Below are 54,128 nucleotides of genomic sequence, written 5' to 3' on the forward strand. Positions count from 1 at the left end.
CGCGACCCGTACTGCCGTGGCGTGGTGCTGCTGGGCCTCAACGCGTCGGCTGAATGCCTCGCCGATGGCTTCCAGCAAGCCAGCCAAAGCACCACGTGCCGTGGGTTTGCGGTGGGCCGCACGATCTTCCAGGAACCCAGCCGCGCGTGGATGGCGGGGGAAATTAACGATGAGACGCTGATTGAGCAGGTGCAGCAAACCTTCGAACAGCTCATCAACGCCTGGCGCAGTGCACGGGGCTAAACACAGCGCTTGAAGTGGCATGCAATCAACCACACCAAGCAAACCTCACCAGGCTTAAGTCAGATAAAAACAATAGGTGCAGCCATGCCCGCAATCCGAATTGGCATTAACCCGATCTCCTGGAGCAACGACGACCTCCCGGCCCTGGGCGGCGAAACGCCCCTGAGCACTGCGCTGAGCGAAGGCAAGGAAATCGGCTACGAAGGTTTTGAACTCAACGGCAAATTCCCCAAGGACGCCAAAGGGGTTGGCGATGTGTTGCGCCCCTATGACCTGGCGCTGGTCTCCGGCTGGTACTCCAGCCGCTTGGCGCGGCGTTCGGTCGCCGAGGAAATCGAGGCCATCGCCGGTCACGTCGAATTGCTGAAACAGAACGGCGCCACTGTGTTGGTCTACGGCGAAGTGGCTGACTCTATCCAGGGCTCGAAAGTGCGCCTGATCGAACGCCCGCGTTTGCACAGCGAACAGGCCTGGCAGGACTATGCCGACAAACTCACCGAATTGGCGCGCTTCACCCTGTCCCAGGGTGTGCGCCTGGCTTACCACCACCATATGGGCGCCTACGTCGAGTCGCCGGAGGACATTGACCAGTTGATGAGCCGAACCGGCCCGGAAGTCGGCCTGCTGTTCGACTCGGGTCACTGCTACATGGGCGGTGGCGAGCCGATCGAGGTGTTGCGCAAACACATCGATCGCGTCTGCCACGTGCATTTCAAGGACGTGCGCAAACCGGTGGTGCAACTGGCGCGCAATCAGATGTGGAGCTTTCCGGACTGCATCGTCAACGGCACCTTCACGGTGCCCGGCGATGGCGATATCGACTTTGCCGAGCTGCTCGATGTATTGCTGGCCGCGCAGTACCAGGGCTGGCTGGTGGTTGAGGCTGAGCAGGACCCGGCCGTGGCGCCCAGCTATATCTATGCGAAGAAGGGCTATGACACGTTGCGCGCGCTTCTCAACCAGAGGACTGAGTGATGAGCTTGTTGGTCAAAAGCAGCAAACGCGGGCAAACCATGGTCGCGTTGGAAGCGGGGCGCCTGGAGTACGTGGGCTTTGCCGCCTACCGCCTGAGCCTCGGTGAAACCTTGCCGGTCAGCGCCGGCGATAAAGAGGTGTGCCTGGTGCTGCTCAGCGGCCGGGTGAATATCGAAGGCGAGGGCTTCAACTGGCAGAGCCTCGGCGATCGTCAGTCGGTGTTTGAAGACAAGTCACCCTTCGCCGCCTACCTGCCACCGGGTACCGAGGCGCAGATTACCGCCTTGAGCGACGTGCAAATTGCGGTGTGCGCCGCGCCCGGTGCGCAGGGCTTTGAACCGCGCCTGATCCGTCCTGAACAGTGCAAGCGCAGCGTACGCGGCAAAGGCGCCAACACCCGTTATGTGTGCGACATCCTGCCCGACAGCGAACCCGCCCATTCGCTGCTGGTGGTGGAAGTGCGCACGCCCTCCGGGCACTCGTCGAGCTACCCGCCACACAAGCACGACACCGATGACCTGCCGCACCAGAGTTTTCTCGAAGAAACCTACTACCACCAGATCAACCCGCCGCAAGGCTTCGTGTTCCAGCGGGTGTACACCGACGACCGCAGTATCGACCAGGCCATGGCCGTGGAAAACAGCGACTTGGTGGTGGTGCCCAAGGGGTATCACCCGGTCAGCGTGCCGTATGGCTACGAGTCGTACTACCTGAACGTGATGGCGGGTCCCAAGCGCGCCTGGCATTTCCATAACGACCCACAGCACAGCTGGCTGCTGGACCTCTAATCGGTTAGGACGGAGAACAATAACAATGCAGTCGTCTCTACGTTTTGCCCTTAACCGTATGGTTGCGCCCGACCTTTCCCTGCCGGATTTCATCCAGTTGGCCGTGGCCCTCAAATGCGATGCCATCGAGATTCGCAACGACCTCAAGGGGCACGCAATCGAGTTCGGCACCCCGGCGAGCCGCGTGCGCGAATTGTGCGCAGAGCAGGGCATTACGGTGCTGTCGATCAACGCGCTGTACCCGTTCGATGTGTGGAACGATGAGCGTCGCGCCCAGGCGATCGCCCTCGCCACCTATGCCCGCGAATGCGGTGCGCAAGGCCTGGTGATGTGCCCGCTGAATGAGCGCGGCGATGCGCGCAGCGAAGCCCAGCGTGCCGCCGGTTTGCGCACGGCGTTGAGCGAGCTGGCGCCGATCCTGCGTGAATACGCGATTCAGGGGTTTATCGAGCCCCTGGGGTTCGAGGAATGTGCCCTGCGACGCAAGCGCGTGGCGGTGGAGGCGATCAAGGCGATGGGTGGGCTGGATGTGTTCCGCCTGGTGCACGACACCTTTCACCATCACTTGGCCCGCGAGCATGAGTTCTTCCCGGAACTGACCGGGCTGGTGCATATCTCCGGCGTCGAGGATGCAGACGCGCCCCTGAATTCGATTCGCGACGGCCACCGCGTGCTGGTCGGCGAGGGCGATATCCTCGGCAATGCCGCGCAGATCGACACCTTGCTCAGTACCGGGTACGGCGGCTATCTGTCGTTCGAGCCGTTTGCTGAAAGCGTGCATGGGCTGGCAGATATTCGGCAGGCGTTGGGCGCGAGCATCGCCCATCTGCAAAACGCCCGGCCCTGACGCTCCCCCCTGAGATCACTGTTGATCGACAGATTTGCATTCATACAAGGTGCGAACATGACCACAACACGATTGACCATGGCCCAGGCCCTGGTGAAGTTTCTGGATAACCAATACGTCGAAGTCGATGGCGTGCAGAGCAAGTTTGTCGCCGGTGTATTCACCATTTTCGGTCACGGCAACGTGCTCGGTCTGGGCCAGGCCCTGGAGCAGGACAGCGGCGACCTGGTGGTGCATCAGGGCCGCAACGAGCAGGGCATGGCCCACGCCGCCATCGGTTTTGCCAAGCAGCACCTGCGCCGCAAGATCTACGCGTGCACCGCATCGGTCGGCCCGGGTGCGGCCAATATGCTCACCGCTGCGGCGACCGCCACGGCCAACCGAATCCCGTTGCTGTTGCTGCCGGGCGATGTGTATGCCAGCCGTCAGCCTGACCCGGTGTTGCAGCAAATCGAGCAATTCCACGACCTGAGCATCAGCACCAACGATGCGTTCCGTTCGGTGAGCAAATACTGGGACCGCATCAACCGTCCCGAACAGTTGATGAGCGCCGCGATCCACGCCATGCGTGTGCTCACCGACCCCGCCGAAACCGGCGCGGTGACCTTGGCGCTGCCTCAGGATGTGCAGGCCGAGGCCTGGGACTACCCGGACTATTTCCTGCAAAAACGCGTGCACCGTATCGAGCGTCGCCCAGCCACCCACGCGATGATCGCTGACGCCCTGGCCGCCTTCCGCGGCAAGCGCAAGCCGCTGATCATCTGCGGCGGTGGGGTGAAGTACGCCGGGGCAAATGCTGCGTTGCAAGCCTTTGCCGAACGCTTTGCGATTCCTTTTGCTGAAACCCAGGCGGGCAAGAGTGCGGTGGTGTCCAGCCACCCGCTGAACGTCGGCGGCATCGGTGAGACCGGCTGCCTGGCGGCTAACCTGCTGGCGCCCGAGGCCGATCTGATTATCGGCATCGGCACGCGTTATACCGACTTCACGACCTCCTCCAAATCGCTGTTCAAGCACCCCGAGGTGACGTTTCTCAACCTCAATATCAGCCCCTGCGATGCCGTGAAGCTTGACGGCGTGCAAGTGCTGGCGGACGCGAAGGTGGGCCTTGAGGCACTGGCCGACGCCTTGGGCGACTACCGCGCCGGTTGGGGCGAGCAGGTCTGCGACGCCAAGGCGCAGCTGGAAGCGGAAGTGGACCGCGTGCATCACGTGGAATACAGCGGTGATGATTTTGTTCCGCAGGTTGATGACCACCTGGATCGCGCGGTGCTGCGCGAATTCATCGAACTGACCGGCTCGTGCCTGACCCAGAGCCGTGTACTGGGTGTGCTCAATGACACCCTGGCCGATGACGCCATCATCGTCGCCGCCGCCGGCAGCCTGCCTGGCGATTTGCAGCGCAGCTGGCGCAGTAAAGGCGTCAACACCTACCACGTCGAATATGGCTATTCATGCATGGGCTACGAGATCAACGCCGCCCTCGGCGTGAAGCTGGCTGAGCCGTCCAAAGAGGTGTACGCGCTGGTCGGCGATGGCTCTTACATGATGCTGCACTCGGAGCTGGCCACCTCGATCCAGGAGCGGCGCAAGATCAACGTGGTGTTGCTGGACAACATGGCGTTCGGCTGCATCAACAACCTGCAGATCGGCAACGGCATGGACAGTTTCGGCACTGAATTTCGCTTCCGCAACCCCGAGAGCGGCAAGCTCGACGGCGGCCTGGTGCCGGTGGATTTCGCCATGAGCGCGGCGGCGTATGGCTGCAAGACTTATAAGGTCAGCACCGTGGAACAGCTTGAGTCGGCGCTGGCCGATGCGCGCACACAAACGGTATCGACGTTGATTGATATCAAGGTACTGCCCAAGACCATGATCCACGGCTACCTGTCGTGGTGGCGGGTGGGTGTGGCCCAGGTGTCCACCAGCGAACGCACGAATGCGGCGGCGAAAAAACTCAATGAACAGCTGGCCAAGGCCCGGCAGTACTAATAACAAGAGGAGTTTGGTATGTCTTTGAAGCTAGGTGTAATCGGTACGGGCGCCATCGGCCGTGACCACATTCGTCGTTGCAGCCAGACCTTGCTTAACAGCCAGGTGGTTGCGGTGACCGACATCAACCTTGAGCAAGCTGCCAAGGTCGTGGCCGATTTGAAGCTGGACGCCGAGGTGTACGCCGACGGCCATGCGCTGATCAATTCGCCGCAAGTCGACGCCATTCTGGTCACCTCCTGGGGCCCGAGCCACGAGGCATTCGTGCTGGCCGCCATCGCCGCCGGCAAGCCGGTGTTCTGCGAAAAGCCCCTGGCCGTGACAGCCGAAGGCTGCCGCAAGATTGTTGATGCGGAAGTCGCCTACGGCAAGCGCCTGGTGCAAGTGGGCTTTATGCGCCCGTATGACGAAGGCTATCGCGCCCTCAAGGCTGTGATCGACAGCGGCCAGATCGGCGAGCCGTTGATGCTGCATTGCGCACACCGCAACCCGACGGTGGGCGAGAACTACAAGACCGACATGGCCATCACCGACACGTTGATCCACGAGCTGGATGTGTTGCGCTGGTTGCTCAACGACGACTACGTGTCGGTGCAGGTGGTGTTCCCGCGCAAGACCAGCAAGGCCCTGGCCCACCTGCGCGACCCGCAGATTGTTCTGCTGGAAACCGCCAAGGGCACGCGCATTGACGTGGAAGTGTTTGTGAACTGCCAGTACGGCTACGACATCCAGTGCGAAGTGGTGGGGGAGACCGGTATCGCCAAGCTGCCGGAACCGTCCCAGGTGCAGTTGCGCAGTGGCGCGAAGCTGTCGAATGCGATCCTGATGGATTGGAAAGACCGCTTTATCGGCGCCTACGACGTCGAGTTGCAGGCCTTCATCGACAGCGTGCGCGCCGGGCACGTCGGCGGGCCGTCGGCGTGGGATGGGTTTGCGGCGGCAGTGGCGGCGGACGCGTGTATCGAAGCGCAGAGCAGCGAGCAGATCATCAAGGTCAGCTTGCCACCGCGCCCACCTTTCTACGGCTGAGCCCCACTCCACTGAACGCACTCGGTCGGTGTGGGAGCTGGCTTGCCGGCGATGACGGCGGCACATTCAATATTGATGCCGCCTGATACACCGCTGTCGCAGGCAAGCCAGCTGCCACATTCAGATCGGGTTTCCACTTCATGAAGGAGCGCATATATGCGAATCGGACTTGTCGGCTACGGCCACGGCGGCCGGTATTTTCACGCACCGTTGATCGCAACCCTGCCCGGCGTAATCTTTGTGGGCGTAGTGACACGTTCCCCTGAGCGTCGCCTACAGTTGGCGAGCGACCATCCAGGCCTCAAGGCCTTCGACTCCATTGGCCAGATCGTTGAGGCCGGTGTCGATGCGCTGGTGATATCCACCACGCTGAAAGGTCGCCCGGCCCTGGTGCTGGAGGCCATCGAACACGGGGTTGCGGTGGTCAGCGACAAGCCCTTCGCCGCCAATGCCGAACAGGCTCAGGCCCTGATCACGGCCGCCGAACGCCAGGGCGTGTTGCTCAGCGTCTACCAGAACCGGCGGTGGGATTCGGATTTCCTGACCCTGCGCAAATTGATCGACGCCGGCGCCCTGGGCGCCGTTACGCGCTTTGAGTCGCGCGTCGAACGCTACAGCCCGGACGCGGTGGGCAATGCCAGCGGCGGCGGTTGGTTGCGCGACCTGGGCAGCCATCTGGTGGACCAGGCGCTGCAATTGTTCGGCCCGGTGGACCGGGTGTTCGCGCAACTGCAATTCAGCCCGCAACATCCGAGCCTCGATCACGGCTTTTTCGTTTCCCTGACGCACGCCAATGGGGTGATTTCTCACCTGTGGGGCAGTGCGCTGCAAAACAGCCAGGCCCCGCGGTTTCGCGTCAGTGGCACCTTGGGGTGTTACACCGTGGAGGGGCTGGACGGTCAGGAAGCCGCTCTGATGGCGGGCAAGTCGCCGAAAACCGAAGGCGAGCACTGGGGGGCTGAAGAGCATCGGCGTTGGGGCTGGTTTGAACAGGGTGAGGAGCGTGAACGGGTGCCGTCGGAGAAAGGCTGCTGGACGCAGTTCTATCGCCAGCTGCAAAGTGCTGTGCAAGGCCTGGGACCGCTGCCGGTCGATGCCAATGATGCATTGGAAACCACCCGTATATTGGACGCCGCGCGCCTTAGCAACGAGCGCCAGCAGGTGGTTTCAACAAAAATAGAATAAAATTCTAAAACAGGTTGATATGGAAATTATTTTCCAATAAAGTCTTTTCCAGGTTGCATAAAGTACGTCTCGGACTCGATTCGAGCGACTCTACAAAAACAAGATCAAAAACAACCAGGTACCGTCAGATGAAAATCTTCAACGCTGTACTGCGAGTTTTACGCCCTGCTCAAGCGCCCCGCGGTCTGCCCCGCGCGCGGCCATTTTATTTCTCCTTCCTTAATGTGCTGTGCGTCGAAAACAACGGCGCGCTGGTGTGCTGCATTCCGGGCGCACCGGTGGTTCAACTGCCGTCTTCGCCAGCCACGCGCTGATAAACGCAACGTCCACAAAACCAACAAGAAATTGGAGACAGACCGTTCATGAAGACCCCGATCCGATTCACCGCACTGGCCTTGTCCATGCTGCTTGCCAGCGGTTTTGCCGCGGCCGCCGATATCAAGGTGGGCGTGACCATGTCCGCTTTCGATGACACGTTCCTGACCTACCTGCGCGAAGACATGGACAAGCAAGCCAAGTCGTATCCCAAAGGTGACGGTGTACAGCTGCAGTTCGAAGACGCTCGGGCCGATGTGGTCAAGCAACTGAGCCAGGTCGAGAACTTTATCAGCCAGAAAGTCGACGCGATTATCGTCAACCCGGTCGATACCGCCTCGACCAAGAACATTATCAGTGCCGCCACCAAGGCGGGCATTCCGCTGGTCTTCGTCAACCGTCGCCCTGACCAAAAAGACTTGCCCAAGGATGTCGTTGCGGTGACGTCCGATGACGTCGAGGCCGGTCGCCTGCAAATGCAGTACATCGCCGAAAAGCTCGGCGGCAAGGGCAAGATCGTCATCCTGCTGGGTGACCTGGCGAACAACTCCACCACCAACCGTACCAAAGGCGTGAAGGAAGTCCTCGCCAAATACCCCGGCATTACCATCGAGCAAGAGCAGACCGGCATCTGGCTGCGGGACAAGGGCATGACCCTGGTCAACGACTGGCTGACCCAGGGTCGCGAATTCAATGCGGTTCTGGCCAACAACGACGAGATGGCCATTGGCGCGTCCATGGCCCTCAAGTCGGCGGGTACCAAGCCTGGCAGCGTGTTGATTGCCGGGGTGGATGGCACGCCGGACGGTTTGAACGCCATTACCAAGGGTGACATGGCCGCGTCGGCCTTCCAGGACGCCAAGGGCCAGGCGGTCGGTTCGGTGGAAGCGGCGCGCAAGATGGCCAAGAAGGAGCCGGTCGAGCAGAACGTAATCATCCCGTTCAAGCTGATCACGCCGGATAACGTCAAAGACTTCAAGTAGCCCTTCATAACAATTATAAGCAAGCAGGGCGGCCACGGTCGCTCTGCTGATGGAGTACCCGATATGCTTGCTCAAGCCACCGCCTCGCAGCCTCCCGGCATCCAGCCCGTGCTGCAGGAAGAACCCTACCTGCTGGAAATCGTCAACATCAGCAAAGGCTTTCCCGGTGTCGTGGCCCTGGCCGATGTGCAATTGCGGGTACGCCCCGGTTCCGTGCTGGCGCTGATGGGCGAGAACGGTGCGGGCAAATCGACGCTGATGAAAATCATCGCCGGTATCTACCAGCCCGACGCAGGGGAAATTCGTCTGCGTGGCAAGCCGATTGTGTTCGAAACGCCGCTGGCGGCGCAGAAGGCCGGGATCGCGATGATCCACCAGGAACTCAACCTGATGCCGCACATGAGCATCGCCGAAAATATCTGGATCGGTCGCGAGCAGCTCAACAGCCTGCACATGGTCAACCACCGTGAAATGCACCGTTGCACTGCCGAATTGCTGGCACGCTTGCGTATCAACCTGGACCCCGAAGAGCACGTCGGTAACCTCAGCATCGCCGAGCGGCAGATGGTCGAAATCGCCAAGGCGGTGTCCTACGACTCCGACATTCTGATCATGGATGAACCGACGTCAGCCATTACCGAGAAGGAAGTGGCCCACCTGTTTTCGATCATTGCCGACCTCAAGTCCCAAGGCAAAGGCATCGTCTATATCACGCATAAAATGAACGAAGTGTTCGCCATTGCCGATGAAGTCGCGGTGTTTCGCGACGGCCATTACATCGGCTTGCAGCGCGCCGACAGCATGAACAGCGACAGCCTGATCTCGATGATGGTCGGCCGTGAACTGAGCCAACTGTTCCCGGTGCGCGAGACGCCCATTGGCGAATTGCTGCTGTCGGTGCGCGACCTGCGCCTGGACGGTGTGTTCAAGGACGTGTCATTCGATCTGCATGCCGGTGAAATCCTCGGCATCGCCGGGTTGATGGGCTCGGGCCGCACCAATGTGGCGGAAACGATCTTCGGCATCACCCCAAGTTCTGGCGGGCAGATCACCCTCGATGGCAAGCCGGTGCGCATCAGCGACCCGCACATGGCCATCGAGAAGGGGTTTGCGTTGTTGACCGAAGACCGCAAGCTCAGCGGCCTGTTCCCGTGCCTGTCGGTCCTGGAAAACATGGAGATGGCCGTGTTGCCGCTTTACTCGGGCAACGGCTTTATCCAGCAGAAGGCGTTGCGCGCCTTGTGCGAAGACATGTGCAAGAAGCTGCGGGTGAAAACCCCATCCCTTGAGCAGTGCATTGACACGTTGTCCGGCGGCAACCAGCAAAAAGCCCTGCTGGCGCGTTGGCTGATGACCAACCCACGGTTGTTGATTCTCGATGAGCCGACCCGAGGCATCGATGTGGGCGCCAAGGCCGAGATCTATCGCTTGATTTCCTTCCTCGCCAGCGAAGGCATGGCGGTGATCATGATTTCCTCCGAGCTGCCGGAAGTGCTGGGCATGAGCGACCGGGTGATGGTGATGCACGAAGGCGAACTGATGGGCACCCTCGACCGCGCGGATGCAACCCAGGAAAAAGTCATGCAGTTGGCTTCCGGTATGACCGTAGTCCACTGACGAACAGCACAGAATAAGAAGGTGATTGGCTATGAACGCAATAACAGACAACAAGCCTGCCACGGCACCGGTCAAGCACCGTCGGCGTTTACCCACCGAGCTGAGCATCTTCCTGGTGCTGATCGGCATCGGCCTGGTGTTTGAACTGTTCGGCTGGATCGTGCGTGACCAGAGCTTCCTGATGAACTCCCAGCGCCTGGTGCTGATGATCCTGCAAGTGTCGATCATCGGGCTGCTGGCGATTGGTGTGACCCAAGTGATCATCACCACCGGTATCGACCTGTCCTCCGGCTCGGTGTTGGCGTTATCGGCGATGATCGCCGCCAGCTTGGCGCAAACCTCGGACTTTTCCCGCGCGGTGTTCCCCAGCCTGACCGACTTGCCGGTGTGGATTCCGGTGGCGATGGGCCTGGGGGTAGGGCTGCTGGCGGGGGCGATCAACGGCAGTATCATCGCCGTAACCGGGATCCCGCCGTTTATTGCCACCCTGGGCATGATGGTCTCGGCGCGGGGCCTGGCGCGTTACTACACCGAAGGCCAACCGGTGAGCATGCTTTCGGATTCCTACACGGCGATTGGTCATGGTGCGATGCCGGTGATCATCTTCCTGGTGGTGGCGGTGATCTTCCATATCGCCCTGCGCTACACCAAGTACGGCAAGTACACCTACGCCATCGGCGGCAACATGCAGGCGGCGCGCACCTCGGGGATCAACGTCAAGCGCCATCTGATCATCGTCTACAGCATTGCCGGGCTGTTGGCGGGCCTGGCCGGGGTTGTCGCGTCGGCGCGTGCCGCTACCGGCCAGGCCGGCATGGGCATGTCCTATGAACTGGACGCGATCGCCGCAGCGGTCATCGGCGGCACCAGCCTGGCAGGCGGGGTAGGGCGCATCACCGGCACCGTGATCGGCGCGTTGATCCTCGGGGTGATGGCCAGCGGGTTTACCTTTGTCGGGGTGGATGCGTACATCCAGGACATCATCAAGGGCCTGATCATCGTGGTGGCGGTGGTAATCGACCAGTATCGCAACAAGCGCAAGCTTAAGCGCTAACGCAGATTTACAACTGGCAAAGCAGCAACGTGTGGGAGCGGGCTTGCTCGCGAAAGCGCTGTATCAGTGCCCGATGCGCGGCCTGACACTCAGTATTCGCGAGCAGGCCCGCTCCCACAGTTGGATCTGCGCCGATGAGTTCTAACCGTTTGTCTTCTATATAGCTCCACAAGACTGAATTTCTTGCTATAAACGCACTCCGATGACCATTCGCCAAGCCCGTCCTGGTGCCTTTGGGGGTTAATTGGGAAAAAATGCCTGTCTTTTCAGTTGCTGAGCCCTCAAGTCGGCCTTAGACTGCCGCCCCTCGTAAATTGAGTGCCGGGTGGCGCTTGAAATGGATGGCGCCTTTCCGAGACCTGCACAGGCCTTCCGGGAAGCTCCCTTATTCGCCTTAATGCACGTATTTTTTATAGAGAAATCAATGACAAAGGAAAAGTTGCTGGCCATGCCGGCGGATGACTACATGAATGCCGAACAGCACGCTTTTTTCGAGCAGTTGCTGCAAGACATGAAGGTGGAACACCACGAGCGCATTGAGCAGAACCGCATCGCCATCGAAAGCCTGGACACCCCGGCTGACCCGGCTGACGCTGCTTCCGTGGAAGAAGAGCGCACCTGGCTGGTGAATGCCATCGACCGCGACCAGCGTATGCTGCCGCAGCTTGAGCGCGCGCTGGAACGCATCAAGGAAGACTCTTTTGGCTGGTGCGACGACAGCGGCGAGCCTATCGGCCTCAAGCGCCTGCTGATCAGCCCGACCACTAAATACTGCATCGAAGCGCAAGAGCGCCACGAGCAGATCGACAAGCACCAGCGTCAAGCCTGATACGCTGAAGGCTGCTGTGCTGAACGTGGACACCGTGCATGCGGTGTCCAGAAATACCGTCGACACCCCTGTCTATTGATCTACTGCAGGAACTCCACTAAAGGCCCATGGATAATGGCCCAATACTGGCGTCTAATGCGTGAACAATAATGACAAGCAGCGGGGTAACGACGATGGCTGGAGACGGATCTCTGATAGGCGCAGCAGTGCCACCGCACACGGTGGCGCGCGTGCTGCCCGGTTGGCCGACGCAGCTTGTGCAGAGCGCCGCCCTGGTCCTGGTATTGCTGGGCCTGGCATTTGCCGGTTTGCCGCTGTACCTCTGCGTGCCACTGGCCTTGTTGGTCATCTGGCTGCCTGCGCTTAAACCCCGTGCGCCCCGCGTGGAGCCATCCCAGGCCGCCGACACGGTGGGCGAACTGACCCGCGATCTTTCCTATACCACCAGCCATAACGCGCTTTCCGCGGCCGGCGTGGCCTATTCGGTCAAGCAACTGGCGGCGCGGGTGCAGTCGCAGCTGAGCGCCGCCAAGCAGATTGTCAGCAATGCCGAAGTGATGATCGGCACCGAACAGGTCACTTCCCAGCTCAGCCGCCAAGCCCTCAGCGCGGCCAGCCAGGCGCATCAGTGCAGCACGCAAGGGCGTGAAGTGCTGGCGCAGTCGATCACCCGCATGCGCCAGCTCAGCCAGCGCGCGAATGCCAGCCGTGAACTGATCGAAGCCTTGAGCCAGCGCAGTGAGGAAATCCAGCGCGTGACCCTGGTGATCCAATCCATCGCCAGCCAGACCAACTTGCTCGCATTGAATGCGGCGATTGAAGCGGCACGTGCGGGTGAGCACGGCCGCGGCTTTGCCGTGGTCGCCGATGAAGTGCGTGGCCTCGCCGGACGCACCGCCACGGCCACCGACGAGGTCGGGGTGATGGTTGCGGATATCCAACAACGCACGACTCAAGTGGTTGAGCAGATTCGCCAACTGTCGGCGGACCTGCACATCGGCGTCGAGCAGGTGGAGCACGCCGGCGAGCAATTGGAAAACATCGCCAGCCTGGCGGCGGATGTGGAAGGGCAAGTCCATGAAATTGCGCAGGGCACCGACACCAACCGTACGCAACTCGACAGCCTGTTCCACGCCGTGGAGCAGATGCGCAGCGACTTGACGGTGAGCGACGAGCAAACCCGGCAGCTGGCTGATGTCGCCGTGCAAATGGAAGGGCAGGCGGAAACCATCAGCGAACGCCTGGCTGAGGTCGGCCTGGATGACTATCACCAGCGCATCTACGACCTGGCCCGTGAAGGGGCCACGCACATTGCCGAACAGTTCGAGGCTGATCTGCTGCAAAACCGTATCAGCCTGGAGGACTTGTTTGACCGCAGCTACACGCCGATCCCGAATACCCGCCCAAGCAAATACCACACGCGTTTTGATGGTTACACCGACCAAGTCTTACCGGCGATCCAGGAGGCGTTGCTGCCGCGCCATGAAGGGCTGGTGTTCGCCATTGCCTGCACACCTCAGGGCTATGTGCCAACGCACAATAAGGCGTTCTCTCTCCCCCTCACCGGTGATGATCAGGTCGATGCGCTGCAGAACCGCACCAAACGCAAATTCGACGACCGCACTGGCATTCGTTGCGGCAGCCATCAACAAGCGGTGTTGTTACAGACCTATACCCGTGATACCGGCGAATTGATGCACGACTTGTCAGTGCCGATTATGGTCAGGGGCAGGCATTGGGGTGGTTTGCGCCTGGGCTATAAACCGGAGGGTGCTAAAGCCGAGCGTTAGGATTGTTGCTGTTTATGCAATGGAGCTATTCCGCAGATAGCTTTTTCCAACTGGAATAAAACCGTAGCATGGCCAACATTGTTAGGCAGCTAACTAATGTGGCGGAGAGGCTCCATGCAAAACAAGGTTGATGTCGCCGTGATGATCGGCAGTGGCGTACCACAAGCCCTGCGTGCGCTGGGTCAGAAAGCCTGTTGGGTGGTGTTGCTCAATGGCGAGCAACGCGGCACCGCGTTCGCCAGTCGTGATGAAGCCGAGGAGTGCAGGGCTGCCTGGGAGGCGCTGATGCGCCTGGAACAGTCAGACAGCCTGCATTGACGGAGCTTAGTGCGGTTGATGCAGACGCTGGTTCAGTTCATCCACCGGGATGGCCCATTCGGCGTCTTCGCGCAATTCTTCCTTGAGAAACGCCGCCTGTTGCGGCGTCCAGAAAGGGGCATCGATCAGCTTGACGTCTTCATCCAGCGTGTGTGCGCCGATGAATGCGTCGATGGCTTCGGGGCTTGAATCCAGGCCGAGTTGTTCAAACAGGGTTTCAAGGGTTGGGATTGGCGCGTCCATGATCATTCTCCATGCAGGGTGATGGTCGTTGTGCATGTGAGGCTCTGGGCGCGGCAGAGTTCAGGAATTAAGTGCCCCCGAGTCCACGGCGGTTTTCAGCGCCCTGGCGGCATCCTTTGCCGCGATGGCGGCGGCGTCGACAGTCTTGAACCAACGATCTTTTTCTACCTGATGCGTGGTGACCGTGGTCAGCGGTGGTTTGGCCCGCATGATGATCACCGCTTGAAACTCACCGTCTACTTCCCTCGCATCGCCATGGATGAAAAATTCGCCAATATCAAATTCCGTCACGTATAGCCTTCCCTTCTAGGTAACTGCACTGATGAAACCTGACCCGCTGGGGGCAAACTTCAATGGACGGGGCAGTATGGCAGTTGTTGACGGGCGACGGCGCAGTAAAGTCATCCAGACGACGAAACGAACCCGCCGTAAGTGGCGTGCAGGCTGGCTTCGAGTTGTTTGGCCAATTCGCAGGCCTGAGCGTGCGTGCTGCGAAAACCTCTGATCCTGCCGCTGGTCACTTCCAGAATATGAAAGAAACTGCGCCCGGCCGGTACAACTTGGTAAAGAACGGCATTGGGGTACCCGTTGGGGTAATCTAGGCAGTAGTATTGGCGCTCGTCGTGACGTGATGAACGAGTGCGGGACGGCGTAGCGTCGTGTGGGCGTGATTGCATGGCCAGCTCCTGTCGATCAATCTTGTTGACTCACCAGCAGCGTTTCGGGTGGTTTTAACCCGTGTTGCTGTTTTAGTATTGTCGTCGGCAGCCGATGCTTGGTTCCAAACCAGGTATTTTGTTATGTGTAGGTTGTCGGAAATTGCGTTTTTAACTGGGTTATTCTCTGAAGCTGATCGGCCCGTGTTCTCGGGCCGTTGAATCTGTGATTGTCTGTTGCGCCAGATGACCTTGCATAAGGTCCATCGCGCACGCCTGTACTAGTCTCATGACGTAGCAGCGGGTTCTCTTCAGTATTTTAACGAATGTGTGATCGTGGCTACGCGCACTTTTTTGTGGCGGCGGATCGTTTTTTTGTGCTGCCCGCTTTGGCGGTCGGCGTTCTTTTTGATGTGGGGGCGTTTCCTTGGCAGTCAGTAATCTGGATATGCACGCGTTATTCGTGCTGGGTGATTTGCGCGCAAAGTTGGTCAAGCAGTTTCAATCCCGTTTCGTTTACATCACTGAACAGACACCGGAAGGCATCTACATCGCCGAGATCGATACCGAAACGGCGTTGGTCGTGGATGACAAGCCGCGCCTGGAGCTCAAGGTGGGTGACCATTTCCGCGCGGCCGTGCTGCCGAGTCGTGAAGGTGGCAAGTTCGAGTTGAAGTTCCGCGACATCAAGTTGACGGTGTATGGCCTGGGCGATTACGCCTTCGTGTCTTCCACTGAAGGGCAGGGCATCGTATTCAAGGAAGGCCACAGCGTGATGCTGGTGTTTGCCGCCAATGAGCAACTGCAGGAAGGCCTGACCAAAACCCTCAAGGCCGTGACCGGTAAGGCCGCCAAGTGGCGCAAGGGCGAACTGGTGACCTTCAAGGCCAGCGAATAGTCGCCAGACACCGCGTGTATTTTTGCTCTCCCGGAACCTCTACTACAGTTGAGTTGACTTAACTATTCAGAGGCTTCGCGCATCCGCAGCAAAGCCTTCCGCGATGGCTGTGAAAATGCGAGGTGCAAAGGCATGAAAGGATTGAGATCGCTGTTGGCGGCGTCGCTGACGACCCTGGGGTTGTCGGTGGCCTCACTGCCGATATCGGCCGCACAGGCACCGGTGCATTTCGCCGACCTGAACTGGGAAAGCGGCAGCCTCATCACCGAGGTGCTGCGGTTTATCGTCGAGAAGGGCTATGACCTGCCCACCGACACCTTGCCCGGCACCACCATCACCCTGGAAACCGCCTTGGCGAAAAATGACATCCAGGTGATTGGCGAAGAGTGGGCCGGCCGCAGTCCGGTCTGGATCAAGGCGGAAGCCGAAGGCAAAGTGGTTGGCTTGGGCGATACGGTCAAGGGTGCCACCGAGGGGTGGTGGGTGCCGGAGTACGTGGTCAAGGGCGACCCCGCCAAAGGCCTGAAGCCGTTCGCGCCGGACCTCAAGACCGTGCAGGACCTGGCGCGTTACAAGGACGTGTTCAAGGACCCCGAGGCCCCTGGCAAAGGGCGCTTTCTGAACAGCCCGATCGGCTGGACGTCGGAAGTGGTGAACGCACAGAAACTCAAGGCTTACGGCCTGAACGACAGCTACGTGAACTTCCGCAGCGGCTCCGGTGCGGCACTCGATGCCGAGATTGCGTCGTCGATCCGTCGAGGCAAACCGGTATTGTTCTACTACTGGTCACCGACGCCCTTGATGGGGCGTTACAAATTGATCCAGTTGCAAGAGCCGCCGTTTGACGCCGATGCCTGGAAGACCCTCACCGACGCGGATAACCCCAATCCGAGGCCGACTCGGTCGCTGGCGTCCAAGTTGAGTATTGGTGTGTCGACGCCGTTCCAAAAAGACCACCCGCAGATTGCCGAGTTTTTTACCAAGGTTCAGTTCCCGATCGAGCCACTGAATAAATCGCTGGCATCGATGAGTGAGAACCACACGCCGCCACGGGATGTGGCTCAGGCATTTCTAAAAGAGCACCCTGAGGTGTGGAAGGCTTGGTTGACGGAAGACGTGGCGCAGAAAGTGCAGGCGAGCCTGAAGTAACCGATGGTCGTTGTTTGGAATGGAAATCCAAAGGTGGGAGCGGGCAAGTCCGCTCCCACCGTTCTAAGCGCAAAGCAGCGTTAGAACCTGGTTTGCACCGCGACCTCAAAGGTCCTTGGTGAGCCCAGGTAATACGCTGGCGACACATGCGCAAACTCGGCGTACACCTCATTCGTCAGGTTACGCACCCGCCCGGTTACTGACGTGTGCGAGTCGACTTTGTAGCGCAGGAACGTCCCAAACAGCGTGTAGGCCGGCACCGTTTGAGTGTTGGCATTGTCCGCAAACACCTCAGCGACATACCGCGCATCCACACCGCCTTGCCAATCCTCAGAAACGTCATAGGTCAGCCACAGGTTGCCCACGCGCTTGGGCACGTTGGTGGGGGTGTTGCCTTTGCGTGAGACCACCGCGCCGCTGGCGACTTTCTCGTTGAAGTCATCGTACTCGGCGTCCACCCAGGCAACGTTGCCCTCGGCCAGCAGCCTTGGCGTGATGCGCAATGAGCTGGCCAGCTCGATGCCCTTGGAGGTCTGGGCACCCACCGGGATGCTGTTGTTCGGGTCCAACGGGTTGGTGACGGCAAAATCCTTGCGTTCGATCTTGTAGGCCGCGACGGTGGCCGAGCCGCGACCGTCGAGGTAATCGAACTTGCTGCCCACTTCCCACTGCTTGCCGGTCGACACGTCGAAGACCTGGGTGGTGGTTGATGGCTGTTCAGCCGCCGTGCTGTATTGCACATACACATTGGCCGATGGAATGAACTGGTAGGTCAGGCCCACGCGGCCGGTTACCGGCTCCCAGCTGCGCTTGAAATGCCGTGGGTTGGTGGCGGTGATGCTGCGGTGATTGGTGACGTCCAGGTCGATAGCGTCGTAACGCAAACCCGTCAGCAGCGAGAGTTTATCGGTGAGGCCCAGACGGTTCTCCACGAACAGTGCCTGGGTGGTGACTTGGTTGGTTTTGTCTTTGACGAAGCCAGGCTTGGTGCCTGGGATAGCGTAGAAATGCCCAGGGTTGTAGTTGTTCGGGTCCACCGTGCTGTTACCCGGCACGTTCAGCGGGTTGTTGGTGGTGCTGTTGACTTTGTACTCAAAGCCGCCCGACCACGTTGTCGCAAGGCCGAAGAATGTGTCGTCATGGCGCAGCTCGAACTGGTTGCCGTTCTGCTCGCCCTGATGCCGGACTTGATAAGCGGTCGAGCGGTTCACCGCGCTATTGTCAGTGTTGTATTGGTAGGTTTCCAGGTTGCGGTAGTCGCGCTGGCTGTCGAGGTGATAAAGGGTGTTTTTCAGCGTGGTGCTGTCGTTGATCCGGTAGTCGATGATCGAGCGCGCCCAGAGGGTGCGCTGTTCGTAACGGCCATCGGCAACGTTGTAGTTGTTGAAGCGGTTGCGTTTGTCGATCTTCAACTCGCCGGCCTTGGGATTGAGCACCGGCGTGCCCCAATACGGGCTGTCTTCGTGTTCATCCTGGTATTCCAGGGCCAGGGTGTGGGACAGGTTGGGCGTAAGGTCGCTGAGCAGGGAAAACGCCAGGCTCCAGGCATCACGCTGGTCGCGGTCGATGTAGCTGTGGTTGGTGTTACGGCTGACGTCCAGGCGCGCGTAATGCTGCACCTCGGCACCCGGTTCGGTCAGCGCGTGATTGAGGCCAAAGGCCATGCCGGCGGTGTCGTAGCTGCCATACGTGAGCTGGCCTTCGGCGGCCTGTTCCTCACGGGTCGCCAGCTTCGTCACGTAGTTCAGCGAGCCGCCCACGGAGCCGGCGCCGTTGATCAAGGAGGAGGGGCCACCGACCAATTCCACCCGGTCGTAAACCCACGCATCGACCGGCCGCGCCAAGCCGGTGGCGACATTGATGCCGTTGAACATCTGGGTGATCTGGCTGCTGGTAAAGCCACGATACGACACAAACCCGCCGAACCCGGGCGGCGCACTGGCGTTGACGCCTGGCAACGTGTTGGCCGCATCGCGAAAGGTCTTGGCGCCATGGCGCTCGATATCACTGCGAGTGGCGATCGCCACCGACGCCGGGGTTTCCCGCACGCTTAAGCCCAGCCGCGAAGCCATGCCGCTGGATTGATCCAGGGCCAGCCCCGGCTCAGTGGATTGTTCGCCATCAATGGTGGTGGGGGCTAACTCCAGCGCCCAGCCACCGACAGGCAGGCAGCCGAACAGGCCCGCCAACAAGGGTAAATGTTTCATGGTTGAATCCTGAAAAACTTGGCTTGAAAACAACGCACAGCCGCCCGTATTCCCCAATGGGAACGGTGGCCGGTGCAGATCGGAAAGCGAAGGAATCAGGCGAACGCGGGCGGCGCGCGAGGGTTGGCCGTGGGCCAGGTGAAGCGGGCAGGGATGTCGGCGGCGAGAACCACGGCCGGTGGTGGCGCGTGAGGTTGTGGCAGCACCGCCACATTCAGGCTGGAACTCAGTGCCGGGCCCATGCCGCCGGTCGAACAAAGCGGGCAGCCGAACGCCTTGGACAGCGTCGGCAGGTTCTCATCCGTGGAGTTAGTCTGCGCCGGCGCCTGGGTGCGCGGGTCCACTGTACAGAACTGGCCACCGATGCCGTTGAGTTGCATCCCCAGCATCTGCCCGTGACCAATACTGCACGCGAACACATTGAACAGGACGCAGCAATAAAGCATCCAGGCAATGAGCGAGCGGTCGGTACGGGCGATTTTCATGGGGCGGCACTTTACCATCAGCCTCCGACGAAATGCCTACAAAAAATCTCAGGGCGACTATCCTCATGCGCACCTTTCAGGGAGAGCCAGTCATGAGCTTTGTCATCGCACGGTGGATCGTCGGGGTTTTTACCTGCATCAGCATGGTGCACCTGTACTGGGCCGCCGGTGGCAAACTCGGCAGCGTTGCGGCCATTCCCCAACTGCCCGGCGAATTCGCCCGCGGGCCAAGGCCAGCGTTCAAGCCCTCGGCACTCGGCACATTCCTCGTCGCGATGGGGTTGGTGGCGATTGCTTTGCTGGTCTGCCTGCGGGCCGGGCTGTATTTCTCACCGGTGTCCCATGGCGCACTGCAGTGGGGGATCAGCGCGATAGCCTTGGTCATGTTTGCCAGGGCGATTGGGGATTCGGAGTTGGTAGGGTTTTTCAAGAAGGTGGGTGGGTCCAGGTTTGCAAGGTTGGACACGTATTTTTATTCGCCGTTGTGTTTGGTGTTGGGGGTGGGGTTGTTGGTGGTGGCGTGGGGGTGAGTGGCCGAATGCCTGATCGTTCATCAAGCCAAGCGCTCATGGTTGAATAAAGTACAAGTTGGACATGGAACCCGGGATTTTCTTGGCCTTTCCTAATTTCAGATACTCGTTGAAGTCATGATCGAGAGACTCTTTGTTAGTGTATTAAGCGACCCAGCTCATTGCGCCAGCCAGAACGATCACCTCGACATCACGGCGGTCTATGCCTGCCGGGATAACCGCGCGAGTGCGACCTATCAGCAGCGATAAGTCGTCGATAAGGCAATTTAATGGCCCCTTTGTAAAAAAATTCTCGCCAGAATCACTTTTATTTTCAGGTGGTTAGGTGGGGATGCAAATGCGCACTGTTGGAATGATGCTGATCGCCTGCTCCCTGGCTGGCGGTGCGGCTGCTGTGCAGGCACGGGAACTGCGCGAGGGTGACAAGTACATGTGCAGTTGGGGCGCAGGCACCGCCGCCAGGGCTCAGGAACTCAAACTGTCGGGCGTGTCGCTGTATGCCGCGCGGCAGAAGATCCAGACCATCAAGTTCAGCAAGTCGTGGATGCGCATGATGGCGATGGGCATCACTGAACAGACGTATGACAGCCGTTCACGGCTTAAGCCGGAGGCGATTCGGCAGAGTTTTTATCAGGATTGCCTGCGTTACAAAGTGGCGCGCAAATGACCCACGGGCGATTTGCACTGGCCAGTGCAAAATCTGCGTAGACCTGTCCAACTTTGCCCTGGCGGGCCTCGCCATACTGGCGCCAGGTAAACCAAGAGGCACAGGCCATGACTGATTACGTATTCACCCCCGCGCCAACCCCATCCCTGGCCATCCAAGGCAGCGACGCGCGTTTCCCGTTGCGTCGCGTCTTCTGCGTGGGCCGCAACTACAGCGAGCACGCCCGTGAAATGGGGCATGACCCGGATCGCGAGCCGCCCTTTTTCTTCATGAAACCGGCGGACGCGGTGGTGCCGGCCGAAGGGGTGATTGCTTACCCGCCGTTGACCGCAGACCTGCACCACGAAGTCGAGCTGGTGGTGGCCATCGGCAAAGACGGGGTGGATATCCGCCCGGAACAGGCTTTTTCGCATATCTGGGGTTATGGCGTCGGTATTGACCTGACGCGCCGTGACCTGCAGGCCCAGGCGAAAACTCTCCCGCCCGTGGGAATGGGCCAAGGCTTTTGATGAGTCGGCGCCCTGTACTGCGTTGCAGCCGGTGAGTGCAGTAGGCCACCCGTCAAACGGCAAAATCTGGCTCAAGGTCAATGGTGAGCAGCGCCAGGTCGGCGACCTGGCCGATCAGATCTGGTCGGTCAGTGAAGTGATCAGCCACGCCTCGAAATCCGTGGCGCTCAAGGCCGGCGACCTGATCTTTACCGGCACCCCAGCGGGCGTCGGCGTGTTGCAGCCAGGGGATGGGGTCACCGCCGGCATCGACGGCGTGGGCGCGTTGAGTTTCACCCTCGGCCAAGGTTGAGGCTAAAGTGGTGCCCAGGCCACCCGAGAGACCGTTATGCCAGGCACCCGCGTTACCACCTATGGCATGGAACAACGCAGCGACCGCCCCGACTTCTATATCCGCGATAAACGCGGGCGGGCGGCGCTGACCAGCCCGCATCGGCATGAATACTTCCAGATCCAGATCAACCTGGGCGGCGACACCGTGCAACATATTGGTGGCGCGGTGCGGGCGTTTCCGCACAAAGCCGTGGCGTTTATCCTGCCCCATCGGTTGCATGTGATTCCCCACCCGCAAGACGGCGAGTTCATGCTGATCAACTTCAGCCAGGGGTTTTTCCTGCCGCAATTGACTTGCGATCCGTTGGACCTGGAGGACATCCCCATCGGCCAGGCGCCAGAGTTGTCGCCGTTTCGCTTCCAGGAACAACTGGATTTCATTCTCGACGACGCGGCCTTCGACGACGTGAAAACCTGGCTCGCCCATATGCGCACCCTGGACGCCCAGCGCACGTTCGGCGCGCGTGAGCGGCTAAAAGGCTATCTGTTCCAACTGATCGGCCTCGTCTGCGAACAGTACGCCGAACCCTTGCAGGCGTTGGCCGCCAACAACGCCACACAGCGCGGTCGCAAAAGACGCCCTGGCACGCCTGCAGGGCTATATCCGCGAGCACCTGCACGAGCCGACCCTCAACCTGACCGACGCCGCGGCGGCTGCGTTCCTGTCACCCAACTACCTCACCCATCTGCTGCGCAAGGAAACCGGCAAACCCTTTTCCCAGTGGGTGCTTGACCGTCGCATGCAGTTGGCGCGCACCCTATTGCTCAACAGCGCGCAAATGATCGGTGTGATCGCCGAGCGCTGTGGGTTTACTGATCAAGCGTATTTCTCCCGCTGTTTTCGTAAGGCCCACGGCGTGGCGCCGGGGCAGTTCCGTCGTCGCCAGCAGACAGATTCCTTGTAGTCGCGCGCTGTCTCTTACAAAACCACGACAATTTATAGGTTTCTATTTGCATACAATTGCGTGCTTGTGGGGAGGAGGCGCCTATGGAAACCCTTATACGGCTGGCGACGCTCGCGGATATCGACACCGTGTTTGCCATCCGCACCGCCGTGCGGCAAAACCACTTGAGTCATGAACAGCTGGCCGACCTGGGTATCACGCCGCAGGTATTGGCAGACAGCATCCGCGAAGCGCCGTGTATATGGGTCGCGCAAGTGAATGGCGTGCTCGCCGCTTTTTCCATGGTCGACCTGGCCGAAGGCGAGGTGTTCGCGATGTTTGTACTCCCAGCCTACGAGGGCCGTGGTTTGGGCCGCCGACTGATGGCGGTGGCTGAAGCCGCCTTGTTTGAGCGCCACGACAGCGTGTTTCTGGTCACGGATGGGCGTGATGAAATAAGGGCCAATGGGTTTTACCAGCGACTGGGTTGGTCGAAGGTGGGACAGGTCGACGGCGACGATGTGCGTTATGAAAAGAGCAGGGCGCCGCAAAACAATGAACCTACCTGAACCCGCTGCGGCCAACAGCTTTCGCTATTTTTCGATCGGCGTTCTGTGTGTCGCGGTGCTGCTCGGCATCTGTTTTATACGCTTTAACGCTCAGGTAGACCGTGATCGCCTAGAGGCAGCAGAGCGCCTGGCACTCTGCAAACATCTGGAAAACGTGGCTCGCGCGGCATCACCTGCACGCTTTGAGTCCCCCGAAGTCTGTAAGCAACTGAACAAGCGTTATTCCGAAAGTGTCGCGCCGTTATAGGCAATAACCCTATTTTAATAGCGGACTTACAGCCGCTAGTTAGTCGGGGTTATCACCGTCCATTGCACCAAAAAGTGGCACAACGAGTCTTGTGGACCCTGAAAATTGTGTGGTTATTGAATGACTTACGGCGTTTTTAATCCGACGAAAGGATTAAAATAATCTTGTTACAGGTTTATACAGTGGGTATTATTGCCGGGCGTTCACCTCCCACGGTTTATGCATTTTTAAATCCCAAGTTTCCATCAGCTACTTGGGATTTTTTTTGCCCGGCGTTTGACCTCGGTGTCAGTTTTCAATATCGGCAAACTCCGCACGCATCCGTCCATTGCGTTTGGCCTGGTACAGCAACTTGTCGACGGATTCAACAAACCCCAACATCGCGCTGTTCGACGTAACCACATGGGTGCCGACCCCCAGGCTCAGTGTCAGTAGTGGGGACACCGCTGAACATTCGTGTTCGATCTGCTGCTGGCGGATCAGGTGCAGGCAGCGTTGAGCCACCTGCCTGGCTGATGCCGCGTCGGTCTCCGGCAGCAACCACACAAACTCCTCGCCGCCGATACGTGCAATGAAATCCCGTGGCCGGTTGGCCGCCAGTAACAAGGTTCGGGCCACCTGGCGCAGGCATTCATCGCCCTTGATATGGCCGTAGTGGTCGTTGTACTGCTTGAAAAAATCTATATCGAGAATAATCAGCGACAACGGCAGTTGGCTTCGCTGCGCGCTGGCCCACTCCCGTTCGAGTACGGTGTCGAACATTCGGCGGTTGGCGATGCCGGTGAGGCCGTCCTGGAAGGAATACTCCTCCAGTTGTTTTTGCAGGCGGATCAGGTGTTCTTCGGTCTTCTTGCGCTCGCTGATATCGAACATAAAGCCAATCAGTGCCTGGACTTCATCGCCCTCGCGCACCACATGCACCACGTCGCGAATCCACACATAGTCACCGTTCACCGTGAGTGCGCGGTAGTCGGCTTCATGGTCCACGCCGGCGCGCGATTGCGACACGCAGAAATTCACCACGTATTCGCGGTCGTCCGGGTGCATGCGAGCTACCCAGTCATCCACGCTGACCCAACTTTGCGGGGTCCAGCCCAACAGCGCTTCGATCTGCGGGCCGATATAGCTGAAGGTCATGGTCTGCCAATCAATGCGCCAGGGGATCGCCCTGGTCGACTCCAGCAGCGTCTTGTACACGTCACTATCCGGCTGGTTCGGTGGGTTGATGCTCATGGCGGGCGGCTCAAGTGATGGCTAAATGCCAAGAGCGTCTTTTGAACCACGCCGTGAGTCAAGCCTTCGCCAAAGTGGCAGACGAGAGGTCGTGTGCTGGGTTTCTGGCGCCAGCGCACGCGCTTTTACAGGGCAAAATGCGGCACAGGTATCACTTTTGAATTAATTGCTCAGTAGCAGGCACAACCCTATCTATGCTGGTTGCATCACATCAACAGGGTAGAACCCAGGGACGGGGGGCTCAGCATGATTTCGATCATTGAACTCAACCGCATCATGGCCGTGGGCTTCCTGCCGCTGGCCTGTGATTGCAGCCTCAACAGCGACGGCTCGCTGCGTATCAGCGTGTTCGAACCGGCGTCCGGGCGTGTCGATTTGCTGCTCACCCGGGTGTCGCCCCAAGGCCTGGACAGTATCCGTTCCATCTCCAACCTTATTGGCGAACTGCGCACCGAGATCAAGGCCGGGCGCCGTGGCTTTGCGGCGGTGGGCTAGCCGTTGACGGTGCGGCTGGGCGTGGACACTGCGCCGTAGTAGCGCCAGCAGCAATGCCGGTGTTCCGGCAGGATCACGCAGCCGCTGAGACTCACGATCAACAGGGCGGCAGCCAGCTTATAAAGTCGACGGGACATGGTATTTCCTCATGGTGTGTGCGGCGTTACCGGTTGAACGCCGCCACCTGCGCACATCCGTCGCGGTGCTTGCACACATTTCATCAAACCTGCTCATCCCCTGCGCAATACTCCTCTGAGCCGCGGCCTCGAAAAAAAGCTGCGCGACGTGCGACGGATTTTCCGCCAGGCACCGTTCAACCCATCAGCAGCGAGCATTTTCGTTCGCCGTATGGAGGAGTTGCCATGAGAACACTGGCCCAATTGCGCTATGCCTTGTTGATCCCGTTGGCCTTTGCCGCGCTTGTCAGTACCCCGACCTTTGCCCAGACCGAAGTGATCATTCGCCAGGCGCCTCCGGCCGAGCGTGTGGAAGTGATCCCGGCCGAACGCCCGGGCTACGCGTGGGACCGTGGCCACTGGAAATGGCAACGCGGTGCCTATGCATGGGTGCCGGGCCATTGGCAGCCGGTGATGCGTAATGCCCGTTGGGAGCCTGGGCATTGGGAATCCCGTGGCCCGAACTGGTACTGGCGCGAAGGCCATTGGGTCCGCTGAAATTTGATCCTTAGCCTGCGGACCGAGAGCTGCCCGATTGAAAGACACTGATCCTGACGTTGAGCTACTGGCGCGTATCAGCAACAACGAGCCTGCTGCCGTCAACGAAATGGTGACGCGCAAGTTGCCGCGTTTGTTGGCACTCGCCAGCCGGATCCTGGGCGATGCCGACGAAGCCAAGGACGTCGCCCAGGAAAGTTTTTTGCGGATCTGGCGCCAGGCGGCCAACTGGCGCGCCGGTGAAGCGCGGTTTGACACCTGGCTGCACCGGGTGGCACTCAACCTGTGCCATGACCGTCTGCGCCGACGCAAGGAGCGCCCGCTGAATGAGGACGAGGCGTTGACGCTGGCGGACAGCGCACCGTCCCCGGATGAGCAGTTGGAAACCGCCGACCGCAGCGCCCGCATGGCCGCCGCCCTGGCGACCTTGCCCGAGCGCCAGCGCGAAGCCATTGTGCTGCAGTACTATCAGGAGCTGTCGAACATCGACGCCGCGGCTCTGATGAATATCAGCGTCGAGGCACTGGAGAGCCTGCTGTCGAGGGCCCGACGCCAGTTGCGCAGCCAACTTGCCGACACACCCGGGCTTGCCCGCCCAGGAAGGGGAACATCATGACACCCGAACGATTTGCGCACCTGGCTGATGCCTACGGGGCCAGCCTGCATCGCTGGCCCAGCGCTGAACAAGCCGCAGCTCAGGCGTTGCTCGACAGCGGTAACGCCAGCGCGCGCGCGGCGTTGTGCGCGGCGGGCTGGCTGGACAGGCAGATGGACAGCCATCAACTGGCCTGCGCGGATCCGGCGCTGGCTCGGCAGATTCGCCAATCCGCGCCGCGCCGCGCCTCTTTCTGGTCGCGCTATGCCAACTGGTTATCGCCCGCCGGCCTGGTCGGTGTGGGGATTGCCGGTATCGCCGCCGGGGTACTGGTGGCGTCGTTGAGCGGGCCATTGCCAATGCTGTCATCGGAAGTGCTGCCAAGTGTCTTCGATCAGGGTGATGCCGACGTCGTCTTCACTGTCAACGCCGAGGAAACCGAGCAATGAGCGTAAAGTCCCTTAAACCCTGGCTGGTCGTCTCGGTGTTGCTCAACGTGTTCCTGATCGGCGGTGTAGGTGGCGGCCTGTATCAGTGGATGGCGACGGCCAGGCCCGCCGAAGCGGTGGTCAACCAGCATGGCCTGCGCCAGGCGATGATCAAGTTGCCGGCAGAGCGCCGCAAGGAGTTGCGCCAGCTGCTGCGGCAAAACCGTGCTGACAGCCAGCCGCTGATCATGGCCGGTCGCGAAGCGCGGCTGGGTGTGATCAAGCAACTCGAAGCGCCGACACTGGACCGCGCGGTGCTGGTCGCCGAACTGGCCAAGGCGCGCGAGGCGGACGTGGCGCTCCGGGCGTTGGTGGATACCACCTTGGCGCAGTTCGCGAGCAACTTGCCCCAGGATGAACGGCAGAAACTGGTCGAGGCGCTGTACCAGCGCGGGCAGGGTAAAACCAAGGAGAAACTCCCCCAGGTCGCGGGGAATAGACCGCGTTCTTGATCTGTATGCAGGTGACGACCTGGCTCCTGAATCAGGCCCGGTCAGCGGTGGGAGCTGGCTTGCCTGCGATGCAGGCGACTCGGTCTTTGCGACCTAAGCGCACTGTCCACCTGCAACCTCGCCATACCCACTTGATGCAACACCGAAATCCCCAACATTCGTGACGTCCGGTGCAGGCCCGTGCGCACGACAATCAGCGGATTAAAGCGGTTGGATGGCCGAGGCAAGACGTACAGCCGCTGCCGCGTTCGTCAAATCCTTTGTCGAACGGCAGAAAACGGAGGGCGGGGTGAGGCGCGGCGTCAGAGGCGACGCACGAAGGATTTGACGATGTGCCGGGTGGCGTCGGTGGTGTCCAGTTCGTCCATGGCGCTGTACGCATGCCACCGGCAATCAATGATTTCGTTACATGGGCGCGCATCGGCAATGTTCACCACCGAGGCTTCGAACACATGATGCACCGTGTCGCGGGCTTTCAATTCCTGCAGGTACAGCAAGCCGTCCACATTCAGCCCGGTTTCTTCTTCCAACTCGCGTGCGGCTGCCCCGATCGGGCGCTCGTCACGCTCGACCTTGCCGCCCGGCAACGCCCATTTTGACCTGGCCTTGCGCACAAAGAGGATGCGCTCCTCATGTTTGCAAATAACGGTTGCGCGTATTTTCAAGGTCTACACCTCCTTCGCTGAATGCCTGTCATAAAAGTGTAATGCAATTGTCATGCTAATCGGCGGTGGCATAGTCGGGTGGTGATGTGGATACTTCCCCCTTGATGAAAACGGACGAGGACAACTGATGAATACCGTACGTTGGGGCATGATTGGCTGTGGCAGTGTCACTGAGTTAAAGAGTGGACCCGCTTTCTATAAACTGCCAGGTTCTGCGCTGGTGGCCGTGATGGGGCGCCGCGAAGCCGCTGTGCGCGATTATGCGGCGCGCCACGGTATTGCCCGTTTCTATACCGACGCCCAGGCACTGATCGACGACCCCGAAGTGGACGCGGTGTACATCGCCACGCCGCCCGACAGTCACCTTGAATACAGCCTGATGGTGGCTGCGGCAGGCAAGCATTGCTGCGTCGAGAAACCCATGGCCCTCAACGCCGAGCAAAGCGCGTTGATGCAGCGCACCTTCGAGCGCGCCGGGCTGCATTTGTTCGTGTCCTACTACCGCCGTTCGCTGCCACGTTTTCAGCAGGTGCGTGACTGGCTGCGGGATGGGCGCATCGGTGAGTTGCGCCATGTGACCTGGTCGCTGTGCAAGCCGCCGGCGCCCGCCGATGCCAGCGCCGAAAATTGGCGTACCGACCCGGCCATCGCCGGCGGCGGCTACTTTGCCGACCTCGCCAGCCACGGGTTTGACCTGTTCCAGTACCTGGCGGGCGATATTGTCGAAGTCACCGGTTTTACCGCCCGTCAGGTGGGGCAGTATGCGGCGGAGGACGCGGTGACGGCCTGCTGGACCTTCAGCTCGGGCGCGTTGGGCATGGGCTGCTGGAACTTCGTCGCCGATCGTCGCGAAGACCGCGTCGAACTGATCGGCAGCACGGGCCGCATCACCTTTGCGGTGTTCGAGGACGAGCCGTTGCGTCTTGAAGGTGAGGTAAACGAAGTGTTGGCAGTGCCTTGCCATGAGCATATCCAGTGGCATCACGTGCAGGCCATGAACGCGCACATTCGCGGGGACGCTGAGCATCCATCGGTGGCGATCGAGGCGCTGAAGACCGACCGCATTCTGGACAAAGTATTGCTACGCAATCCGCGCCGTCCTGATTGATTTTCCCAGGGCGGGCGTGGCTTCTGCGACTGTCGGTGGGCACGGGCCAGGGCCCACACTGGTCGCTTACGTTTTCAAGGAATGGATCGATGAACTACAAGGCAGCCTTTATGGCGCTGGGGTTGGTGCTGGCCAGTATGGCGACGCAAGCAGCACCACGGGAGCAACGGCCGGCGGGCGATTTTGATTTCTATGTGCTGTCGTTGTCATGGTCGCCGACGTTCTGCCTGACGCACCCGAGTAACGAGCAGTGCTCGGGCAAAGGCTACGGGTTTGTGCTGCATGGGCTGTGGCCGCAATACGCCAAAGGCGGCTGGCCAGCGTCGTGTGATGCGCAATCGCGGTTGTCGGCCGCTGAGTTGGCCAAAGGCGCGTTGATTTTCCCCACGCAGGCCTTGCTCAAGCATGAGTGGGCCAAGCACGGCACCTGCAGCGGGCTGGATGCGTCGCGCTATCTGGACGCGACCGACACGGCCTTGGCGGCCGTGCAGATCCCGCAGCAATTGCAGCCGTTCAACGTGCCCAATGACCTGGATGCGCAGGCGATTGAAAACCTGTTCCGCCAGAGCAACCCGGCCATGGGCAACCATGGCATGGCCGTCATCTGCAAGGGCAAGGTGCTGTCTGAAGTGCGCGTGTGCCTGAGCAAGGAACTGCGTTTTGCCGGCTGCCCCAGAAGCGTCAAGACCCAATGCAAGGGTGGCGACATTCGGATTCCGGTTCAGCGTTGATCATGGACCGGGGTGCAGGGCAATAGCGGCAGGCGCCGTGGCGCTCGACGCGCCGGCGCGGTCCGCCAGGTATCGTGCCGGCGGCTGGCCCACCGTTTTGCGGAACATCGTGATAAAGCCGCTGGCGTTCTCGTAACCCAGGTCCAGCGCGACCCGCTGCACACTTTCACCCCTGGCCAGGCGTTGCAGGGACAGGATCACATGCAACTGCCGGCGCCAGCGCCCGAAACTCAAGCCTAGCTCCTGCAACAGCAGCCGCGTCATGCTGCGTTCGCTCATGCCTATGCGCACCGCCCACTGGCCGAGCGTGGCTTTGTCTGCCGGGTCATCCAGCAGGCTGTCGGCCAGGCGCCGCAGCCGCAGGTCCCGGGGCATGGGCAGGTGCAGGGCTTCGACCGGGGCCTGCGCCAGTTCGTCCAGCAGTGTGCTGATCAGGCGCCCCTGCGCACTGTCTTCTTCGTACAAGTGCGGGAAGCTGACCGCTTTGCTGATCAGCTCATGCAACAGGCCGGACACCGCCAGCGTACAGCCCTGAGCGGGCAGGGCGCTGGCGGCCTGCGGATCGATCAACAGGCAATACACTTCCGCCTCGCCGGAGCCCCGTGCGGCATGCGACAGGCCACCGGGAATCCACAGCGCGCACTGCGGCGGCACGATCCAGATACCGGCCTCGATCTGGCAATGAATGACCCCGCGCAGCGTGTAGATCAACTGGCCCTTGCGATGAGCGTGGGGGGCGTTCTCCCAGCGCTTGGACGTGCTCGTAGCGCCCACCGCCACCACCGCGCGCGGGATCACGTCGGCGTCTCTGGCCCTTGACGGGTCGTGCTGATCAAGGCGATGGCGGTGCATGACGGGTCAACTGCTTGGCTGAATTGCGAAATATATTGGCTATTTTATGCAATGCCGTCCAGCAACATGAACCCTATAGTGAGATCTACTCTCATTTAGGAACTCTGCCATGCGCCTCGACAGTTCGACGTTCCCCGTGGTGAAAATCGTGTTTGACGCCCCCAACGAAGGCGGCCCGGCTGACGCGTTCGTGATGTTTGAACGCCTGCTGGCGCGCGAGCAAGCGTTCGTACTGCTGCACGAAAAAGCCGTCGACGAAAGCAACCACGAACACTCCCACGAAGAGCGCAAACACGCCTCGCTCTGGATGAAGAAAAACAAACAGGCACTGCGCACCTATGTCAAAGGCATGATCCAGGTCGAGCCGAGCGCGGCCAAGCGCCTGGCGCTCAAGCCGTTCGCCGTTACGTTCGGCAAGGCCTGGGGCTACCCGTTACTGGTGGTGGAGTCCAGGGACCGCGCATGGGCGCTGGCGCGGGATGTGCTGGATGAACAGGTGTCGGATGTGGCGCATTTCTAAACGGCACCGCCCACATGGATTACAGGGCGTGCATCAGTCCATGCCAATCGTCCGGCCCAACGGGCCGTTCTCGACCATTGCCGAGCAGCCGAAGTGGCGCTTATCCACCTGGCGTAGCAGCAGGGGCGGCGCGTGGTTTACCTCGTGATATTCGAGCGGGTGGTAGAGATAGAGTGGGGCTTTCGGGCGCATTGAAGTATCCTCCGCGCCCCGCTATCACTGATTCAAAGAAACATGACCGGACAAGACATGCAGGCCCTGCTCGAGTCGATCCTCGACGAAGTTCGTTCACTGATCGGCCAGGGTAAAGTCGCCGACTACATTCCCGCGCTGGCCGATGTGCCCGCCAATCAACTCGGTATTGCCGTATATGGCAACGACGGCTCGGCCTATTGCGCCGGTGATGCCGACACCCTGTTCTCGGTGCAGAGTATCTCCAAGGTGTTCAGCCTGGTGCAGGCCATCGACCATGGCGGCGAAAGCATCTGGGAACGCCTGGGCCACGAGCCTTCCGGGCAACCGTTCAACTCCATGGTGCAGTTGGAATTCGAGCGCGGCCGCCCGCGCAATCCGTTTATCAACGCCGGTGCCTTGGTGATCTGCGATATCAACCAGTCGCGCTTTGCCGTGCCGATCCTGTCGATGCGTGATTTTGTGCGGCGCCTGTCGGGTAACCCGCAGATTCTGGTCAACAGCGTCGTCGCCGAATCCGAAGCCCAGCACGGCGCGCGCAATGCGGCCATGGCTTACCTGATGAAGTCCTTCGGCAACTTCCACAACGACGTGGACGCGGTGCTGCACAGTTACTTCAACTACTGCGCGTTGCAGATGAGCTGCCTGGATTTGGCCAAGGCATTCAGCTTCCTCGCCAACGAGGGCGCGAGCGCCCACAGCGGCGAGCAGATCTTGACCGCGCGCCAGACCAAACAGGTCAACTCGATCATGGCCACCAGCGGGCTGTATGACGAGGCGGGCAATTTTGCTTACCGCGTCGGTTTGCCGGGCAAGAGTGGCGTCGGCGGTGGGATTGTCGCGGTGGTGCCAGGGCAGTTTACCGTGTGCGTGTGGTCGCCGGAGCTGAATGCGGCGGGGAACTCGCTGGCGGGGATGAAGGCGTTGGAGTTGTTGAGTGAGCGGATTGGGTGGTCGGTGTTTTGATGGCTGGGGGATTTACGGCGGGGCCGTAGATCCCCATTGATACCTAAGCGTTGCGCGGCTTCACGAACAGATCGAGCATCAGGAACACTGCGCCGGCAGTGATCGCAATATCGGCAATATTGAACACGCCAGTGTGCGTCGGCCCGACGTTCAACACCATGTAATCCACCACCTGCCCGTCCCGAAATACCCGGTCGATCAAGTTGGCGATACCGCCCAAGGCGATCGCGTAAAGCGGCAAGACCTTGCGCAGCGGCTGGCTCCAATTGGACAGCGACCACCCCAGTGCCCACGCAACCACGATGGCCACGCCGACGATAAAAATCAGTTGTTTGACCTGCGGCGGCAACGCCGCGCCCAGGCTGAGGAATGCTCCGGGGTTCAGGCTCAGTTCCAGCGCCAGGTTGATCGGGTTAGGGCCGATTTTAAAACTGCTGGCTTGCAGTGAAACCAGGGCCAGCAGTTTGACCAACTGGTCGACGGCGATAAAGGCAATGCCGGCGAGGAGGGCAAAGGTGCGGCCTCGCAATAGGGGCGACGTGCTCAAGCGGTAACTTCCTGTTCCGGGTCTGTCGATAGAGCGCCCGAAGATAGCTCAGGCGCTCTATCTCGTCCATCTCAGGCCGTCGGGTGGGCGACGTTCAGTGCTTTGTCGACCAGCAGTTGTACGCCTTCGAGCATCCGGCAGATGCCCAGCGCGACATTGCGTTGGGAGCCGTCGATTTCGAAAGCCAGGTGGTTGGCGATGTCGCTGATGGATGCCAGGTCCTGCGATGCGTTGACCAGCAGGGTTTCGGTGCCCAGGTCGGCGCGCACGGTGAAGAGGCCTTCACTCGGTTCTGGGAGGGGTTTGCCGGGGTTGAGGTAGTGGTTGATCGCACGGTAGGCCACTGCGTGCAGGGTGCTGGTATCGTAGTCTTGCTGGTCGGGGGGATTTGGGCTGTCTTTGATCATGGTGAAGCTCCTTTGTAAATGGAGCTGCCACGATTCGCGGTCATACGAAATAGGGTGGCAGCTGTACGCGGGTTGACCGACCGGCCAAAGGAACAAAACCGGCATACCCGAAGGTATCCCGCGTAAAGCTGCCGCGACACGATACAACAGACGTAAAAAAAACGCCCAAGATCGGTGTTGGCGCATTTGTTCTTTTGAAGTCGGACGGTCAAATCCGGTCGCTGAATTGGCAGCGACGACGAGAGGTTAGTCAGCGCACTTCCGACCGACAACCTGAAACCCCTGTGGGAAATATCCGAGAGCATCTGGCGTCGAACGATTTTGCGATCGGGTTAAACCACACCCACTCAAGGAAAATACCGACCATGCCCAAACCGCCGAATGATGTCGTCCAAACCGCAGCCAAGAGGGTGTTGCAGCGGCTCATCGCGAGCATCACGCCCGACTCGACAGAAAGCTCCATCGCCCGCAATGCCGCACAGTTACTCACCGAAGCCGGCTACCCGGACACGTGGTATTACGACTGCCCGGCCTTTGTATTGCTCGGTTCGCGCAGCCTGCTTTCCGTGTCTGGCCGTGACTATCGGCCTGCAGAGGAACCGGTGGGAACCCACAACCTGATAACGGTGGACCTGAGCCCAAGGTCCGGCAGCCTTTGGGGCGATTGTGCTCGGTCGTTTTACATGGAAGAGGGCGTTTGCCGGGCGGTGCCGATCGGTGTTGAATTCAGCCGTGGCCATGCGACCGAGCGCGAATTGCATGAGCGCATGCGGCGGTTTGTGAGGCCTGAAACCACCTTCAATGCGCTGTATGAATTTGCCAATGATTTGATCGAGACGGCCGGTTTCGAGAACCTGGATTTTGCCGCCAATGTGGGCCACAGCCTCTGCGAGCGGCGTGATCAGCGGCTTTACATTGAAGCGGGCAATCACCGGCGTCTTGATGAGGTGGCGTGTTTTACCTTCGAGCCGCATGTCCGCGAACGGGGCGGGCGGTGGGGTTACAAGCACGAGAATATCTATTTCTTTGATAGCGAGGGGCAGGCCCGGGAGCTATGAGCCAGGCGCAAACCAGCGTATCCAGCCCGCCCATAACAACATGAACACGCCAACGTACAGCAGCACGGCGTACACCGGCCGTACGCGGCGGATGCGCTCTTGCAGTGCGCCGAGGGCGCAGAGTGCGATGAGCAGCACGAACACCCAGCGGGGCAGGTGGGCGGTGATGCCTAAGCGGTTGCGTGCGCGTGGCTTGATCGGCGAAGTGTTGCGGTTTGCGGTTTTTTTTCGGCTCATGGACGAGTCCTTTCGCTCATGATGAATGTGTAAGCCAATCGATGATTGACCTCTCGACCGGCTAAGCTAGCGCAGTTAGTGGATTGAGTAACCTGTGAGAATTGACAGTTCTTTAGAGTTTTTTTGCCCTCAGCATTATGACGGTCCCGGAGTGGCACGATCAGTGAATTGATTGAGCATGGGCTGATTACTTCAGGTGATACCGTCGCGCGGGTGTTGCCCGCGATGACTGCGCAACTGAGTAGCTCGGGGTTGCGCGATGAAGCGCTGAGAATGGTATACGCCTCTAATTATCGCGCGTTCCGTCGACGGCGTTCGTTATTACTGCTGAACCTTCAGCGTCAGGTTGGCCTCAGTGAGTTGCCTTGGGTTGCCGTCATTGAAGGTGACCGCCAGTCCGGCGCTGTGGTGGCGGGAGCAGCCAAACAAGCGCTGGTTGAGTCGTCGGCGTTGACGCTTTCTGCCTTCCCCTACGCCATCCTGCCTAACAAACTTCTCCAGGAGTTTTCAGCACTGGCGGACACTGCGGAACTGGACCTGCCCTTTGTGGAGGAGGTCGCTGCAGATATCTTCATGGGTAAGTTTTCCGATAAGTTTGCCGATGCTGCCAGGCGAGCAGGCCGGGTGCTGGCAGGCTCTCTTTACACACGTTACTACGACATTAATACCGATGAACTGGCGAGCCTTCATACCAGAGGGCGACGACGTGCGCGAGTGGCAAGCGATGCCTTTGCGACCTTGTGTGCAAAGCGTGCAGGGGTTGAGTTGGGTACGTGGCACCCGGCAACCAACGGCACCATTCTTGAGCAACAGCAGATTTTAACCACGCAGAATCTCGCGTTACTGTTTGAAGAGCTTGGGTTGAAAGTTTTGCTGCAATCTAGATTAGGCGTCATGGTGCGGGTGTGTTTTGAGTGGATCTGCAAACGGCAGCAGGTGCGGATTGAGCACTATCATGCTCGGTTGATAATGCTCAAGAATACCGCCTATGCCTGGCGTCAGATGGTGTTCTATCTGGCGATGCTTGATGAGGGTGAGCGCAGGGATGCCATGGCGTCAGTCGAGGCTTGTTTCGCCACACAGCCAGTGGCTTTTCGAGAGACATTCCTGCCGGTGATGAGTGGCTTGCGCAAGGTTTGCGCCGGCGAAGTGTTGCATCAGCACGATGCAACTGAGGACGGCGCGAAGGTCTTTTTGGGATGGACTGTTACGCGGCACTGGTTGCTGGCGCCGCAGGATGTCATTTCAAGCCGGACGGTTGAGCAGCAGTGATGCGAGAGCCCCAAATGTGGGAGCGGGCTTGCTCGCGAATGCAGGGTGTCAGTAAACGTATTCGGTATTGATACACCGCTTTCGCGAGCAAGCCCGCTCCCACATTTGGATCGCCATTGTTCTGACGACTCTCATGTGCCCAAACAAAAAATGCGCCCCGTGGGGCGCATTTTTTTGTTCAGTCAGCGATCGCCTATCAGGCAATTGCATCCCAGGCACGGTCACCGTTCTCGTCTTTAATCCGAGTCGGCAAGCCCATCACGTCCAGCGCCTTGAGGAACGGCTCAGCCGGCAGCTCCTCGACGTTGGCCATGTGTTTAACGTCCCACTCGCCACGCGCGACCAGCAGCGCTGCGGCGACCGGTGGCACGCCGGCGGTGTAGGAGATGCCCTGGCTGTCGGTTTCAGCGAAGGCTTCTTCATGGCACGCCACGTTGTAGATGAACATCTCACGCGGCTGGCCGTCCTTGGTGCCTTTGACCAGGTCGCCGATGCAGGTCTTGCCGGTGTAGCCAGGGGCGAGCGAAGACGGGTCGGGCAGCACGGCCTTGACCACTTTCAACGGCACCACTTCCAGGCCTTCGGCGGTTGTGACCGGCTGTTCGGAGAGCAGGCCGAGGTTTTTCAGTACGGTGAACACGTTGATGTAGTGTTCGCCGAAGCTCATCCAGAAACGCACGTTGGGCACGTCGAGGTTTTTCGACAGCGAGTGCACTTCATCGTGGCCGGTCAGGTACAGGTTTTGCGAGCCGACCACCGGCAGGTCATCGGTGCGTTTGACTTCGAACATGGTGTTGCTGGTCCACTGGCTGTTCTGCCAGCTCCACACCTGCCCGGTGAACTCGCGGAAGTTGATTTCCGGGTCGAAGTTGGTGGCGAAATATTTGCCATGGGAGCCGGCATTGACGTCGAGAATGTCGATCGAATCAATGCGGTCAAAATGCTGTTGCTGCGCCAGCGCGGCATACGCGTTGACGACACCTGGGTCGAAGCCCACGCCAAGGATGGCGGTGATGTTCTTCTGTTTGCACTCTTCCAGGTGGTTCCACTCATAGTTGCCGTACCACGGCGGGGTCTCGCAGACCTTGCCCGGCTCTTCGTGAATGGCGGTGTCGAGGTACGCAACGCCCGTATCGATGCAGGCGCGCAGCACCGACATGTTGAGGAACGCGGAACCTACGTTGATGACGATCTGCGAGTCGGTCTCGCGGATCAGGGCCTTGGTCGCTTCCACGTCCAGGGCGTTCAGCGCGAAGGCTTGGATCTGGGCGGGAACCTTGAGGCTACCCTTGGCCTTGACGCTGTCGATGATGGCCTGGCATTTGGAGATGTTGCGCGACGCGATAGCAATACGACCGAGTTCGTCGTTGTGCTGCGCGCACTTGTGGGCCACCACCTTGGCGACACCTCCTGCACCAATGATAAGAACGTTCTTTTTCAATTGCTTTATCTCTCCTTTATCCGCCAGCTTACGAAAGGCTGGACAGGTAGTCGTCGTAACCAAATTCACGAACCACCTCGACTGTACCGTCGAGTTGTTTCACTACGATGGACGGCATTTTCAGGCCGTTGAACCAGTTTTTCTTGACCATGGTGTAGCCTGCGGTGTCGATGAACGACAGCCGATCGCCGATGGCCAGCGGACGATCAAATTGGTACTCGCCGAAGATGTCCCCGGCCAGGCAGGATTTGCCGCACACCATGACGGTGTGTTCACCCTCGCTCGGCGCCAGCTTGGCGTTGAGGCGGTAAATCAGCAGGTCCAGCAGGTGGGCTTCGATGGAGCTGTCGACCACGGCAAGGTTTTTGCCGTTGTAGAGGGTGTCGAGCACGGTGACTTCCAGGGAGGCACTGTTGGTGATCGCTGCTTCGCCGGGTTCCAGGTACACCTGCACGTCGTACTTCTGCGAGAACGCCTTGAGGCGCTGGCAGAAGGCGTCGATGGCATAGCCTTCACCGGTGAAGTGGATGCCGCCGCCGAGGCTGACCCAGTTGACCTTGTGCAGGAGCGCGCCGAAGCGTTCTTCGATGGTGTTGAGCATTTGGTCGAACAGGTTGAAGTCAGCGTTCTCGCAGTTGTTGTGGAACATGAAACCGGAGATCTGCTCAATCACGCCTTCGATCTTCACCGGGTCCCATTCGCCCAGACGGCTGAACGGGCGCGCCGGGTCGGCCAGCAGGTAGTCGGAACTGCTCACCTGCGGGTTCACACGCAGGCCGCGGGTCTTGCCTTCGCTGCGTTCGGCAAACCGCTGCAGCTGGCTGATGGAGTTGAAGATGATCTTGTCGCAGTTATCCAGCATCTCTTCGATTTCATCGTCGGCCCAGGCCACGCTGTAGGCGTGCGCCTCACCTTCGAACTTCTGGCGGCCAAGCTTCAACTCGTACAGCGACGACGAGGTGGTGCCGTCCATGTATTCCTGCATCAGGTCGAACACCGACCAGGTGGCAAAGCACTTGAGCGCCAGCAGAGCCTTGGCGCCGGACTGTTCGCGCACGTAGGCAATCTTCTGCATGTTGACCAGAAGCTTCTGTTTGTCGATGAGGTAGTACGGCGTTTTGATCATTTTTGAGAGCCTGCGGCGGTGCCTGCCAAAAAAGGACACGCATTGTGCCCGCACTTGGATCAGATCGAAAGGTTAGCGGGCGGATTTTGCGCGCCGCTTTTAATATGCCCTGCCAATATGACAGCCCATCCGTATGATGAGGCGCATGAGTGACGACGCCACGTGGAAGCGACGAGAGGTGAGAATGGACGCATGGACACTGCATTGGCTGGAGGCTTCGGGCGCCCTGGGCGAATTTCGCAAGCCGTTGACGGAAGAATTCGAGATCGCCTACGAGGCCATTTCCAGGTGGATGCCAGCGCCACGCCTGGATGCGCTGATTCAGCGGCTGCCCGGTGAAACCATCGCGGAACTGGGCCTGGTGGGACGCGCCTACCGCAGCACGATGTTCTCAATGACCTTTGATCCGGATAATCCGAATTTTGCCGCCAGCCTGAAACACGGCGCGGTGCATCGGCATGTGATACACGAGGTGCATCATTGCCTGCGCATGGCCGGGCCTGGGTATGGCTGGACGTTGGGCGAAGCATTGGTCAGTGAAGGCCTGGCCGGGCAGTTTGTGCGCCAGCTACTGGGCAGCGAGCCGGAGCCGTGGGAGAGGGCGTTCAGCCTTGAGGCGTTGCGAGCGGAGCCGGTGGACCTGAGCGCCCTGGAGGCAACGTACTACGATCACAATGCGTGGTTTTTTGGTACGGCGGACAAGCCCAAGTGGTTGGGGTATGCGCTCGGCGATCAGATGGTGGGGCGATGGTTGGCGGTGGTGGGGCAGCCGGATGCGTCCACCTGGGTCAACGTCCGCGCGCAAGACATCCTCGCGGTTGCGCTCGACCAAGGGTTGATCCGCAATCCCTGATAGGCGCAGGGTCGCCGGCGCCTGCCGGCTTCACTGACATCAAACCGTCATCTGCCCACCACCTTCCTGCCACATTCCCCCGTTACTGTCCTCACCAATGAGATCGATCTCAAGCGAGTGACAATGACTGACTTGAAAGACGTTGCACGGCTGGCTGGCGTATCCCGCGCCACCGCCGCCCGCACCTTTGCTTCACCCGACCAGGTGCGCCCGGCCACCCGTGAGCAGGTGTTCGCCGCCGCTCGTGAGCTGGGCTTTCGGCCCAATTTGCTCGGCCGCCAATTGCGCCTGCAAACCACCCAGCTGATTGGCGTCGTGGTGCCCAACCTGCTCAACCCGGTGTTCGCCGAACAGTTCCAGGCCATGGAGCGTGCGGCACGGTTGCGCGGCTACAGCCTGTTGCTGGCGACCACCGACTACAGCAGCGAACGCGAAAGCGTGGTGGTGGAAGAGTTGTTGCGCCAACGCGTCGACGGCCTCGTGCTGACGGTGACCGACGCCGAAAGCAACAGCGTGCTCAACAGCCTCGCCAGCGAACAAACGCCGTTCGTGCTGGCGTATCACCAACCGAGCAACCCCAACTACAGCGCGGTGTCAGTCGATAACCGCGCGGGCATGGCCCTGGCCACGCGGTATTTGCTCGACGCGGGGCACCGCCGCATCAGCATGGTTGCCGGCCCCGCGTTGCAGTCCGATCGCGCTCGCCTGCGTTACGCGGGCTATTGCGACGCGATGAAAGCGTACGGGCTCAACACCCGCCCGGTCATCGAGATGCCGGCCCACACCCAGGCCGAGTTCGCGGCCATCGCGCCCTTTCTCCACGGCCCCCAGGCCCCGACTGCGCTGGTGTGTTCCAACGATTTCCTGGCCATCAGCCTGATCGCCGAGTTGCGCCGCAACGCCTGGCATGTGCCCGAGCAACTGTCGGTGATGGGCTTCGACGGCATAGCGCTCGGCACGCAGATGCACCCGACCCTGTGCAGCGTGGTGCAACCCATCGCGCTGCTCGCCAGCACGGTGATTGATCAATTGCTGGCGCAGATCGCCGGCCAATCGCCGATTTCCCATTGTCTGCCTTGCCATATCCGGCCCGGCGAAAGCACTCAACCCCACGAGGAGACGCTTGATGCGCGCGTTCAGTAAAACTTTGGCAGCCGTGCTGCTGTGCGGTGCGGCCAGCCTGGCCCAGGCCGCCGAAACCGCGATTTGCTACAACTGCCCGCCCGACTGGGCGGACTGGGGCACCCAACTCAAGGCCATCGCCGCCAGCACCGGCGTGCAGGTGCCGCTGGACAACAAGAACTCCGGCCAGTCCCTGGCGCAGTTGGTGGCCGAGAAGGCTGCGCCGGTGGCGGACGTGGTGTATTACGGCGTGACCTTCGGCCTGCAGGCGCAAAAAGCCCAGGTGGTCGACACCTACACACCCAAAGGCTGGGAACAGATCCCCGCCGGCTTGAAGGACCCGGCCGGCCACTGGTTCGCGATTCACTCCGGCACCTTGGGCATCATGGTCAACGTCGACGCGCTGGGCGGTTTGCCGGTGCCGCAAGGCTGGGCCGACCTGCTCAAACCTGAGTACAAAGGCATGGTTGGTTACCTCGACCCGTCCAGCGCGTTTGTCGGCTACGTCTCTGCCGTGGCGATCAACCGCGCGCTGGGCGGCGACCTGGACAACTTCGCGCCCGCTATCGACTACTTTCAGAAGCTCGCGAAAAACGCGCCCATCGTGCCCAAGCAGACCGCTTATGCGCGGGTGCTGTCCGGCGAGCTGCCGATCCTGGTGGACTATGACTTCAACGCCTACCGCGCGCGTTACAAGGACAACGCCAATGTCGCCTTCGTGATCCCCAAAGAGGGCAGCATCAGCGTGCCGTACGTGATGAGCCTGGTGGCTAACGCGCCGCACCGCGCGAATGCGGAAAAGGTCCTCGACTTTGTGCTGTCCGACGCCGGCCAGGCACTCTGGGCCAAGGCCTACCTGCGCCCGGTACGGCCGATGAAAATGCCCGCGGATGTGGCCGCGCAGTTCCTGCCGGACAGCGACTATGCGCGTGCCGGCGTGGTCGACTACGAAAAAATGGCCGCTGTGCAGGAAGCCTTCGCCGCCCGTTACCTGAACGAGGTCAAGTAAGTGGCCGCATCGGCAAAACACGCCGCCTGGGCGTTGGCCCCGGCGTTTGCGGTGCTGCTCGCGTTCTGGCTGTTGCCGCTGGCGCACCTGGTGGTGCTCGGTGCGCAAAGCCGCGACAGCCTGGGCAGCGGTTATTGGCAGGTGCTCAGCAGTGCGCAGTACCTGGGCAGCCTGGGGCAAACCGTGATTCTTGCGCTGGTGGTGACCTCGGTCGCGTTACTGATCGGCGGCATCAGCGGCGTATTTCTCGCGCGCCAGCAGTTCTTCGGGCGTTCGGCGCTGGTGGCGCTCTTGACCTTTCCGCTGGCGTTTCCCGGCGTGGTCGTGGGGTTCCTGGTGATCCTGCTGGCCGGGCGCCAAGGCCTGTTCGCCGCCTTGGGGCTGCAACTGGCCGGTGAGCGCTGGATCTTTGCGTATTCGTTGGCCGGGCTGTTCGTGGGCTATCTGTACTTCTCGATTCCACGGGTGATTCTCACGGTGATGGCGGCGTGCGAGAGCCTCGACCGCAGCCTCGAAGAAGCGGCTCATTCTTTGGGGGCCGGCCATTGGCGCGTGGTGTGCGACGTCATCGTGCCGGGCCTGGCCCCCGCGCTGGCTTCGTGCGGGGCGATCTGCTTTGCCACCTCGATGGGGGCGTTTGGCACGGCCTTCACGTTGGGCACGCGGCTGAACGTCACCCCGGTGGCGATCTACAACGTGTTCACCAACTACGCCAACTTTGCCGTCGCCGCTGCCCTGTCGGTGGTGCTCGGTGCGGTGACCTGGGCCGTGTTGCTGTTGACACGACGGCTGGTCAAAAACGCGGGGACAGTCCTGTGAAACGCTCTTCGCTGTTTGTGATTCAACTGCTGTTTACCCTGCTGGTGTGCGCCTTCATGTTGGTGCCGGTGGTGATGTCATTGTTGGCCGGGTTGACCCGCAACTTCTTTGTCGGCCTGTCCAGTGGGTTGACCTTCGACTGGCTGATCCAGGTGTGGCAGGCCTATTCGCCGACCGTGTGGCTGTCACCGCAATTGGCCCTGGCCTGCGCGGTGTGCGTCGGCGTGATCGGCGTACCTGCGGCCTATGCCCTGGTGCGGATGAACAACCGCTTCAGTCGCGCCTTCGAGGAGCTGATGGTGCTGCCGGTGGCAATGCCGGGGTTGGCCAGTGCGCTGGCGTTGCTGCTGACCTACGGCCAGTTCGGCACGTTTCGCAGCAGTTGGTTGTTCATCCTCGTCGGCCACGTGCTGTTCACCTTGCCGTTTCTGGTGCGCCCGGTGATGGCCGTGATGCAGCGCCAGCAACTGCCGGTGCTGGAGGAGGCGGCGGCGAGCCTCGGTGCCGGGCCGATCAAACGCTTCTTCAGCGTGGTGGTACCGAACTGCCGGGCGGGGATTCTCGCCGGTGTGCTGATGGTGGTCACCCTGAGCCTGGGTGAATTCAACCTGACCTGGATGCTGCACACGCCGATGACCAAAACGCTGCCCGTGGGCCTGGCCGACAGCTACGCCTCGGCCCGCCTGGAAATCGCCAGCGCCTACACCCTTATCTTTTTGCTGATGATCGTGCCGCTGCTGGTTGCGCTGCAGGCCATCAGTGCTCGTTTGTCCCGTGGAGAGCGTCGATGACCGCTATCACTATCCGGTTGCAGGGCTGTCGCAAGGCATTTGCCGACGGCACCGTGGCCGTGCATGACTTGAATCTGACTGTCGAAGGCGGTGAAACCCTGGCGATTCTTGGCCCGTCCGGCTGTGGCAAAACCACGACCTTGCGCCTGATTGCCGGCCTGGAGCGCCCGGACGTGGGCCAGGTGTTTTTCGGCGATCAAGACGTCACCCGCCTGCCCATCGAGCGTCGCGACGTGGGCATGGTGTTCCAGAATTACGCGCTGTTTCCTAACCTGAATGTGGCCGGCAACATCGTCTATGGCTTGAAGATTCGCGGCATGTCGGCGCCGGCGCGCAACAAGCGCTGTGAAGAGTTACTGGAGTTGGTGGGCTTGCAGCAGCACGGCAAGCGCAGCATCCATGAGCTTTCGGGTGGGCAGCGTCAGCGCGTGGCCCTGGCTCGGGCGCTGGCTCCGCGACCTAAAGTGCTGTTGCTGGATGAACCCCTGGCGGCCCTCGATGCGCAATTGCGCGAGCGTCTGCGCAGTGAGCTGGACCAACTGTTGCGTGGGCTCGGCATCACCTCGGTCTTTGTCACCCACGATCAGGGCGAAGCCATGGCCCTGGGCGACCGCATCCTGGTGATGGAACAGGGGCGTGTCGCGCAACTGGCCAGCCCCCGGCAGATCTACCAGCAGCCGGCCACCGCGTTCGTTGCCGGATTTGTCGGCAATCTGAATGCCTTTGCGGTCCTCGACCGCACCGCCCACGGCCTGAAAGTCTGTGGTGGTGAGCTGCCGTGGCACGCCGCCGAGCGCCCCGGCACCGTGTATTGCCGCCCCGAACACCTGCGCGTGATGGAGGGGGAAGGGCACTTGCACGGCCACCTGTTGGCGCAGTTCTTCCAGGGCGCGCAAAGCCGTCTGTTGGTGGACATCGGTGGGCCGCAACCGCTGCTGGTGGACTGCAGCGACAACCACTTGCACACCGTCGGCGCGCCGATTGCCCTGGCCATTGCGCCGCACATGTTGTTCACCCTGAATGCGTGAGAACCTATTGTGAACCGTCCGTTTCTTGTTGCGCAGATCAGCGACTTGCACCTTAAAGCCGGCAATCGCCTGACCTACGGCGTTGTCGATACCCTGGGCGCGCTGCGCCGAGCCGTCGACCATCTGAACGCCAGCGACCCCAGGCCCGATATTGTGGTGGTCAGCGGCGACCTGGTGGACTTCGGTCGCGCCGACGAATACGCCGTGCTGCGCCCTGAGCTGGCACGCCTGCAGATGCCGTGCTACCTGGTGCCCGGTAACCACGACAGCCGCGCGCCGTTGCTGGATGCCTTCCGCGATCACGCTTATTTGCCCGCCTCGGCCGAGGGCCCGTTGGATTGGGTGGTGGACGAACATCCGCTGCGTCTGATCGGCCTCGACTCGACCATTCCCGGTGGCCATGGCGGCCAGTTGCTGGACAGCCAGTTGCAGTGGCTCGACGAACAGTTGGCGCTGCGTCCTGCTGCGCCGACCTTGTTGATCCTGCATCACCCGCCGTTTGTCAGCGGCATTGGCCATATGGACCGCGAAGCCTTTATCAACGCCAGCGCTTTGGAGCGCGTGGTTGCCCGTCACCCGCACGTGGAGCGCCTGTTGTGCGGGCATTTGCATCGGCCCATGCAACGGCGTTTCGGCGGTAGCTTGAGCTGTGTGTGCCCCGGCACTTCCCACCAGATCGTGCTCGACCTGCAAGACGCCGCGCCCGCGCATTTCAACCTGGAACCGGCGGGTTACCTGCTGCACCGCTGGGATGAGCAGCAAGGCTTGATCAGCCACAACGGCGTGTTCGGGGATTACCCGGGGCCGTACCCGTTTTATGACGCTCATGGATTGATTGACTGAGGTTCTACGGAGGTTCACTTCGCTCAACTAAGTAGTTAAACGCCCGTTAGTGCACCGGCCACACGCCAGTGGGGTCGCGTGCTTCCTGCTGCCTTTTTTTGCGCCCGGAACCTGGATTCCGCGCCGGAGTTCGTCCTGATGAAAGCCACATTGAATGTATTAAGCGTATTGACCGGCAGCCTGGGCATTGCTCTGAGCCCCTTGGCGAGCGCCGATTTTCTGAGTGACAGTAAAGCCAACTTGAGCCTGCGCAACTTCTACTTCAATAACGACAACCGTGACGGCGCCGCCGCGCCGTCGAAGACCGAAGAGTGGGGCCAGGCGTTCCTCCTCAACTACCAGTCGGGCTTTACCGAGGGCACCGTCGGTTTTGGCCTTGACGCCGTCGGCATGCTCGGCGTGACCCTCGACAGCGGCGCTGGCCGCCACGTGGGCAGCTCGATGATCCCCAACGATGACGGCAAAGCGGCGGACAGCTGGACGCGTGCTGGCGCGACGGCCAAGGCGCGTTTCGCCAAGACCGAGCTGCGCTACGGCTACCTGCGGCCGAACCTGCCGATCCTGGTGAGCAACGATGGCCGCCTGTTGCCGCAATCCTTCGAAGGTGGCCAGGTCACCAGTAAAGACATCGACAACCTGACCCTGATCGGCGGTCAACTGCAACACACCACCGGCCGTGGTTCCAGCGACAGCAGCGGCCTGGCAGCGGCGGGCGGCACCCGGGAAAGCAATAAATTCAACTACGCCGGTGCCGACTACCAAGTGAACAAGGACCTGCTGGTCCAGTATTACTACGCCAACCTTGAAGACTATTACCAACAACACTTCGCCGGTTTGATCCATGTGTTGCCGCTGGGCGACTACGGCTCACTGAAAACCGACCTGCGTTACTTCAAGACCACCTCCGACGGTAAAAACAGCAGCGCTGCCGGGCGCGCCGAAGGTTATAAGTTCGGCGGCTATACCAAGAACGGTAACGGCGAAATCGACAACAACACCTGGAGCGCCGCCTTCATTTATTCCCTGGGGCCTCATGCGATCACCGCCGGTTACCAGCAAGTCTCCGACGACAGTAACTTCGCCCAACTCAATCAGGGTGGCCTGGTGAACAAAGGGGAGGGTGGCGCCAGCCTGTACCTCTACACCGACCGCACGGTGCAGACCTTCATCCAGGCCGGTGAACGCACCGCCTTCGCGCAATACGCTTACGACTTTGTCGCGCTGGGCCTGCCGGGCCTGAAGGCGTCGGTGATGTATTTGAAGGGCGACCATATCCTCACCACCGCCGGCAACAATGCCAGCGAGTGGGAGCGGGATATTTCCCTGGATTACGTGGTGCAAAGCGGTACGTTCAAAAACGTCGGGTTCGGCTGGCGCAACGGCATGTCGCGCAGTGATGTGGCGCGCGACCAGGATCAGAATCGCCTGTTCGTGAGCTATTCGATTCCGTTGATGTAACTGGTGGACGCACCGCGCCTCACGGCTGTGTTGAGGCGCGTGCGTTCAAGGGCGTGAGTGATTTTACGTGCGTCGCCTTGTCGTCATCGATGGGTTGAAAACCGCAGCGCAGATAAAAGTGCGCGGCCTGTGGTGTATCGGTGAACAGGCGCACGGCCTGAAAGTGAACCGCTGCGTATTCCAGTAGCTGCGCTACCAAGGCCGTTGCGATACGACGGCCGCGCATCGCGGGTGCCACGTATACGCGGCGCAGCCGACCGATCCTCGGGCCGGCGTACGGGTCGCAGGACAGACCGCCGACGGCAATCAACTGGCCGTGATGAAAGCCCCCCAACAGGCACTCACCGGGTTGCTCAAATCGATTCGAGTGGTTTTCCCATTCAGTGATAAGCCGCGTCAGAAACCGGAACCCTTCGGCAACGGCCTGCGCTTCCAGGACGTGGATCTGCTGGGGGAGTTCGCCCAACGTTTGTATTGCAAGGTCTTCGCTGGCCTGTATCACGCACATTCCCCGCTCAATCAGACGGCCTTGGACTCAACGCAACAGGGAACTGTGGTGAATCAGCCGCTGGTCACAGTGGATGGATTATCGACGTTCACATCACCCGATTTCTGCCCGCCGCTTTGGCTTCATACAGCTGCATATCCGCGCGCTTGAGCAGCGCCAAAGAATCCCGGTCTGCAGGCAGGGCGATGCTCACGCCAATACTCACGGTGACATGGTCCACCGTCGGAAATTTTGCCGCCGCCACGGCGGCGCGGATTTTCTCGGCGACCACGTCGGGGCTGTCGGGCTCTTCGACTTCCGGCAGCAACACCGCGAACTCTTCACCGCCGTAACGCGCGACAAAGTCGGTGGCGCGGGTGGTGCTTTGGATCAATGCCGCCAGATGGCACAGCACGTCATCGCCCACCGCGTGGCCATAGGTGTCGTTCACCCGCTTGAAGTAGTCCGCGTCGATCAGCAACAGGGCAAAGGTACGGCCGGTGCGTTGGAACAGCAGGCCGTTCTCGGCGAGTTTTTCATCGAAGCGGCGGCGGTTGTAGACGCCGGTGAGTGCGTCGTGTGATGCCAGGCTCAAGAGGTCGGCATTGGCACGGGTGAGGTCGGCGGTGCGCTGGGCGACCGTGGCCTCCAAGGACGCGTTGGCGTCCTGCAGTTCGCGCTCTTTGGTGAGCAGCGATTGGGTCATGCCGCTGATGGAGCGGCCCAGTTGGGCGATTTCCAGCACCGCGTGTTCCTGGGGGAAGACGGCGCCGGGCCGCTGGTCCTGCACTTGCTTGGCCGACTTGGCCAGGCGCTCGATGGGACGGCTGAGTGACGACGCGACGTAGTAGGCGGCAAGTACGAAGACAATCGCCGCGAGCAAGCCGAGCAGCAACAGTTTGTGGAGCAGGGTGCGCGCCGGTTGCAGGGCGACGTCCAACGGTTGGCGCACCATGATGTACCAGGTCATTTTGGCATTCGATGGGCTAGGCACCGCCACCGAGGCGGTGACATAGCCATTGCCCGTGGACCAGCCGGAGGGTGGGCTCAACTGGTTGGGCGGCAGGTGTTCGCCGGCGAGCAATTCCGGGTAAAGCACCCGGCCGTCGAAGTCGACAATCAGCGCCTCGACCTCGGGGATCGCATCCTTTTGCATCACCGCGGAATTGACGATCTGGGTCACCCAACTCCAGTGAGCATGGGCCCCCAGCACGCCGATCGTCTCACCCTCGGCATTGCGAATCGGCGCGGCGAAATCGATAAAGCGCTGCAGCTCGCCATTCGCCGCACTGGGTAACAGCTTGGCGAGCAACAGGGCTTCGTGGGGATCACCGGTGTACTCGGCGTGCATGCCCGCCTGAAACCACGGCCGCTGTTGCACCGATTGATTGACCAGCAGCCCGTTGACCGCCTGCCGCACACGCCCGTCGGCATCGGCGACACCCATCCACGCATATTCGGCGCGCGATTGCGTGCGCAGTTCCATCAAGGTCAGGATATCCGGCACGTCGAGGTTGCCCCGGCGCATGAGCGGTGCCTTGCTCAACAAGGACACTTCCAGTTGACGCTCACGCAATTGCACGGCCAGCAGCGCCGCCGTCGAGCGGGCCGTGCTGAGCAGCGTGTTGCCACTGGCCTGCTTCATCTGCTCCGTGGCGATATGCCCGACATAGGAACCCACGCTGAGCAGTGTGAGTAACGACAAACCGGCAAACCACAGGGTCAGGTGAGTGCGCAGGCTGGCTTTGATCATGGGGGCTCATTTTAGTATTTGTTTTCAGGCATGGTATGCGCGATGGAAGGGGCACGGCCAGCGGTGAACCACAAACGTACAAGATTCAGCGCAAACCGCTGCATAGACTCGCCGGACTTCTACTACGGCAGGTTCTCCATGGACATTTTTCTCTACGCCTTCAGTGTCATGTACAGCCCGGGCCCGGTCAATTTCATGGGCCTGAATGCCGGGCTTACCGGCAAATTCCGACGCTCAACCGGGTTTTTCATCGGCGTAGGCTGCGCGATGCTGTTGCTGTTCGTGCTGTTTGGGTACACCGGTGAGGCGCTCATCTCCCAGGCGGCGTTACCGTATATCTCGCTGGCGGGTGGCATTTACACGCTGTACCTGGCCTATCAGGTGTTCACTGCCCGCACGGTTGTCGAGGACGCTGCCAGCGAGCCGAGCAAAACCCTCACGTTCTGGAACGGCCTGGTGATTCAGTTGCTTAACCCCAAAGGCATCATGGCAGTGCTGCCGATCACCAGTGTGATGTTGCCGGCGGCGCATATCAGCGGTGCGTCCATCGCCGGAGTGTCGGCATTACTGGCGTGTGGTGCGTTTGGCGCGCCTTGGGTTTATGCGTTGCTCGGCGCGTTGCTGGGACGGCGAATCGGCGGGACGTCGGCGTTTACTGTGTTCAACCGCTGCATGGGAGTGGCATTGGCGGTGTGTGCGTATTTCATGTTTCACGCGTTCTACCTGCACCTGACTTCAACATGAGCAAATCTTGTGTTGGTCTGAAATAAAATGAGTTTGTCTCATTATCAGACTCTGTCGACAATGGCTGCCATCAATACTTACGTTGGAGTTGTATGTCATGGCAGTCGCTCATTCCCTTGGATTTCCGCGCATTGGACGCGATCGTGAACTGAAAAAAGCGCAGGAAGCGTTTTGGAAGGGTGAACTCGACGAAGCCGGCCTGCGTGCCGTCGGCCGTGACCTGCGCAAAACCCATTGGGCGCTGCAAAAACAGGCCGGAATCGAACTGCTGCCCGCCGGTGACTTCGCCTGGTACGACCAGGTACTGACACATTCGCTGATGTTCGGCGTGATCCCTGAACGTTTCCGCCCGGCCGATGGCAAAGCCACCTTGCACACCTTGTTCGGCATGGCGCGTGGGGTCAGTGACAGCTGCTGCGGCGGTGCCCACGCCCAGGAAATGACCAAGTGGTTCGACACCAACTACCACTACCTGGTGCCGGAATTCAGCGTCGACCAGCCGTTCCACCTCGGCTGGGATGAGCTGTTCGAAGAAGTGCAGGAAGCCCGTGATCTGGGCCACAACGTCAAGCCGGTTGTCATCGGCCCGCTGACTTACCTGTGGCTGGGCAAGGCCAAGGGCGGCGATTTCGATAAGCTCGACCTGCTTGAGCGCCTGCTGCCGTTGTACGGCCAGATCTTCCAGCGCCTGGCTGACCTGGGCGTTGAGTGGGTGCAAATCGACGAGCCGATCCTGGCGCTGGACCTGCCACAAGCGTGGAAAAACGCGTTTGAGCGTGCCTACAACCTGATCCAGCGTGACCCGCTGAAAAAGCTGGTTGCCACTTACTTCGGCGGCCTCGAAGAGAACCTCGGCCTGGCTGCCAACCTGCCGGTCGACGGCCTGCACATCGACCTGGTGCGCGCGCCGGATCAATACCCGACGATCCTCGACCGCTTGCCGGCGTATAAAGTGTTGTCGTTGGGGGTGGTCAACGGCCGTAACGTCTGGCGTTGCGACCTGGAAAAAGCCCTGGCGACCTTGCAACATGCGCATGAAAAGTTGGGTGATCGCCTGTGGGTTGCACCGTCCTGCTCGCTGCTGCACAGCCCGGTTGACTTGAGCCGTGAAGACACGCTGGATGGTGAACTGAAAAGCTGGTTGGCCTTCGCCCTGCAGAAGTGCGCGGAAGTCGCGGTGCTGGCCCAGGCCGTCAACGCACCCGACGCACCGAGCGTGCTCGCCGCCCTGGCGCAAAGCCGCGCGGTACAAGCGGCCCGCGCCGCTTCACCGCGTATTCACAAGCCGGCGGTGCAAGCCCGTGTGGCGGCAGTTACCGCCAACGACAGCCAGCGCCAGTCGCGGTTCGCCCAGCGGATCGACAAACAGCGTGCCGGCCTGAACCTGCCGCTGTTCCCGACCACCACCATCGGGTCGTTTCCACAAACCGCGTCGATCCGCCTGGCGCGCCATTCCTACAAAACCGGCAAGCTGAGCGCGGCCGAATACGTCGAAGCCATGCACAGCGAGATCAAACACGCCGTTGAAGTGCAGGAAAACCTTGGCCTGGATGTGCTCGTGCACGGTGAAGCCGAGCGTAACGACATGGTTGAATACTTCGCCGAGCAACTGGACGGCTACGCGTTCACCCGCTTTGGCTGGGTCCAGAGCTACGGTTCGCGCTGCGTGAAACCGGCGGTGATTTTTGGCGATCTGAGCCGTCCGAAGGCCATGACGGTGGAGTGGATCCGTTACGCCCAAGGCCTGACCAGCAAGGTCATGAAGGGCATGCTGACCGGCCCGGTGACCCTGCTGATGTGGTCGTTCCCACGGGAAGACGTGAGCCGCGAAGTGCAGGCGCGTCAACTGGCACTGGCGATTCGTGACGAGGTGGTCGACCTGGAAGCCGCCGGCATCAAGATCGTCCAGATCGACGAAGCCGCGTTCCGTGAAGGGCTGCCGTTGCGTCGCTCGCAGTGGCAGCACTACCTGGACTGGGCCAGCGAAGCGTTCCGTCTGTTCGCCAGCGGCGTGCGCGATGAAACCCAGATCCACACCCACATGTGCTACAGCGAGTTCAACGACGTGATCGAGTCCATCGCGGCAATGGATGCCGACGTCATCACCATCGAGACATCGCGTTCGGACATGGAGTTGCTGGACGCGTTCGAAGCCTTCGCTTACCCGAACGACATCGGCCCGGGTGTCTATGACATCCACTCGCCACGCGTGCCGGATGTGGCGCAAATGGTTAATTTGCTGCGCAAGGCGGCCAAGCGGATTCCGGCGCAGCGTCTGTGGGTCAACCCGGACTGCGGTTTGAAGACTCGCGCCTGGCCGGAGACTGAAGCGGCGCTGATCCATATGGTCGCGGCGGCGCGTCAACTGCGGGCTGAGCTGGCCTGAGCTAAACCCTGTGTGCGGTGGCGCGTTCGTTTCGAAGCAGGCGCGACTTAAGGTCGAGAAACTTAATCGAGTCTGTCGGCGTCGATAATGAACGACACAGGTTGAGTGGAGGTAAAGATGGCAGGCATCAACGAGCAATCCATTGAGGCGGTGATTCAGTTCTGGAAGCAGGCCGGGCCCAAGCGCTGGTTCGCCAAGGACGAGTCGTTCGACGCGGCCTTTCGCGACGGGTTTCACGCGACCCACATGCAGGCGGCACGCCGCGAGTTGGAAGGCTGGCTGGGTTCTGCTCACGGCGCGCTGGCCTTGTTGATCCTGCTGGATCAGTACCCACGCAATGCGTTTCGCGGTACCGCGCATATGTTTGCCACCGACCCGCTGGCGCGTTTGTACGCACACCGGATGGTCGAGGCCGGGCTTGATCAGTTGATCGAGCCCGAACTGCGTGCGTTCTGTTATTTGCCGTTCGAGCATTCGGAAGACCCGGCGGATCAGCAGCGTTCAGTGGCGTTGAACCAGCACCTGGATGCCAGCACCCGCCACTGGGCCAATGAGCACGCGAATATCATCCAACGGTTCGGGCGTTTTCCCCATCGCAACGCGGTGCTGGCAAGAGCAACCACGCCACAGGAGCATGAATTTCTCGAGGCTGGCGGCTTCGCAGGTTAGGGCTCGGCCTGCGCCAGGGCGGCCTCGGCGGGGGCTGGACGAAAGCGCCGCAGGCCCTTGAGGTCGACCGCCCAGCGCAACGCTTCGGTGGCCGAGGGGCGTGGTCCGTGGCTGATTGCGTTGGCATCCTCGGTCAGCGTGCCGAGGTAACCCTGGGCACCGCCGCGCTCGCTCCAGTAACGGGTGTGGCTCAGCCAGGAGCGGGCGAGCCAGCCTTGCCACTTGCCGACGGTGACCGGCAGGTCCAGCACGCCGGCGCCCATCACTGGCTTGACCGGGCCACCGACGACATCGCCAAACAGGCCGAAGGGCGCCGGGAAGTAGAGATTGGTCCAGCGCGTCACGGCAAATGCTGCCGCATGGTGCAGGTAGTGCGGGGTGAACGGTTTCTGGCCGAGCATCACCGGCTGGCGGGCGTTGTAGCCGTAGCCCTGGGTGTCTTCGGTGGGCGGGCAGGCCGGGGCTTCGCGGCGTTCAATGCGTTTTTTGAAATCACTCACGCTGCGGCCCAGCAGCAGGCTGGCATGGGCCATCGGGCTGCCGACAGTGACCAGGTCGGTGATGCGCCATGGGTTGCCCAGGCCGCGCTGCTCGATAAACGCCTCGGCCTGCTGTTCGCGAAATCTCAACGTGCTGCCCAGGCTGCCGTCGAGGGCCGCGCCGGCGTTGGGCAGTGCTTCCTTGACCACCGGTTGCAGTGCGGCGTGGTCGGCATAACGTCTGGCCAGTTCGCGGTTGCTGGGGATGACTTTGGTCAGTTGGTCGTGATGTTCATGCCACAGGTAGCCGACGATATCGTAGGCAATCACACTGCCCAAACTATGGCCGACGACGATGATGCGGTCGTAGTCGCCCTTTTTGTGCAGGGCGCGCAGCAACTCAACGCCATCGGCGCGGATCTGTTCGCGCACCACGACGTTCTGCGGGTTGGGGCTGAGGTAGCGTGCCGCGTCACCCAAATAGGACAGCGCGGAATAGCGCAACCCCAGGCCGATGGCGGCGACCAGCAGCGGAACCAGGGCAAAAGGGTTGTCGCCGTGATCGAACTCGCCCCAGGCCGTGGCCAGGGTGCCGGTCGCGACCAGCAGCAGGAGCATCATCACCGTCCAGCGGGTGGTGCGCCAGATCGGCACGATGGCATCGGGAATGTCACGGCGCGGGCGCTTGAAAATATCCCACAGCCAGCCCAGCAGGTGGCCAACCTTGGTGCCTTGCATCTTGTGGGCCCAGTAATACTCGTAGAAATCCGTGCTGGTGCGCCCCGACGACTTCAGAACGCGCAGGTCGAAATTGCGCGAAAGCCGGTCCGGCTTGCTCCAGTAGAACGGCGTGCCGCCCGGCGTGTCGGTCGGGATCATCGCTTCCACGAAGCCGCGTAAAGTGTCCATCGGGCGTTGTTCGCCGATGCCGTGGATGACGACAACTGCTTGTTTCATAAGCTGATCATTCCTTGAAGAACTACGAACGGCGTGGCCGATTTCGCAGAGTAGCTATTCGCTATGATCTTGCCACCATTGCTGCTATTCCCGCCAGGAATGCCCCCATAAAATCCCTGCATTGTCTTTCTCTGCGCAGATCTCGTAGCGTGACGGCTCACACAAGGAGACTGCTCATGAGCCATGGCCCGCTGCGCCTTTACGTTGATTCAATGTTCACCAGCCCTTACGCGATGTCGGTGTTCGTCACGCTGCGGGAAAAAGGCCTGGCCTTCGACACGGTCTGCCTTGATCTCGACGCGGCGCACCACCAGACCGCGGAGTTTGCGCGG

The 54,128-nt window shown here is 60.6% G+C and carries 61 protein-coding genes and 2 pseudogenes (2 of these 63 cut by a window edge); 45 read left to right on the top strand and 18 right to left on the bottom strand.

Going from position 1 to position 54,128, the window contains the following annotated elements:
- The 14 genes from iolC to A7D21_RS07895 form a co-directional block, all read left to right on the top strand.
- A protein-coding gene (iolC, locus tag A7D21_RS07835) for a 5-dehydro-2-deoxygluconokinase (RefSeq protein ID WP_069551407.1) crosses the window boundary here: on the top strand, positions 1 to 243 show its 3' portion. The gene continues 1,695 nt to the left of window position 1, outside the view; the window shows 243 of its 1,938 coding nt (coding positions 1,696-1,938); the start codon falls outside the window, past its left edge; the stop codon is at positions 241 to 243.
- A gap of 84 nt (positions 244 to 327) precedes the next feature.
- On the top strand, positions 328 to 1,218 hold the full coding sequence (gene iolE, locus A7D21_RS07840; protein WP_053256466.1) for a myo-inosose-2 dehydratase: 891 nt from the start codon (positions 328 to 330) through the stop codon (positions 1,216 to 1,218).
- Positions 1,218 to 2,006: a 5-deoxy-glucuronate isomerase gene (gene iolB, locus A7D21_RS07845; RefSeq protein ID WP_069551408.1), complete on the top strand. Its 789-nt coding sequence runs from the start codon at positions 1,218 to 1,220 to the stop codon at positions 2,004 to 2,006. Before iolE ends, iolB begins: the two co-directional genes overlap by 1 nt.
- 25 nt (positions 2,007 to 2,031) lie before the next feature.
- Positions 2,032 to 2,853: a TIM barrel protein gene (locus tag A7D21_RS07850; protein WP_069551409.1), complete on the top strand. Its 822-nt coding sequence runs from the start codon at positions 2,032 to 2,034 to the stop codon at positions 2,851 to 2,853.
- Positions 2,854 to 2,910: 57 nt separating this feature from the next.
- On the top strand, positions 2,911 to 4,842 hold the full coding sequence (gene iolD / locus A7D21_RS07855; RefSeq protein WP_069551410.1) for a 3D-(3,5/4)-trihydroxycyclohexane-1,2-dione acylhydrolase (decyclizing): 1,932 nt from the start codon (positions 2,911 to 2,913) through the stop codon (positions 4,840 to 4,842).
- Between the two features lie 18 nt (positions 4,843 to 4,860).
- Positions 4,861 to 5,871, top strand: coding sequence for a Gfo/Idh/MocA family protein (locus A7D21_RS07860; protein WP_053256462.1), 1,011 nt, complete (start codon positions 4,861 to 4,863; stop codon positions 5,869 to 5,871).
- Between the two features lie 156 nt (positions 5,872 to 6,027).
- A complete protein-coding gene (locus tag A7D21_RS07865; protein ID WP_053256461.1) occupies positions 6,028 to 7,056 on the top strand; it encodes a Gfo/Idh/MocA family oxidoreductase in 1,029 nt (342 codons plus the stop codon).
- A 128-nt stretch (positions 7,057 to 7,184) separates the two neighbouring features.
- Positions 7,185 to 7,370, top strand: coding sequence for a hypothetical protein (locus A7D21_RS36170; protein ID WP_073638504.1), 186 nt, complete (start codon positions 7,185 to 7,187; stop codon positions 7,368 to 7,370).
- Between the two features lie 48 nt (positions 7,371 to 7,418).
- Positions 7,419 to 8,354, top strand: coding sequence for a sugar ABC transporter substrate-binding protein (locus A7D21_RS07870; protein WP_053256460.1), 936 nt, complete (start codon positions 7,419 to 7,421; stop codon positions 8,352 to 8,354).
- 63 nt (positions 8,355 to 8,417) lie between these two features.
- On the top strand, positions 8,418 to 9,971 hold the full coding sequence (locus tag A7D21_RS07875) for a sugar ABC transporter ATP-binding protein (RefSeq protein WP_053256459.1): 1,554 nt from the start codon (positions 8,418 to 8,420) through the stop codon (positions 9,969 to 9,971).
- A 31-nt stretch (positions 9,972 to 10,002) separates the two neighbouring features.
- Positions 10,003 to 11,025, top strand: a complete 1,023-nt coding sequence (locus A7D21_RS07880; protein WP_024076018.1) for an ABC transporter permease — start codon at positions 10,003 to 10,005, stop codon at positions 11,023 to 11,025.
- Positions 11,026 to 11,449: 424 nt separating this feature from the next.
- On the top strand, positions 11,450 to 11,854 hold the full coding sequence (locus tag A7D21_RS07885; protein ID WP_010564800.1) for a TraR/DksA C4-type zinc finger protein: 405 nt from the start codon (positions 11,450 to 11,452) through the stop codon (positions 11,852 to 11,854).
- A gap of 557 nt (positions 11,855 to 12,411) precedes the next feature.
- The gene (locus A7D21_RS07890) at positions 12,412 to 13,644 is read left to right on the top strand and encodes a methyl-accepting chemotaxis protein (RefSeq protein WP_371859181.1); all 1,233 of its coding nucleotides are present in this window, start codon (positions 12,412 to 12,414) and stop codon (positions 13,642 to 13,644) included.
- Between the two features lie 114 nt (positions 13,645 to 13,758).
- Positions 13,759 to 13,962, top strand: coding sequence for a hypothetical protein (locus A7D21_RS07895; protein ID WP_053256457.1), 204 nt, complete (start codon positions 13,759 to 13,761; stop codon positions 13,960 to 13,962).
- 6 nt (positions 13,963 to 13,968) lie between these two features.
- Here A7D21_RS07895 and A7D21_RS07900 read toward each other — a convergent pair whose 3' ends face one another.
- The 3 genes from A7D21_RS07900 to A7D21_RS34245 all read right to left on the bottom strand — a co-directional run bounded on the left by A7D21_RS07900 (position 13,969) and on the right by A7D21_RS34245 (position 14,882).
- Positions 13,969 to 14,205 (bottom strand): DUF2789 domain-containing protein, encoded by a 237-nt coding sequence (locus A7D21_RS07900; RefSeq protein WP_053256456.1) that lies wholly within the window; start codon positions 14,203 to 14,205, stop codon positions 13,969 to 13,971.
- A 60-nt stretch (positions 14,206 to 14,265) separates the two neighbouring features.
- Positions 14,266 to 14,496, bottom strand: coding sequence for a hypothetical protein (locus A7D21_RS07905; RefSeq protein ID WP_053256455.1), 231 nt, complete (start codon positions 14,494 to 14,496; stop codon positions 14,266 to 14,268).
- 110 nt (positions 14,497 to 14,606) lie between these two features.
- A complete protein-coding gene (locus A7D21_RS34245) occupies positions 14,607 to 14,882 on the bottom strand; it encodes a hypothetical protein (protein ID WP_078828100.1) in 276 nt (91 codons plus the stop codon).
- Between the two features lie 427 nt (positions 14,883 to 15,309).
- Between A7D21_RS34245 and A7D21_RS07915 the strand changes: the two genes are divergently transcribed.
- Positions 15,310 to 15,759 (top strand): hypothetical protein, encoded by a 450-nt coding sequence (locus A7D21_RS07915; RefSeq protein WP_053256453.1) that lies wholly within the window; start codon positions 15,310 to 15,312, stop codon positions 15,757 to 15,759.
- 132 nt (positions 15,760 to 15,891) lie between these two features.
- Entirely contained in the window at positions 15,892 to 16,908 is a 1,017-nt protein-coding gene (locus A7D21_RS07920) for an ABC transporter substrate-binding protein (RefSeq protein ID WP_069551411.1), read from the top strand.
- 80 nt (positions 16,909 to 16,988) lie between these two features.
- On the opposite strand, the gene A7D21_RS07925 is transcribed toward A7D21_RS07920, so the two are convergent.
- The gene (locus A7D21_RS07925) at positions 16,989 to 19,115 is read right to left on the bottom strand and encodes a TonB-dependent siderophore receptor (protein WP_069551412.1); all 2,127 of its coding nucleotides are present in this window, start codon (positions 19,113 to 19,115) and stop codon (positions 16,989 to 16,991) included.
- Positions 19,116 to 19,210: 95 nt separating this feature from the next.
- On the bottom strand, positions 19,211 to 19,600 hold the full coding sequence (locus A7D21_RS07930; protein WP_069551413.1) for a DUF2946 domain-containing protein: 390 nt from the start codon (positions 19,598 to 19,600) through the stop codon (positions 19,211 to 19,213).
- A 92-nt stretch (positions 19,601 to 19,692) separates the two neighbouring features.
- On the opposite strand from A7D21_RS07930, the gene A7D21_RS07935 reads away from it, so the two are divergent.
- The 6 genes and pseudogenes from A7D21_RS07935 (at position 19,693) to A7D21_RS34250 (ending at position 23,339) form a co-directional block, all read left to right on the top strand.
- Positions 19,693 to 20,130 (top strand): DUF3995 domain-containing protein, encoded by a 438-nt coding sequence (locus A7D21_RS07935; protein WP_053256449.1) that lies wholly within the window; start codon positions 19,693 to 19,695, stop codon positions 20,128 to 20,130.
- A gap of 337 nt (positions 20,131 to 20,467) precedes the next feature.
- On the top strand, positions 20,468 to 20,797 hold the full coding sequence (locus tag A7D21_RS07940; protein ID WP_053256540.1) for a hypothetical protein: 330 nt from the start codon (positions 20,468 to 20,470) through the stop codon (positions 20,795 to 20,797).
- Positions 20,798 to 20,904: 107 nt separating this feature from the next.
- Positions 20,905 to 21,598, top strand: a pseudogene (locus tag A7D21_RS07945) (fumarylacetoacetate hydrolase family protein).
- 36 nt (positions 21,599 to 21,634) lie between these two features.
- Positions 21,635 to 22,544: pseudogene (locus A7D21_RS07950) on the top strand (helix-turn-helix transcriptional regulator).
- A gap of 83 nt (positions 22,545 to 22,627) precedes the next feature.
- Positions 22,628 to 23,092 carry a GNAT family N-acetyltransferase gene (locus A7D21_RS07955; RefSeq protein ID WP_053256446.1) on the top strand — a complete coding sequence of 155 codons (465 nt, stop codon included), beginning with the start codon at positions 22,628 to 22,630 and terminating at the stop codon, positions 23,090 to 23,092.
- Complete coding sequence (locus A7D21_RS34250) at positions 23,079 to 23,339, top strand: hypothetical protein (RefSeq protein WP_083272169.1); 261 nt, start codon at positions 23,079 to 23,081, stop codon at positions 23,337 to 23,339. Before A7D21_RS07955 ends, A7D21_RS34250 begins: the two co-directional genes overlap by 14 nt.
- A 288-nt stretch (positions 23,340 to 23,627) precedes the next feature.
- Here the strand turns inward: A7D21_RS34250 and A7D21_RS07960 are convergent, their stop codons facing one another.
- Entirely contained in the window at positions 23,628 to 24,572 is a 945-nt protein-coding gene (locus A7D21_RS07960) for a sensor domain-containing diguanylate cyclase (protein WP_069551414.1), read from the bottom strand.
- Positions 24,573 to 24,818: 246 nt separating this feature from the next.
- On the opposite strand from A7D21_RS07960, the gene A7D21_RS07965 reads away from it, so the two are divergent.
- Positions 24,819 to 25,067 (top strand): DUF1652 domain-containing protein, encoded by a 249-nt coding sequence (locus A7D21_RS07965; RefSeq protein WP_053256444.1) that lies wholly within the window; start codon positions 24,819 to 24,821, stop codon positions 25,065 to 25,067.
- Here A7D21_RS07965 and A7D21_RS35750 read toward each other — a convergent pair.
- Complete coding sequence (locus A7D21_RS35750; protein WP_167422758.1) at positions 25,064 to 25,204, bottom strand: hypothetical protein; 141 nt, start codon at positions 25,202 to 25,204, stop codon at positions 25,064 to 25,066. The genes A7D21_RS07965 and A7D21_RS35750 overlap by 4 nt on opposite strands.
- Before the next feature lie 225 nt (positions 25,205 to 25,429).
- Between A7D21_RS35750 and A7D21_RS07970 the strand changes: the two genes are divergently transcribed.
- The 4 genes from A7D21_RS07970 to A7D21_RS07985 are packed head-to-tail and all read left to right on the top strand — an operon-like array spanning position 25,430 to position 27,276.
- The gene (locus A7D21_RS07970) at positions 25,430 to 25,741 is read left to right on the top strand and encodes a YXWGXW repeat-containing protein (RefSeq protein ID WP_053256443.1); all 312 of its coding nucleotides are present in this window, start codon (positions 25,430 to 25,432) and stop codon (positions 25,739 to 25,741) included.
- Between the two features lie 37 nt (positions 25,742 to 25,778).
- Positions 25,779 to 26,357 carry an RNA polymerase sigma factor gene (locus A7D21_RS07975; RefSeq protein ID WP_053256442.1) on the top strand — a complete coding sequence of 193 codons (579 nt, stop codon included), beginning with the start codon at positions 25,779 to 25,781 and terminating at the stop codon, positions 26,355 to 26,357.
- Entirely contained in the window at positions 26,354 to 26,785 is a 432-nt protein-coding gene (locus A7D21_RS07980) for a hypothetical protein (RefSeq protein WP_053256441.1), read from the top strand. The genes A7D21_RS07975 and A7D21_RS07980 overlap by 4 nt, the downstream gene beginning before the upstream one ends.
- Entirely contained in the window at positions 26,782 to 27,276 is a 495-nt protein-coding gene (locus A7D21_RS07985) for a periplasmic heavy metal sensor (RefSeq protein ID WP_053256440.1), read from the top strand. The genes A7D21_RS07980 and A7D21_RS07985 overlap by 4 nt, the downstream gene beginning before the upstream one ends.
- 302 nt (positions 27,277 to 27,578) lie before the next feature.
- Here the strand turns inward: A7D21_RS07985 and A7D21_RS07990 are convergent, their stop codons facing one another.
- Positions 27,579 to 27,941 (bottom strand): NUDIX hydrolase, encoded by a 363-nt coding sequence (locus A7D21_RS07990; protein ID WP_069551415.1) that lies wholly within the window; start codon positions 27,939 to 27,941, stop codon positions 27,579 to 27,581.
- 127 nt (positions 27,942 to 28,068) lie between these two features.
- Here A7D21_RS07990 and A7D21_RS07995 point away from each other — a divergent pair, with 127 nt between their 5' ends.
- Entirely contained in the window at positions 28,069 to 29,049 is a 981-nt protein-coding gene (locus A7D21_RS07995; protein WP_053256438.1) for a Gfo/Idh/MocA family protein, read from the top strand.
- Between the two features lie 89 nt (positions 29,050 to 29,138).
- Entirely contained in the window at positions 29,139 to 29,780 is a 642-nt protein-coding gene (locus tag A7D21_RS08000; protein WP_053256437.1) for a ribonuclease T2, read from the top strand.
- On the opposite strand, the gene A7D21_RS08005 is transcribed toward A7D21_RS08000, so the two are convergent.
- The gene (locus A7D21_RS08005; RefSeq protein WP_053256436.1) at positions 29,781 to 30,632 is read right to left on the bottom strand and encodes a helix-turn-helix domain-containing protein; all 852 of its coding nucleotides are present in this window, start codon (positions 30,630 to 30,632) and stop codon (positions 29,781 to 29,783) included.
- A 109-nt stretch (positions 30,633 to 30,741) separates the two neighbouring features.
- Between A7D21_RS08005 and A7D21_RS08010 the strand changes: the two genes are divergently transcribed.
- Positions 30,742 to 31,152, top strand: a complete 411-nt coding sequence (locus A7D21_RS08010; RefSeq protein WP_053256435.1) for a hypothetical protein — start codon at positions 30,742 to 30,744, stop codon at positions 31,150 to 31,152.
- Between the two features lie 33 nt (positions 31,153 to 31,185).
- Here the strand turns inward: A7D21_RS08010 and A7D21_RS35755 are convergent, their stop codons facing one another.
- Positions 31,186 to 31,344: a hypothetical protein gene (locus A7D21_RS35755; protein WP_155512287.1), complete on the bottom strand. Its 159-nt coding sequence runs from the start codon at positions 31,342 to 31,344 to the stop codon at positions 31,186 to 31,188.
- Between the two features lie 57 nt (positions 31,345 to 31,401).
- On the opposite strand from A7D21_RS35755, the gene glsB reads away from it, so the two are divergent.
- A complete protein-coding gene (glsB, locus tag A7D21_RS08015; RefSeq protein WP_069551416.1) occupies positions 31,402 to 32,310 on the top strand; it encodes a glutaminase B in 909 nt (302 codons plus the stop codon).
- Between the two features lie 43 nt (positions 32,311 to 32,353).
- On the opposite strand, the gene A7D21_RS08020 is transcribed toward glsB, so the two are convergent.
- Together A7D21_RS08020 and A7D21_RS08025 are read right to left on the bottom strand one after the other, a co-directional pair.
- Positions 32,354 to 32,857 carry a signal peptidase II gene (locus A7D21_RS08020; protein WP_053256433.1) on the bottom strand — a complete coding sequence of 168 codons (504 nt, stop codon included), beginning with the start codon at positions 32,855 to 32,857 and terminating at the stop codon, positions 32,354 to 32,356.
- A 71-nt stretch (positions 32,858 to 32,928) separates the two neighbouring features.
- On the bottom strand, positions 32,929 to 33,264 hold the full coding sequence (locus tag A7D21_RS08025; protein WP_053256432.1) for a DUF6124 family protein: 336 nt from the start codon (positions 33,262 to 33,264) through the stop codon (positions 32,929 to 32,931).
- 365 nt (positions 33,265 to 33,629) lie between these two features.
- Here A7D21_RS08025 and A7D21_RS34255 point away from each other — a divergent pair, with 365 nt between their 5' ends.
- Positions 33,630 to 34,322 carry a M24 family metallopeptidase gene (locus A7D21_RS34255; protein ID WP_053256431.1) on the top strand — a complete coding sequence of 231 codons (693 nt, stop codon included), beginning with the start codon at positions 33,630 to 33,632 and terminating at the stop codon, positions 34,320 to 34,322.
- On the opposite strand, the gene A7D21_RS08035 is transcribed toward A7D21_RS34255, so the two are convergent.
- Positions 34,317 to 34,559 (bottom strand): hypothetical protein, encoded by a 243-nt coding sequence (locus A7D21_RS08035; protein ID WP_053256430.1) that lies wholly within the window; start codon positions 34,557 to 34,559, stop codon positions 34,317 to 34,319. The two genes, A7D21_RS34255 and A7D21_RS08035, sit on opposite strands and share 6 nt — an antisense overlap.
- A 225-nt stretch (positions 34,560 to 34,784) precedes the next feature.
- Here A7D21_RS08035 and A7D21_RS08040 point away from each other — a divergent pair, with 225 nt between their 5' ends.
- Positions 34,785 to 35,831, top strand: a complete 1,047-nt coding sequence (locus A7D21_RS08040) for a hypothetical protein (RefSeq protein WP_069551417.1) — start codon at positions 34,785 to 34,787, stop codon at positions 35,829 to 35,831.
- A gap of 196 nt (positions 35,832 to 36,027) precedes the next feature.
- Here A7D21_RS08040 and A7D21_RS08045 read toward each other — a convergent pair whose 3' ends face one another.
- Both A7D21_RS08045 and A7D21_RS08050 read right to left on the bottom strand, forming a co-directional pair.
- Entirely contained in the window at positions 36,028 to 37,272 is a 1,245-nt protein-coding gene (locus A7D21_RS08045) for a saccharopine dehydrogenase family protein (RefSeq protein ID WP_053256428.1), read from the bottom strand.
- Positions 37,273 to 37,300: 28 nt separating this feature from the next.
- Entirely contained in the window at positions 37,301 to 38,398 is a 1,098-nt protein-coding gene (locus A7D21_RS08050) for a carboxynorspermidine decarboxylase (RefSeq protein ID WP_053256427.1), read from the bottom strand.
- A gap of 184 nt (positions 38,399 to 38,582) precedes the next feature.
- On the opposite strand from A7D21_RS08050, the gene A7D21_RS08055 reads away from it, so the two are divergent.
- The 8 genes from A7D21_RS08055 (at position 38,583) to A7D21_RS08090 (ending at position 46,321) form a co-directional block, all read left to right on the top strand.
- Complete coding sequence (locus A7D21_RS08055; RefSeq protein ID WP_069551418.1) at positions 38,583 to 39,251, top strand: DUF2268 domain-containing putative Zn-dependent protease; 669 nt, start codon at positions 38,583 to 38,585, stop codon at positions 39,249 to 39,251.
- 123 nt (positions 39,252 to 39,374) lie between these two features.
- A complete protein-coding gene (locus tag A7D21_RS08060) occupies positions 39,375 to 40,394 on the top strand; it encodes a LacI family DNA-binding transcriptional regulator (RefSeq protein WP_053256425.1) in 1,020 nt (339 codons plus the stop codon).
- Positions 40,378 to 41,382, top strand: coding sequence for an ABC transporter substrate-binding protein (locus A7D21_RS08065; RefSeq protein ID WP_069551419.1), 1,005 nt, complete (start codon positions 40,378 to 40,380; stop codon positions 41,380 to 41,382). The genes A7D21_RS08060 and A7D21_RS08065 overlap by 17 nt, the downstream gene beginning before the upstream one ends.
- A complete protein-coding gene (locus A7D21_RS08070) occupies positions 41,383 to 42,201 on the top strand; it encodes an iron ABC transporter permease (RefSeq protein ID WP_053256423.1) in 819 nt (272 codons plus the stop codon).
- The gene (locus tag A7D21_RS08075) at positions 42,198 to 42,992 is read left to right on the top strand and encodes an ABC transporter permease (RefSeq protein WP_069551420.1); all 795 of its coding nucleotides are present in this window, start codon (positions 42,198 to 42,200) and stop codon (positions 42,990 to 42,992) included. The genes A7D21_RS08070 and A7D21_RS08075 overlap by 4 nt, the downstream gene beginning before the upstream one ends.
- Complete coding sequence (locus tag A7D21_RS08080) at positions 42,989 to 44,020, top strand: ABC transporter ATP-binding protein (protein ID WP_069551421.1); 1,032 nt, start codon at positions 42,989 to 42,991, stop codon at positions 44,018 to 44,020. The genes A7D21_RS08075 and A7D21_RS08080 overlap by 4 nt, the downstream gene beginning before the upstream one ends.
- Positions 44,021 to 44,029: 9 nt before the next feature.
- Positions 44,030 to 44,863, top strand: a complete 834-nt coding sequence (locus tag A7D21_RS08085; RefSeq protein ID WP_069551422.1) for a phosphodiesterase — start codon at positions 44,030 to 44,032, stop codon at positions 44,861 to 44,863.
- A gap of 138 nt (positions 44,864 to 45,001) precedes the next feature.
- On the top strand, positions 45,002 to 46,321 hold the full coding sequence (locus A7D21_RS08090; protein ID WP_069551423.1) for an OprD family porin: 1,320 nt from the start codon (positions 45,002 to 45,004) through the stop codon (positions 46,319 to 46,321).
- 19 nt (positions 46,322 to 46,340) lie between these two features.
- Here the strand turns inward: A7D21_RS08090 and A7D21_RS08095 are convergent, their stop codons facing one another.
- Both A7D21_RS08095 and A7D21_RS08100 read right to left on the bottom strand, forming a co-directional pair.
- Positions 46,341 to 46,829, bottom strand: coding sequence for a GNAT family N-acetyltransferase (locus tag A7D21_RS08095; protein ID WP_371859180.1), 489 nt, complete (start codon positions 46,827 to 46,829; stop codon positions 46,341 to 46,343).
- 88 nt (positions 46,830 to 46,917) lie between these two features.
- On the bottom strand, positions 46,918 to 48,561 hold the full coding sequence (locus A7D21_RS08100; RefSeq protein WP_069551424.1) for a sensor domain-containing diguanylate cyclase: 1,644 nt from the start codon (positions 48,559 to 48,561) through the stop codon (positions 46,918 to 46,920).
- A gap of 138 nt (positions 48,562 to 48,699) precedes the next feature.
- Between A7D21_RS08100 and A7D21_RS08105 the strand changes: the two genes are divergently transcribed.
- From A7D21_RS08105 to A7D21_RS08115, 3 genes are all read left to right on the top strand, one after another.
- Positions 48,700 to 49,305 carry a LysE family translocator gene (locus A7D21_RS08105; RefSeq protein WP_069551425.1) on the top strand — a complete coding sequence of 202 codons (606 nt, stop codon included), beginning with the start codon at positions 48,700 to 48,702 and terminating at the stop codon, positions 49,303 to 49,305.
- A 97-nt stretch (positions 49,306 to 49,402) separates the two neighbouring features.
- Positions 49,403 to 51,691, top strand: coding sequence for a 5-methyltetrahydropteroyltriglutamate--homocysteine S-methyltransferase (gene metE / locus A7D21_RS08110; RefSeq protein ID WP_069551426.1), 2,289 nt, complete (start codon positions 49,403 to 49,405; stop codon positions 51,689 to 51,691).
- Positions 51,692 to 51,808: 117 nt separating this feature from the next.
- The gene (locus tag A7D21_RS08115; protein WP_069551427.1) at positions 51,809 to 52,360 is read left to right on the top strand and encodes a DUF924 family protein; all 552 of its coding nucleotides are present in this window, start codon (positions 51,809 to 51,811) and stop codon (positions 52,358 to 52,360) included.
- Here A7D21_RS08115 and A7D21_RS08120 read toward each other — a convergent pair.
- Positions 52,357 to 53,796: a hypothetical protein gene (locus tag A7D21_RS08120; protein ID WP_069551428.1), complete on the bottom strand. Its 1,440-nt coding sequence runs from the start codon at positions 53,794 to 53,796 to the stop codon at positions 52,357 to 52,359. The two genes, A7D21_RS08115 and A7D21_RS08120, sit on opposite strands and share 4 nt — an antisense overlap.
- A gap of 176 nt (positions 53,797 to 53,972) precedes the next feature.
- Here A7D21_RS08120 and yfcF point away from each other — a divergent pair, with 176 nt between their 5' ends.
- Positions 53,973 to 54,128: the beginning of a glutathione transferase gene (gene yfcF / locus A7D21_RS08125; protein ID WP_053256413.1), read on the top strand. Its footprint extends 477 nt past the window's final position; 156 of the gene's 633 nt are visible here — the first part of the coding sequence; it begins with the start codon at positions 53,973 to 53,975; its stop codon lies off the right edge, out of view.

This window comes from Pseudomonas sp. AP19 (assembly GCF_001728855.1).
Lineage (GTDB): Bacteria > Pseudomonadota > Gammaproteobacteria > Pseudomonadales > Pseudomonadaceae > Aquipseudomonas > Aquipseudomonas fluorescens.

Bases quoted from the DNA above. Each gene is read 5' to 3' on its own strand.
- A7D21_RS08040 (WP_069551417.1), top strand. From the start codon at position 34,785: ATGACTGCGCAACTGAGTAGCTCGGGGTTGCGCGATGAAGCGCTGAGA.
- glsB (WP_069551416.1), top strand. From the start codon at position 31,402: ATGCAGGCCCTGCTCGAGTCGATCCTCGACGAAGTTCGTTCACTGATC.
- metE (WP_069551426.1), top strand. From the start codon at position 49,403: ATGGCAGTCGCTCATTCCCTTGGATTTCCGCGCATTGGACGCGATCGT.
- A7D21_RS07895 (WP_053256457.1), top strand. From the start codon at position 13,759: ATGCAAAACAAGGTTGATGTCGCCGTGATGATCGGCAGTGGCGTACCA.
- A7D21_RS07900 (WP_053256456.1), bottom strand. From the start codon at position 14,205: ATGGACGCGCCAATCCCAACCCTTGAAACCCTGTTTGAACAACTCGGC.
- A7D21_RS08080 (WP_069551421.1), top strand. From the start codon at position 42,989: ATGACCGCTATCACTATCCGGTTGCAGGGCTGTCGCAAGGCATTTGCC.
- A7D21_RS34255 (WP_053256431.1), top strand. From the start codon at position 33,630: ATGCCCAAACCGCCGAATGATGTCGTCCAAACCGCAGCCAAGAGGGTG.
- A7D21_RS35755 (WP_155512287.1), bottom strand. From the start codon at position 31,344: ATGCGCCCGAAAGCCCCACTCTATCTCTACCACCCGCTCGAATATCAC.
- A7D21_RS08115 (WP_069551427.1), top strand. From the start codon at position 51,809: ATGGCAGGCATCAACGAGCAATCCATTGAGGCGGTGATTCAGTTCTGG.
- A7D21_RS07850 (WP_069551409.1), top strand. From the start codon at position 2,032: ATGCAGTCGTCTCTACGTTTTGCCCTTAACCGTATGGTTGCGCCCGAC.
- A7D21_RS08000 (WP_053256437.1), top strand. From the start codon at position 29,139: ATGAACTACAAGGCAGCCTTTATGGCGCTGGGGTTGGTGCTGGCCAGT.
- iolB (WP_069551408.1), top strand. From the start codon at position 1,218: ATGAGCTTGTTGGTCAAAAGCAGCAAACGCGGGCAAACCATGGTCGCG.
- A7D21_RS07860 (WP_053256462.1), top strand. From the start codon at position 4,861: ATGTCTTTGAAGCTAGGTGTAATCGGTACGGGCGCCATCGGCCGTGAC.
- A7D21_RS07995 (WP_053256438.1), top strand. From the start codon at position 28,069: ATGAATACCGTACGTTGGGGCATGATTGGCTGTGGCAGTGTCACTGAG.
- A7D21_RS07940 (WP_053256540.1), top strand. From the start codon at position 20,468: ATGCGCACTGTTGGAATGATGCTGATCGCCTGCTCCCTGGCTGGCGGT.
- A7D21_RS07865 (WP_053256461.1), top strand. From the start codon at position 6,028: ATGCGAATCGGACTTGTCGGCTACGGCCACGGCGGCCGGTATTTTCAC.
- A7D21_RS07885 (WP_010564800.1), top strand. From the start codon at position 11,450: ATGACAAAGGAAAAGTTGCTGGCCATGCCGGCGGATGACTACATGAAT.
- A7D21_RS35750 (WP_167422758.1), bottom strand. From the start codon at position 25,204: ATGTCCCGTCGACTTTATAAGCTGGCTGCCGCCCTGTTGATCGTGAGT.
- A7D21_RS07870 (WP_053256460.1), top strand. From the start codon at position 7,419: ATGAAGACCCCGATCCGATTCACCGCACTGGCCTTGTCCATGCTGCTT.
- A7D21_RS08065 (WP_069551419.1), top strand. From the start codon at position 40,378: ATGCGCGCGTTCAGTAAAACTTTGGCAGCCGTGCTGCTGTGCGGTGCG.
- A7D21_RS08060 (WP_053256425.1), top strand. From the start codon at position 39,375: ATGACTGACTTGAAAGACGTTGCACGGCTGGCTGGCGTATCCCGCGCC.
- A7D21_RS08005 (WP_053256436.1), bottom strand. From the start codon at position 30,632: ATGCACCGCCATCGCCTTGATCAGCACGACCCGTCAAGGGCCAGAGAC.
- A7D21_RS07880 (WP_024076018.1), top strand. From the start codon at position 10,003: ATGAACGCAATAACAGACAACAAGCCTGCCACGGCACCGGTCAAGCAC.
- A7D21_RS08090 (WP_069551423.1), top strand. From the start codon at position 45,002: ATGAAAGCCACATTGAATGTATTAAGCGTATTGACCGGCAGCCTGGGC.
- A7D21_RS07935 (WP_053256449.1), top strand. From the start codon at position 19,693: ATGAGCTTTGTCATCGCACGGTGGATCGTCGGGGTTTTTACCTGCATC.
- A7D21_RS07980 (WP_053256441.1), top strand. From the start codon at position 26,354: ATGACACCCGAACGATTTGCGCACCTGGCTGATGCCTACGGGGCCAGC.
- A7D21_RS07915 (WP_053256453.1), top strand. From the start codon at position 15,310: ATGCACGCGTTATTCGTGCTGGGTGATTTGCGCGCAAAGTTGGTCAAG.
- A7D21_RS08120 (WP_069551428.1), bottom strand. From the start codon at position 53,796: ATGAAACAAGCAGTTGTCGTCATCCACGGCATCGGCGAACAACGCCCG.
- A7D21_RS36170 (WP_073638504.1), top strand. From the start codon at position 7,185: ATGAAAATCTTCAACGCTGTACTGCGAGTTTTACGCCCTGCTCAAGCG.
- A7D21_RS08010 (WP_053256435.1), top strand. From the start codon at position 30,742: ATGCGCCTCGACAGTTCGACGTTCCCCGTGGTGAAAATCGTGTTTGAC.
- A7D21_RS07955 (WP_053256446.1), top strand. From the start codon at position 22,628: ATGGAAACCCTTATACGGCTGGCGACGCTCGCGGATATCGACACCGTG.
- A7D21_RS07985 (WP_053256440.1), top strand. From the start codon at position 26,782: ATGAGCGTAAAGTCCCTTAAACCCTGGCTGGTCGTCTCGGTGTTGCTC.
- A7D21_RS08050 (WP_053256427.1), bottom strand. From the start codon at position 38,398: ATGATCAAAACGCCGTACTACCTCATCGACAAACAGAAGCTTCTGGTC.
- A7D21_RS08100 (WP_069551424.1), bottom strand. From the start codon at position 48,561: ATGATCAAAGCCAGCCTGCGCACTCACCTGACCCTGTGGTTTGCCGGT.
- A7D21_RS08105 (WP_069551425.1), top strand. From the start codon at position 48,700: ATGGACATTTTTCTCTACGCCTTCAGTGTCATGTACAGCCCGGGCCCG.
- A7D21_RS34250 (WP_083272169.1), top strand. From the start codon at position 23,079: ATGAACCTACCTGAACCCGCTGCGGCCAACAGCTTTCGCTATTTTTCG.
- A7D21_RS08095 (WP_371859180.1), bottom strand. From the start codon at position 46,829: ATGTGCGTGATACAGGCCAGCGAAGACCTTGCAATACAAACGTTGGGC.
- A7D21_RS07930 (WP_069551413.1), bottom strand. From the start codon at position 19,600: ATGAAAATCGCCCGTACCGACCGCTCGCTCATTGCCTGGATGCTTTAT.
- A7D21_RS34245 (WP_078828100.1), bottom strand. From the start codon at position 14,882: ATGCAATCACGCCCACACGACGCTACGCCGTCCCGCACTCGTTCATCA.
- A7D21_RS08055 (WP_069551418.1), top strand. From the start codon at position 38,583: ATGGACGCATGGACACTGCATTGGCTGGAGGCTTCGGGCGCCCTGGGC.
- A7D21_RS07920 (WP_069551411.1), top strand. From the start codon at position 15,892: ATGAAAGGATTGAGATCGCTGTTGGCGGCGTCGCTGACGACCCTGGGG.
- A7D21_RS07960 (WP_069551414.1), bottom strand. From the start codon at position 24,572: ATGAGCATCAACCCACCGAACCAGCCGGATAGTGACGTGTACAAGACG.
- A7D21_RS07970 (WP_053256443.1), top strand. From the start codon at position 25,430: ATGAGAACACTGGCCCAATTGCGCTATGCCTTGTTGATCCCGTTGGCC.
- A7D21_RS07890 (WP_371859181.1), top strand. From the start codon at position 12,412: ATGATCGGCACCGAACAGGTCACTTCCCAGCTCAGCCGCCAAGCCCTC.
- iolD (WP_069551410.1), top strand. From the start codon at position 2,911: ATGACCACAACACGATTGACCATGGCCCAGGCCCTGGTGAAGTTTCTG.
- iolE (WP_053256466.1), top strand. From the start codon at position 328: ATGCCCGCAATCCGAATTGGCATTAACCCGATCTCCTGGAGCAACGAC.
- A7D21_RS07925 (WP_069551412.1), bottom strand. From the start codon at position 19,115: ATGAAACATTTACCCTTGTTGGCGGGCCTGTTCGGCTGCCTGCCTGTC.
- A7D21_RS07965 (WP_053256444.1), top strand. From the start codon at position 24,819: ATGATTTCGATCATTGAACTCAACCGCATCATGGCCGTGGGCTTCCTG.
- A7D21_RS08025 (WP_053256432.1), bottom strand. From the start codon at position 33,264: ATGATCAAAGACAGCCCAAATCCCCCCGACCAGCAAGACTACGATACC.
- A7D21_RS07875 (WP_053256459.1), top strand. From the start codon at position 8,418: ATGCTTGCTCAAGCCACCGCCTCGCAGCCTCCCGGCATCCAGCCCGTG.
- A7D21_RS08035 (WP_053256430.1), bottom strand. From the start codon at position 34,559: ATGAGCCGAAAAAAAACCGCAAACCGCAACACTTCGCCGATCAAGCCA.